The following is a 56,256-nucleotide window of genomic DNA, read 5'->3' on the forward strand; positions in this document are numbered from 1 at the left end:
TGACGCCGATCCCACACACCAAGCCTGACTCCAAACCTGCCGCGAAAGCGCATTCGCGGAAACACTGACCCATGGTGCAAGGCCCCGCCCTGCGCCGCCCGCTCACGTTATGGCGGCGGCTCGATACCGCGTCCCGCTGGGCGTTCCCCGGCTTCATGCTGGTGCTGGGGCTCATCGTCATCGGCATGCCGTTCGGCCTGCCCAATCAGGCGGCGCTGCGCCCGGTCTATGCCATGGCCTGCGTGTATTTCTGGTCGCTTTACCGCCCGGCCTCACTGCCCACCCCGCTCGTGGCCCTGTGCGGCGTACTGCTGGACCTGCTCGGCCTCTCGCCGCTCGGGCTCTGGGCCGTGATCCTGCTGCTGCTGCAACTCGCCACCATCGCGGCGCGGCGGCGCTTGGCCCCGGCACGGTTCATCGTCACCTGGGGGGCCTTTACCGGCTTCGCCATCATCGCCGCCGGGCTGGCCTGGGCCGCGCAATCGCTGCTGGAGCTGCGCCTGCTGCCCGCAACACCCGTGCTGTGGGAGAGTCTGTTCGCCGCCGGGCTGTATCCGCTGCTGGCAAGGCTGCTGATCCGCGCTCACCGCACCGCCGCCGCCGTGGAGCTGGCATGAGGCGCGCCGCCAAGGACCGCTCGGCCTTCAGCCGCCGCGCGCTGCTCATCGGCGCGGGACAGGGCGCGGTGTTCGCGGGCATCGCGGGCAAGCTATACAACCTGCAGGTCACGCAGCACGGCAAATACGCCCTGCTGGCCGAGCAAAACTCCATCTCCGAGCGGCTGGTCGCGCCCGAGCGCGGGCTGATCACGGACCGGTTCGGCACCATCCTGGCCGGGAACCAACAGCACTGGCGCGCACTGTTCATGCAGGCCTTAGCCCCGGAGCCGCAGGCGGTGCTGGAGAATTTCTACAAGCTGGTCCCGCTCTCGGACGATGAGAAGGCCCGCATAACCCAGGATCTCCAGGACCGCCCCGGCTATATCCCGGTGCTGCTGAAGGACTGGCTGGACTGGCCGGACATGGCGGCGATAGAGGTGAACACCCCCAATTTGCCGGGGATCGTGGTCGAGGCCGGAGCCTCGCGCATCTACCCGCTGGGGCCCACGGCGGCGCATGTGGTCGGCTATGTCGGCCGCCCGAACCAGAACGAGGCCAAAACCGACCCGGTACTTTCTTTGCCCGGAATGCGCGTGGGCCGCACCGGGGCCGAGGACGCGCAGGACGGCCCGCTGCGCGGCGCCCCCGGCTTCGTGCAGACGGAAACCAACGTGCATGGCGAGGTGGTGCGCGAGGTGGCGCATGACAACGGCACGCCAGGCCAGACGGTAACGCTCGGCCTGGATGCTGGTTTACAGAACCTCGCCGTGCAGGGCTTGGCCGGCAATGCCGGGGCGGTGGTGATGCTGGACGCCACCAATGGCGAGATCCTGGCCATGGCCAGCACCCCGGCCTTCGACCCCGCGCTGTTCGACAGGGGCGTGCCCTCCGCCACCTGGGCGGGCTGGATGGCCGATGCCAAGCACCCGTTGCAGAACAAGGCGACCTCCGGCCTGTTTGCCCCCGGCTCCACCTTCAAGCCCACCGTGGCGCTGGCGGCGATGAAGGCGGGCCTGTTGAGCGCCGACACCATCCTCACCTGCCCTGGCTCCTTCACTCTCGGCAACCATGTGTTCTGGTGCGACAACCACGTCGCCCACGGCTCCATCAACGTGACCCAGGCGCTCACCGTGAGCTGCGACGTGTTCTTCTATCAGGTCGCGCTGATGGCCGGCATCGACAAAATCGCCGACATGGCGGCAACGCTCGGTCTGGGCACGGATCTCGGGGCCGATCTGCCGCATGTCTCCCCCGGCCTCGTGCCCACGCTGGAATGGGCGCGGTCCAAGAACATCCATTGGGCCCAGGGCAATACCGTGGTGCAAGGCATCGGCCAGGGCTACACCCAGCTCACCCCGCTGGCGCTGGCCACCATGATGGCGCGCATCGCCACCGGCACCGCCGTGGGGCCGCATATCACCCGCCGCGTGGGCGGGGTGCTGCAAACCGGCGCCGCCCCCACCGACTGGCCAGCCCTGAACGTGGACGACCGGGATCTCGCCACCATCCGCCAGGCGATGTTCGACGTGGTGAACACGCCGCGAGGCACGGCCTATGCCTCGCGCCTGCAACTGCCCAACGCGCAGATGGCAGGCAAGACCGGCACCGCCCAGGTGCACAACAACAGCGCCGCCGAGAAGCAGAAGAACTTCAACGACATGACCATGGCCTGGGAGCAGCGCCCGAACGCGCTGTTCATTGGCTTCGCGCCGTATGACAACCCGCGTTACGCCATCGCCGTGGTGGTGGAGCATGGAAATTTCGGCGCGCAGGCCGCCGCGCCCATCGCCCAGGCGATGATGACTTACGCCATCCAGCACGACCCATCCGGGCGCGACACGCCGCTGACCCAGCCGCTGCAATCCACCACCCCCGCACTGCCGGTGAACAACACATGATGCTGGATAACAGCCTCGCCTTGCGCCGCCCCTTCCGCGACCGCTCCTTCGGCGTGGTGCGCAAGCTCGCGCGCGTGAACTGGCTGTTCGTGCTCTGCGTCTGCCTGCTCGCGGGCGTGGGGTACACGGCGCTGTACTCCGCCGCGGGGGGTAGCCCGCAACCTTACGCGCAGAGCCAGATCATCCGCTTCTTCGGCATGCTGGTGATGATGCTCGGCATCGCCATGGTGGATATCCGGTTCATCGCCAAGCTCTCCTGGCCGGCCTATGGCGTTGGCATATTGCTGCTGGTGGTGGTGATGCTGGCGGGGCATACCGGGCTGGGGGCCAAGCGCTGGATCGATCTCGGGCCGATCGAGATCCAGCCGAGCGAACTGATGAAGCTCTTCCTGGCCATGGCGCTGGCCTCCTATTTCCAGCGCGCCACGCCGGAGCAAACCGGCAGCCTGCTCTACGTGGCCCCCATGGCCCTGGCGGTGCTCATCCCCGTCGGGCTGATTCTGAAGGAGCCGAATCTCGGCACGGCGGTGATCACCGGCACCATCGGGGCGATGGTGATGCTGGGGGCCGGAGTGCGCTGGTGGTGGTTCGCCATCATCGTCGCCATCATCGCGGTCTCCGCCCCGGTGCTGTACCACCATCTGCACGACTACCAAAAAGCCCGCATCGACACCTTCCTCAACCCCGGCGCGGACCCGCTGGGGGCGGGGTACAACATCATTCAGAGCAAGATCGCGCTGGGCTCGGGTGGATTCTTCGGCCAGGGCTATCTGCACGGCACGCAGAACCAGCTCAACTTCCTACCCGAGAAGCAGACGGATTTTGTCTTCACCATCATCGCCGAGGAGTTCGGCTATCTCGGAAGCCTTGCGGTGCTGGGGCTGCTGTTTTCCATCGTGGCGCTGGCGCTCTACACCGCCGTTACCTGCTCGCACGCCTATGGGCGGCTGGTGGCGCTGGGCATCGGCACCAATTTCTTCCTGTACTGCTTCGTCAACCTCTCCATGGTGATGGGCCTCATCCCCGTGGGCGGCGTTCCCATCCCGCTCATCTCCTATGGTGGCTCGGCGCTTACCGCCGTGATGCTCGGCTTTGGCGTGCTGCAATCCATCCATGTCCACCGCGACGTGACCTTCGCCTCGCCTGACGATCTGTAATGGCGTTCCTGGTTTTCGATTCCGGTATCGGCGGGCTCGGCGTGGCGCGGGAATTGCGGCGCCTGGAACCGGCGCAGGGGCTGATCTACCTCGCCGATAACGGCTTCTTCCCCTATGGCGAAAAACCGGACGAGGTGCTGCTGCCGCATATCGTCGAGGTGATCGGCAAGGCCATTGCCGCCTTCTCGCCCCAAGCCGTGGTGGTGGCCTGCAATACCGCCAGCACCATCGCCCTGCCTGCTTTGCGCGCGGCGTACAGCCTACCCATCATCGGCTGCGTGCCGCCGGTGAAACCCGCCGCCGCCGCCAGTACCAGCAAGACCATCGGCGTGCTCGCCACCGCCGCCACTGTGCGCAGGCCCTATTTAAGCGGGCTGATCGAAGCCTTCGCGCCGGGCTGCAACGTGCTCTCGCTGGGCACTCCGGCTTTGGCCGAGTTGGCGGAGCGCAAATTCCGGGGCGAGGCGGTGGATGTGGAGGCGGCCATCGCGCCGCTGTTCCGGCAGGAGGGTGGCCAGCATATCGACGCCATCGCCCTGGGCTGCACGCATTATACCTTCCTGCAGCCTGAATTCCTGACCCTGCGGCCGGACATCTCCTGGTTCGACCCGGCTTTGCCCGTGGCGCGGCACACGTTGCGCGTCACCGGCGACCTAACCCCCGGCAAAAACCAGAACGCGGGCACGGCTTTTTTTACCGGCGAGGTTTTGTCCCCCGCCCTGCTCGCGCCGTTCGGGTTTACTGGCGCAGGAACATTCCCACCGTAAGCGCCGTGCCGATGCAGGCCACGGCGATGCGCAGCACATTCATCGGCGCGCGGCGCAGGATGGCGACGCCAAGATAACCGCCCGCGATAGCGGTAACACCCTGGTCCAGCACCAGCCCCCAGTCGATATGCCCACGCGCGACGAAAATGACCACGGCGGCGACATTCATCACCCCGGAGAGCACATTCTTGGTGGCCCCAGCATTGCGCACGGCAAGCCCCGCCGCCGTGAGCGCCGCCAGCATGAGGATGCCGATACCGCCGCCAAAATAGCCGCCATACACGGCGATGACGAACTGGATGGCGATGGCAACGGGTGCTGGCAAAGCTGGTGGCGCGCCTTCCTCACGCTTCTTGGCGAAGAAATTGCCCCATACGAACACCACCGTGGCGAACATGATCAGCCATGGCACCAGATGGGTGAAAATGCTGACCGGCGTTTCCAGCAGCAGCACCGCGCCGATGGCCCCGCCAATGACGCTGACGATGAACAACGTGCGCAGCGAGAGCCCGGCGGCTCCGCCAGCCATGCCGCGCCCAGCCCAGCCCATCGTCACCTGCGACGGGAACAGCGCGATGGTGGAGTTGATATTGGCCGCGCGTGGGTCCAACCCCGCGAAGAGCAGGGCCGGAAAGGTAAGGAAGGAGCCACCCCCGGCAATGGCGTTCTGGGCACCCGCCAGAAACCCGGCCACACCGACGAGGATATAGCCCCACATCACACGAGCGCCTTCAGCTCTTCGGCGGGCGGCCGCGCGCCCATGCGCGAGATGGCCAGCGCCGCCGCCTTCGCGCCCAGCGCCCCGGCATCTGCCAAGCTGGCGCCACGCGTATAGGCGGCCAGGAACCCGGCGGCATAGGCATCGCCCGCGCCTGTGGTGTCCACCACCTGCACCGGCACGGCGGGTATAATCGCACGCTCGCCGCCACGAATGATCAGGCTGCCGTTCTCGCTCCGCGTCAGCACGGCGAGCTTCACGTCTTGCGCCGCCTGGTAGGCGGCAACGGCGAAGTCGGAGCTTTGGTACAGGCTGCACACCTCGGCCTCGTTGGCGAAGAGGATGTCCACGCCCTCGGCGATCAGGCGGCGGAAGCCGTCGCGGTGACGGTCCACGCAGAACGCATCGGAGAGGGAGAGCGCGGTCTGCCGCCCCGCCGCGCGGGCCATCTTCGCCGCTTCGGTAAAGGCCGTCTGGGCCGCCGGGGGGTCGAACAGGTAGCCCTCGAGATAGGTGACGGCGGAGGCGGCGATCACCGTCTCGTCGAGGTCGTGCAGCGCGAACTCGCCGCCAGCGCCCAGATAGGTGTTCATCGTGCGCTGGCCATCGGGGGTCACGAGGATGAGGCAGCGCGCGGTGGGGATGGCGGCGGTGAGCGGCGGGGTGGCGTAATGCACGCCATGGGCGCCGATCTCGCGGCGGAACACCTCGCCCATTTCATCCGCTCCGACCTTGCCAAGGAACGCCGCGCGCGCGCCAAGTGCCGCCGCCACGGCGCAGGAATTGGCCACCGAGCCGCCCGAAGCCGTGACCCCGCCCGCCATCGCGGCGGTGAGCTTCGTCGCGGTATCCGCGTCGATCAGCGACATCGCGCCCTTGGGCATGTCGTGCCGATTTAAAAAATCGTCATTCGTGGGGAGCAGGTAATCGACGATGGCATTGCCAATGCCGGTGATATCGAAGCGCGTGGCGGACATTTTAGCCTGTCTCCCAAGGGTTTGCTGCCTCGCGGCGTTAGCATCCAACATGGCTTTACCGCAAATCCGCGCGGGGAAGTTCAGGTTGTGAGGCGCCGATGGTCCGTGCTACGCGCCTTGGGAATGATACGGAAGAGCCCTGGAGTGTTCGTGTTCAACAAGCGCAAGACCGAAGAGCCCAAACCGGCCGTGACCACTACTCCGGCCATGACCACCACGCAGGCTGAAACCACCACGCCCGCCACCACGGATGAAACCGTGGCCGCCAGCGCCTATGTTCCCCCTTACTTCAAGGAGCCTGCCATGGCCCGCTCACCCTTCGCGCCGCCCCCCATTCCCACCACCCCGGCAGCGCCCGCCGCGCCCCAGCCCGTATCCCGCCCGGCCACGATGAGCGGCCACGCCACGCGCGAGCCCGCCGAGCGCCGCACCCTGGTGGTGGGCCGCGGCATCAGCGTGCAGGGCACCGTGCAGGATGCCGAGCGCTTGGTCGTGGAGGGCACTGTGGAGGCCAACACCATCAACGGGCTGGCCGAACTCTCCATCGCCCAAGGTGGCATTTTCAAAGGTGAGGTCGAGGTGGACGAGGCCGAGGTTGCCGGCACCATCGACGGCACCATCATCGCCCGGCAGACGCTGATCGTGCGTGGCAGCGGCCGCGTGCTGGGCACCGCGCGCTGCCGCCGCCTGCAGGTGGAAGATGGTGGGCAGATCACCGGCCGGATTGAGATGCTGGGCGACAGCCCGATCTCCTCTTCCTCCTCCGAGGCCTGAAAACGAAAAGGGGGCCAAACGGCCCCCTTTTATTTACCCAGCCCTTCCAGGCGCCGGATTACTGCGCAAGGCGCGAGTTGATCGGCATCTGCGCGAGGTCGGCCTCAACCTGGTCGAGCTTGGTCTTGCTCAGACGCCCGCCGGAAAGAGAGGCGATCTGCGAGAGGCTCATATCCGAGAACAGCATATAGCTCGGGCTGGACATCAGCCCCGGCATGTCGCGCGCCAGCACTGCCTTGCCATTCGGGTTGGCGGCGATCTTCTCCACCGGGGTATCCAGCGAGAAATGCTCGACCAACGCCGAAGCGCCGCCCACTTGCTGCGGCGCCAGCGAGGCAGCCTTCTCCTGACTGCAACCGGTAAGAAGCGCAATGCTCGTCAGCATCGCGGTAATTCCTATTTGCCGATGCATTCTGTACATCATGGCGACCTTCCCTCAACGGACAGCCAATCTGGGCTATCCTGACGTAAAGTACAGCCCCAACCGGATAATTGAAACAAGAATCTGCACTGCGGTGCAGCGAGCACGTGCGCCACAAAGGATTTGTGACTGGCGGCGGAAGGGGAGTTGCGCCATGCTGGCCGCAACGGCGAATGAGGAAACGCCGTGCGGACACTGAAACATAAAGGCATAAGCAAATCCGATGACGCCGCCGCTAACCCCTTTCAGGACCACAAAAAAATGAATGGCGCCGAGAGTCTCGTCCACACCCTGCTGCAAGCCGGAATCGATACGGTTTTCGCCAATCCAGGCACCAGCGAGATGCATTTCGTCGCGGCGCTCGACCGGATCCCCGGGATTCGTTGCATTTTATGCCTCGATGAAACTATCGTGACTGGTGCGGCGGACGCCTATTACCGCATGACCGGCAAGCCCGCCGCCACGCTGCTGCACTGCGGCCCGGGTCTCGCGAACGGCGTGGCCAACCTGCACAATGCGCGCCGCGCACGCTCGGGCGTCGTCAACATCGTCGGCGACCAAGCGACATATCACCGCCCGCTGGATGCGCCGCTGACCTCGGATGTCGAGGGCATCGCGACCCCGGTAAGCGCCTTCATCCACCGCGCCACCTCTGCCGCCACGGTGGGAGCGGACACCGCCGCCGCCATCGCCGCCGCGCGCGGCTTTCCCGGGCGAGTCGCCACGCTGATCCTGCCCGCCGACACGGCCTGGGAAGACGGCGGCGTGGTGGTTGCCCCCCTGGCCCATGACGGGCCGGAAGCGGTGGCGGAAGAAAGCATCGAACAAGCGGCGGCGCTGCTGCGCAACGGCAAGCCGACCATGCTGCTGGTCGGCGGGCAGGCGCTCGGCGAGGTGCCGATGCGCATGGCCTGGAGTATCACCCGCCAGACTGGCGCCAAGCTGCTGGCCGAACGCTCCCCCGCAAGGCTGGCGCGCGGGCGCGGGCGGGTGCCGGTGGAGCGCGTACCCTACCCCATCGACCAGGGGCACGCCGCCTTTACCGGGGTGGAGCAGCTCATTCTCGTCAACACCCCGCCGCCGGTGTCCTTCTTCGCCTATCCGGGCAAGCGCGGAGAACTCCAGCCCGAGGGCTGCGAGATCTTCATCCTCAGCACCCCGGAGCAGGATGGCGCGACCGCGCTGGCGGTGCTTGCGCAGCTTCTAGGCGCGCCCGAGGTTCCACCCGCCGATCCCGGCCCGCGCCCGGAATGCCCGCAAGGGAAAGTCACCCCCGAGGGCGTGGCGCAGACCCTCGCCGCCGTGATGCCCGAGCAGTCGATCATCATCGACGAAGCCATCTCCTTCGGGCGCGGCTTCTACCCCGGCACCCGCGCTGCCCCGCCGCATGATTGGCTGATGCTGGTTGGCGGTGCCATTGGCGAAGGCATCCCCCTGGCCGTGGGCGCGGCGGTGGGCGCGCCGGGGCGGCGGGTCATCGCTTTGCAGGCGGATGGCTCGGCCATGTACAGCCTCTCCGGGCTATGGACCCAGGCGCGAGAGAGGCTGGATGTGACCACCATCATCATCTCCAACCGCAAATACGCGATATTGCTCGGCGAGCTGGCGGGCGTGGGTGCCAACCCCGGCCGCACGGCGCTGGACATGATGGACCTGACTAATCCATCGCTGGACTGGGTCCAACTCGCGGGCGGAATGGGCGTGGAAGCGGCGCGGGCCGAGACGCTGGAACAGCTCGGCGAGCTGCTGACGGCGAGCGTCGCCCGCCCCGGCCCGTTCCTGATCGAGCTGCTGGTTTAACCGGCGCGCAGCACCTCGATCCGCTCCCAAATAGCGGCGGCGAGGTTGAGATTGTCGAACCGCGCGATCTGCTGCAGCCCAGTGGGCGAGGTGACGTTGATCTCGGTGAGATAGCCGCCGATCACGTCGATGCCCGTGAACAGCAGCCCCTGGGCCTTCAGCGTCGGACCGATGGCGGCGCAGATTTCGTGCTCGCGCTCGGTCAGCTTCGTCGGCTCCGGCGTGCCGCCCGCATGCATGTTGGAGCGTGAATCGCCCTCGGCGGGGACGCGGTTGATCGCGCCGAGCGGCTCGCCGTCGATGAGAATGATGCGCTTGTCCCCCTGGCGCACGGCGGCCTCGTAGCGCTGCACCATCAGCGGCTCGCGCGAGGCGGCGAAGAACATGTCCAGCAGTGAGCCGAGATTCTCGTCGTCCGGCTTGATGCGGAACACGCCGATGCCGCCATTGCCGAAGAGCGGCTTGACGATGATGTCCTTATGCTCGGCGCGGAAGGCGCGGATGGACTCGCGGTCCCAGGTGACGAGGGTGGGCGGCATCAACTCGGGGAAATGCATCACCAGCAGCTTTTCCGGCGCGTTGCGCACAGCCACCGGGTTGTTCACCACCAGCGTCTTGGGGTGGATATGCTCCAGCATATGGGTGGCGGTGATGTAGGCCATGTCGAAGGGCGGGTCCTGGCGCATCAGCACCACATCCATGTCGGCGAGCTCGATCAGCGTTTCTTCGCCGAAGGTGTAATGCGCGCCATGCACGGCCTGCACCGTCACCGGCTTCACCCGGGCTTTCAGGCGCGCGCCGTCCAGCCACATATGCGGCACCTCGTAATGCCAGAGCTGATGGCCGCGCGACTGGGCCTCCAGCATCAGGGCGAAGGTGGAGTCCCCGGTGATGTCGATGCTGTGCAGAGGGTCCATCTGCACCGCGATTTTCAGAGATTTCATAGCATCCTCAAGCCGTTTGGCATGAGGCTATCAGGACGCGGCCGGACGCTCCAGAGCCGCGGCGGTCAGGCCACGGGCGGCAAGGCTCTGCATGCAGCTCACGGGGTCGCCGTTATCCGGCACAGCGGCGGAAACACGGGGGGTGCCGCTCGCATCGGGGTAGAGAAACACATCCAACCCGCAGACCGGAGAATGGTAGAGCCAGACCTGAGCGGAACCATCCACACGGCGCAGCACAGGCTGGCCGAAATCGGCGTTCAACACCTGCGGCGTGGAGCCGACAAGCCCTTTCACGGAGGAAGGAATCGAGAGGCCGGAATCGGCCAGCTGAGGAGTCGAAGTTGCACAACCAGCCAGTGCGAGGAGCCCGCCAGCCAGGGTCAGAAATCGAAAGTTTGCCCGCTGCGCCATGCAACTCCGGAAGGCCAAGGTCGTGCCTCGCCAATAACAAACAGTAACGGCGTTGTCAGGGGGGCACCGGGGGAATCCGGCAAATTTAATGCTACGGCGCATGATTAATTTGGTTAACTTGTCACAATCATTACCGCACTCCGCCTTATTCGTGCCTTTGTTACAGTGGAATGTGCCGGACATGGACAAACGGTCCAAGATTTAAAAGACTAACGGAGCCTGACGATGCCTGCCAATATGCTGAAGATCGAAGCCGAACTTCGCAACGCCGTGATCGACCGCCTGATCGCCGCGTCTTTGCGCGACGGCAAGCCGGCTCGCGAGGCGACCCTGGAACGCTGGCGCGCCCTGGGCCAGTCCGCCGCCCGTAACGGCGACTCCGCTACCGTCTGACCTCCGCCCCGGGCGGACCGGCCCCGGGAAGATATCTCCGGCAAGAATTGAGTGCGCGCCACTGGCATACATATATTGATGCCCGTGGCGCATTGAAGCGCCAGACATGCCTAGGAGATTTATATGCAGCCGCAAGCCGGTCAGGGATTTCCCTTTACACTTACCGATAGCGAATGGCGCACGCGCTTAACGCCCGAGCAATATGCGGTGCTGCGCGGCCATGCCACGGAACGGCCCGGCAGTTGCGCGCTCAACCACGAGAAGCGCCCAGGCCGATTCTCCTGCGCCGGCTGCGGCCAAGTGCTGTTCGTTTCCAACACTAAATTCGAGAGCGGTACCGGCTGGCCGAGCTTCAACGACCCGGTTGAAGGCGCGCTTGCCACCACTGTGGACCGCAGCCACGGCATGCTCCGCACCGAGGTGCATTGCAGCCGCTGCGGCGGGCATCTTGGCCATGTGTTCGAGGACGGCCCGCCCCCCACCTATCTGCGCTACTGCATCAACGGCGTGGCGATGAATTTTACCCCGGCGGAATAGCCGGCAACAAAAAGCCCGCCCTGCTTACACAGGGCGGGCTTTTTTGAACCGTCGGCCTATTAGCTGTACTTAATATAGGTAAGGACGCCGTTCGCGCCATTCATGGTGTCGCTGGAGATATGCGAGGCGCTGACACCCTTGAGCAGAATGGTCGTGCCGTCATTGAGAACGACATCGGTGCCGCCGCTGGGGCCGATTGCACTGGCGATGGTGTAGATCGACGTATCGCTCGTGTTCCCCAGCGTCGCATCGGTGAGGAAGATCGTGCTGTTGGCACCAAAATTCGTGATGGTCAGCGAGCTGCCGCCGGTGGTCAGGCTGCCAGAGTTGCTGCCGACGACGTCGTACAGGTTGTACGAGCCAGTGGCGGTGGAGCCGGTGATGGTTTCACCATTGGTGTTACCGATGATGAAGGACTGCACACCGGAGCCGCTGGTGGAGACCACACCGGAAGCGGTGACCTGACCGATACCCACGTAGTTGAGGCCGATCTGGAAAATATTGGCGCCGGAAGTGCTGGAGCCGATCAGGGTTTCGAGGCCCGTGCCACCGTACAGATCGTTGGAGGCGCCGTTACCGACGAGGGTATCGCCCGTGCCGCCGCCCTGCAGGGTAACCGCACCGGAGCCGCCGATCAGCGAGTTGTTGCCGGCGCGGCCGCCAACGTAGAAGCCGCCGCCAGCACCCGCGTTCACGGTGACGGAGTTCGGCGCGAAGATCGAACCGCCGCCGGACGTGGTGTACGAACCGGAATACACCGTCTGCGCCTGGGTGGAGCTGTTGATGAAGAGCAGGTTGCCACCAGCGTTCTGCAGGAAGACCACGCTGCCCTGCGCGCTTTCGCTCGCGGTGACGCTGGCAACATCGGAACCGCCGACGAAGATCGTCGTGGTGGCATTACCTGCGGCGTTGACAACCTCGTTACCGCCGATGCCGTTGAAGGTCACGGTATCGTTGCCAGCGCTGTACACCGTGTCGCTGGCGTTCGCGGCGGAGACATAAATGGAGTTGTTGCCGCCTGCGGCAACGATGGAAGCGGAGCCGCCAGTGCTCTGGTTGTAGGTGACGTTGCTGTCGGCACCGAACAGGGCGAACTTGGTGGTGCCGTTGCCGGTGAGGGTCACATTGCCGGGGGCCTGAACCATAACGTCGGTAATGCCGCTGCCAACGGTATAAGCGCCGCTCACGGTGCCGCCGGTCACGCTGCCGGTGGAGTCGGTGTTGGTGAACTCCTCGAAGGAGCCGGCAACCGAGGAGGGAACCGAGGAGAAGTCGGAGCCCCCAGCAATATCATTGTTCTCGAAGCCGTAAGCGCCGCCCTGGATCGAGGTGGTCAGGGAGACCAGGTAGTTCTGTAACAGCTCGTTGAGGGACCCCGATGTCGAGGTGGTGCCCAAAAAGCTCGAGGGCACGGAGACAATCCCTGCCTGGGAATTGAACGCGCCGCCAATCGTAAGTGAAGCTGCCATCTCTTAAGTCGTCCTTACTGCCGCAGGTGATCGCTATTACCGGCTATTTATCTTATGCAGTGCAGCAAACGCAAGAAAAAATCCACTTCCCGGATTATTGAATCTTCATCAGAAAAAAGGGCGAAAAATCAAAACCGTTTAAAAAAGGTATAAAATAATCTATGATCTGCGTTTTTTTATAAAAAAATATATTTATTCATAAATTTTATACAGACCAACCACGCAAAATCATGCCGTTGATATTTAAAAAGGAACAAAATTGTCTGTTATGCTGCCCCACTCTACCGCCCGCCACCCGCCTCAAGCAAAAACGGGCAATTGTTTTACGAGTTTGGTGCCGTATCCGTACAATATCCACGTTATTCAGGCGTCACGCAGAAAATTTGTCACAGAGTTGTTATATGAACGGCATGTTTAAAAAACATTACTCACCAGACATCTCCTTGCGCCGCCTGTCCAACTCTTCACTGTAGCGGCGCAGGGCGTATTGCTCGGTAAGCACCCCGAGTACCCGGCGGGTCTCCGCCCCATCGACCACGGCCAGGGCGTCGGCCTCGGCCGTCTCGAACATGGCCAGAGCCTCCTTCACGTTCATCCCCGGCAGCAAAAAATGCTCGCCATGGTGCAGGATGGCCGCCACGGTCAAACTTTCCCCATTCATCGCGGCGGCTTCCGGCGGGTAGACGATGCCAGCGTAGCGGCCGGTCTCGTCCGTCACCACCACGCGCTGGGTGGCGCCCAGCGGCACATCCTGGCGGAAGGCGGCTAGGCTCATCCGTGCCTGCACGGTAACGGTGGCGGGGCGCATCATCCGCCCGACAGTAAGGGAGTGAATCCAGCCGACATCCACGGCGGAACGGATATTCTCGCCGCGCAGATGAAAACGCCAGGTGGCGAAGGAGTAGCCGAACAGCCGCCGCACGGTGATGGTGGCGGCGATGGAGGCGGCCAGCACCGCCATGGTCACGGCGAAATTCTGCGTGCTCTCCAAGGCCAGGAAGGTCATGGTCATCGGCCCGCCGACAATGGCGCTGGCCAGCCCGCTCATGCCCACCACGGCATAGAAGCCCGCGGGCATGTAAGCCACGAAAGGCATGACACCACAGATGCCCGCGAACACCTTGCCGAACAGCGCGCCCAGGAACAGCGAGGCGAAGAACAGGCCGCCCCGGAACCCTGCGCCGATGGAGAACGCCGAGGCGACCGCCTTGGCCACCAGAATCCCCAGCACAACGAGGAAGGGGAAACTAAAATCTATATAAGTATGCAGGGCCGAATGGCCCGAGGACATCGCCTTGGGCGTGACAATGCCAAACACCCCCACCACCAGCCCGCCCAGCATGGGCCGCCCCCATAGCGGAATGCGCGAGCGGCGGAAGGCGGCCTCCACCAGCGTGACGCCGCGCATGATGACAATGCCGCCAATACCGCAGGCCACACCCTCGACCAGCACGATGCCATATTCATCATGCGGCACATCCAACGGCAGCAGCACATTGAGCGGCGGCGAGGCGAAGCCCAGGATCTGCACGGTAAGCGTGCCCGCAAGCGCCGCCAGCACCACAAAGGGCAGCGTGGCGATGGAATAGATGCCGATGACCAGCTCGATACCGTAAAACGCGCCGCAGAGCGGGGCGTTGAACGCACCGCCGATGGCCGCCGCCGCGCCACAGCCCACCAGCACGCGCAGATCATTGCGCCGCAGCCGGAAATTCCGGCCCACCCAGGAGGCTATGCCCGAGCCGAGCTGGGCATAGCCCGCCTCCATGCCCACCGATGCCCCGACACCATTGGACCAGGCCGTCTGCACCGCGACGATCAGCGAGTCCCGCAGCGACATTCGCCCGCCATAGAGGGCGTTGGCCTCGATCGGGTCGACCAGATGATGGGTCCGCAGCCGCGCCAGCACCGCCATGGACAACCCCAGCACCAACCCACCCAGCACCGGCACGGCCAAGGCCCGCACTGGGTCCAGCGCCTTGGACTCCGAAAGCCCCTGCCCCGGCGGCAGATGAAACAGCACGGTATGCATCATCGTGGTGATGAAATTGATCACCACGACACCAAAGCCGCCGAACACGCCAACCACCGTGGCCAGCAGCGCCAGCCAGACCTCGTCGGCCCGCACCAGCGCACGCAGCAGCTTCGGCGCCTGCAAAAGCGATGAGGTTGCGGAACGGTCGCTCACGCCCTCACTGTTGCCACGCCCCGGCATGGGGTAACAAGCGCCCATGCCGGTTTTTTCTGCGCCTCCGCCGCCACTGCGGGACATCATCAAAGCTTTCGACCTCAGGGCCGACAAATCCCTCGGCCAGCACTTCTTGCTGGAGCCTGATCTGCTGGCGCGCATCGCCGCCGCCGCAGGGGACCTCAGCGGAGTAAATGTGGTGGAGGTCGGACCCGGCCCAGGCGGGCTGACCCGCGCGCTGTTGGGCACCGGGGCGGCGCATGTCACCGCCATCGAGTACGATCCGCGCGCCGTGGCGGCGATCACCGCACTGGCCCAGCTCACCGACCGGCTGACGATCCTGCACACCGACGCGATGCAGGCGGACATCCCGGCGCTGGTGCCCGCGCCGCGCGCCATCGTCGCCAACCTGCCTTATAATATAGGCACGCTGCTGCTGGTGCGCTGGCTGGAGCAGGCGGCGGCATATCAGTCCATGACGCTGATGTTCCAGCTTGAGGTGGCCGAGCGCATCTGCGCCGCGCCGGATACCAGCGCCTATGGGCGGATTTCCGTGCTCAGCCAGTGGCTGTGCGACGTGACGATGCAGATGCACATCCCCGCCGGGGCCTTCGCCCCGCCGCCGAAAGTGGAGTCGGCGCTGGTGCGGCTGGTGCCCAAGCCCGAGCAGCCCTCGCGCCGGGAGCTGAAGGCCATGGAGCGGCTGACAGCGGCGGCCTTCGGCCAGCGGCGCAAGATGCTGCGCGGCGCGCTGAAAAGCCTGGGCGGGGCGGAATTGCTGGAGGCGGCGGGGATCGACCCACAGCGCCGGGCGGAGACGCTGAGCGTGGTGGAGTTTTGCACCCTGCTGCGGACGCTGTTGGAGCGGGAGGGGGCGTAAGAGGAGTTACGCTTTGGGAAGCGCTGACATTTTGTTTAGGAGTTGCCGGTAAAGCGAGCTTATGCCGTGAGCTGAGGTTGTCGCGTGAATCCTAAGTTATGCGACAATCCTGATTTAGGTAAAAAACGACCCATAGCGGACGTTAATAAGAGAGCGATTTAGCGCTGTTTCGTTGTTGGATCTGCACGAAGGCGAGTCAACAAATCGTCACAAGCCAACGCCTCTCTACCAAACATCCGCTTATCGTTCTCGTTGCCGCGCTCACTGTAGAAGACTGACCATATGGCGTGATCCTCTCTGAGAACGTAGGACTCATTTCTTCCACAACCCGAGAGATCGTATGATTCTGGTCTAAAGCCTTCATTGCTTAGTATGGCTGCCAATTCTTTAACCTCCATGATCGCCCTCCTATTTAGATTAGCTCCAGCGTCTAAATGCTGTCCTGAATACGGTGCAACCGAAACATTGCTCGACATTCCCATGCGCAGACATCAGGTGCCAAAATTATGATGGTGACTCAATTCCTGCTACGGTACCGACATGAACAGCCTAACCTTAAAGAAACGAATTTAATATGGCTGAAAGTAAAAAGAAAAAATTAGCCACTAGTTTTCAGCCAAATCCTGCTGCAAGCTCAAGAATTGAGCATAGATAAAATGGAGTGACGCCATCCAATATCCCTCCGTCACCGACATAATCGCCCTGAAGCATCCCTACCAACCAGATAACCGGCGGCACCAATCCTAATAAGCACATTATCGCAAAAATCTTAGCAATGGATCGTGATGTATAAATCATCTCTATAGATCCCATCTGCTAGAGTATGTTAAAATCAAGGTCGAACCCGCTTAAACTTGCGGTTAAGTCCCCAGAGAGCCACAAGAATCTTTGTCCGGCCGAGCTAAAAGCCAAAATGTCATTGCTGAAAGTGGCGGAGAAAGAAAAAACTCCAGTCTATCTACAGATGGCACGAATGAATTAGCCAGGGCGGTCGGGCACATAGTGCTCGCTACCCAGCCAGAAAGAATCCCAGCACTCAAGTACCAATACAATTGCGTGAATTTATACTTTTCAAATATTTTGTGGACCAAGTATCCAACCGAGACACAACCAAAAATAGAGATTGGTAGCCCGACAACAAAAGTTCCGAAGGCAAACATAAAAACCCAAAAATCGACCCCTCTGGTTACAAATACTAAAATGGAGACATTTATAACAACTGCCATAATAACAGGCGCTATAGCTGCTATCAGAATTGACTTAGCAAGCTCAGTCATCGGGTAGTTTGTCCTCCTCCTCCTTCTCTCCAAGGAATGCACTCTGGACAAGTGACACCGATTTGGAATTCGCAAAAGGTAAATTTGCATCACAATATAGGCGCTCGTTTTTTGGTGATCTATGCAGATCTCAAACTTGCAAAAAGAGTTCTGTGCTTTGCTCGAGGGCAATTTACCAGAAGCCACACTAAAGGCATCGGCCACCTAATGCCTGCTTCTCTACGGCTTCGTCTCAGAAGCTACCCGTCTGCCTCCTCCCTACCCGATCACAGATTGTCGTACAAATTGTAAATTACGCGACATCACCGCCACTTAGGCTTAACCGAACGATCTCATGTCGCGCGTCTTTGTCGCTCGACACAATCTCTTGCGACAGAGACACGCGACCGCCAGCATTGCTCCCCCTACTCCCCCACCAGCGCCTTCCCAAACTCCTCCGGGTCGAACTCGCGCAGATCGTCGATCTGCTCGCCCGTGCCCACGGCGTGGATCGGCAGGCCGTATTTCTCGGCCAGGGCCACCACGATGCCGCCGCGCGCCGAGCCGTCCAGCTTGGTCACAATCAGCCCGGTCAGGTCCACCATCTCCTTGAAGATACCCACCTGCGTCACCGCGTTCTGGCCGGTGGTGGCGTCCAGCGTCAGCAGCGTGGCGTGCGGGGCTGTGGGGTCTAGCTTACGGATCACGCGGATGATCTTGCGCAGCTCCTCCATCAGCGCGGTCTTGTTGTGCAGCCGCCCGGCGGTGTCGATCAGCAGCACATCCGCGCCGATCTTCTGCGCGCGGGACAGCGCGTCATGCGCCAGCGAAGCCGGGTCGGTATTGGCGGGGGCCGTCACCACCTCCACGCCCGCACGGGTACCCCAGACTTGGAGCTGCTCCACCGCCGCCGCGCGGAAGGTGTCGCCCGCCGCCAGCACGCAGGTAAGCCCCGCCTGCTTGTAGCGCAGCGCCAGCTTGCCGATGGTCGTGGTCTTGCCCGCCCCGTTCACCCCGGTCATCAGGATGACATAAGGCTTTTTGCTCCGGTCAATCTCCAAAGGCTTGGCCACGGGAGCCAGAACCTTACCGATCTCGCCGCCCAACGTCTCGCGGATTTCCTCGGAGGTAACCTCCTTGCCGAAGCGGGTGGAACGGAAGCTCTTGATCACCCGCGCTGCCACGGCCGTGCCGAGATCGGCGGCGATGAGCTGCTCCTCCAGCTCCTCCAGCGCCTCGTCATCGAGCTTGCGCTTGGTGAACACGGCGGCGATGTTGCCGGTGATCTTGGCCGCAGAGCGGGACAGCCCGGATTTGAGCCGGGAGAAGAAAGACGATACGGCCATGTTTTACACCAGATCCGGCAGTTCGCCCGCGAAGGCGGTTTCAGCGGGGCCGCGCATCAGCACATGCCCGTTCTCGGCCCAGGTGATGAGCAGCTCGCCGCCATCCATCGCCACCGTGGCCTGACGCCCTGTGAGGCCACGCCGGTGCGCATTCACCAGCGCCGCGCAGGCGCCGGAGCCGCAGGCGAGTGTCAGCCCTGCCCCGCGCTCCCACACTTTCAGGCGGATGCGGCTCGGGCTCTCGATCAGGGCGAAGCCTATATTGGCGCGCTCGGGGAACATCCGGTGCGTTTCCAGCTTCGGGCCGATCAGCTCGATCCGCAGATGGGCGAAGCCATCGACAAAGAAGGTGGCGTGCGGGTTGCCCATGGAGCAGGCGGCGGGGTCGGAGACCGGGCCGAGCGCCAGTTGCAGATGCAGCGTATCCGCCGGACCTACGAGCGGGATGTCGCCCCATTCCAGCAGCGGCGTGCCCATATCCACCTCAACCAGACCCGGCCCCAGGATTTCCGCCTTCAGCAGGCCAGAGATGGTGCGGATGGTCACCCCGCGCTCGCCGGTTTCCTCGGCCAGCAGGGCGGCCACGCAGCGCGTGGCATTGCCACAGGCGCCGCTTTCGGAGCCGTCGGCGTTCAGGATGCGCATGAAGGCGTCGGCCCCGGCTTCGTCGGGCTCGATGATGACGAGCTGGTCGCAGCCCACGCCTAGGCGGCGGTCGGCAATGTGGCGGATGGCGGCGGCGGAGAGGTTCAGCTGCGTCGTGCGGGCATCCAGCACCACGAAGTCATTCCCCGCGCCATGCATTTTTAAGAAGTGAAGCGGCATGGCGCTAAATTAGCGCGCCATGCCGGGGGCGGCAAACCGCCGTTAATACATGGAAGATGTGACTTGGCGCAGGTTGCGCTCCTCCAGCGCACGGCCGGTGCCCAGCGCCACGCATTGCAGTGGGTTCTCGGCCACCATCACCGGCAGACCGGTGGCCACGCGCAGCACTTCGTCCAGCCGGTGCAGCAGCGCGCCGCCGCCCGAGAGCATGATGCCCTTGTCCACGATGTCCGCCGCCAGCTCCGGCGGGCAGTTCTCCAGCGCCACCTTGATTGCCTCGACGATCTGCCCGACCGGCTCGGCCAAGCTCTCGGCGATCTGGCGCTGCGTCACGGTCACTTCGCGCGGCACGCCGTTGATCAGGTCGCGGCCCTTCACATGGCGGGTCGGGCCGTCATCGTTTCTGTCCATCCAGGCGGCGCCGATATCCATCTTGATGCGCTCGGCCGAGCTTTCGCCGATCAGCAGGTTGAAGGCGCGGCGGATGTAGGAAATGATCGCCTCGTCCATCTTGTCGCCGCCCACGCGCACGGAGCGGGCATAGACGATGCCGCCCAGCGAGATCACCGCCACCTCGGTGGTGCCACCGCCGATATCGACGATCATGGAGCCGGAGGGCTCGGTCACCGGCAGGTTGGCGCCGATCGCGGCGGCCATCGGCTCTTCGATGAGCAGCACTTGGCGCGCACCGGCGGACTCGGCGGATTCCTGGATGGCGCGGCGCTCCACGGCGGTGGAGCCGGACGGCACGCAGATGATGATCAGCGGCGAGGCATAGCCGCGGCGGTTATGCACCTTGCGGATGAAGTGCTTGATCATCTCCTCCGCCACCTCGAAATCGGCGATCACGCCGTCGCGCAGCGGGCGGATGGCCTGGATGTTGCCCGGCGTGCGGCCCAGCATCAGCTTGGCGTCCTCACCCACGGCGAGAACCTGCTTGCGGCCCTTGATCTCCTGCATGGCCACCACGGAGGGTTCCGCCAGCACGATGCCACGCCCCTTCACGTAGACCAGCGTGTTCGCGGTGCCGAGATCGATCGCCATATCGGCAGACATCAAACCGAGAAGTTTGGAAAACATCGAAAACCCTTCCTGCGGCAGACCCGCCGCCGTGCCGCGAAAATCCCAGAGATATAGCGCCAGACGCGCCATCGGGGCAGGGCTTACAGCCCGCGCCGCCGGGGGGCAAGCCCGAATTGCGCCCTTCAAACGCCACAATTCCCGGTCCATAAGGGGAATCTGAACCACGACGAGGTGAGATGCGATGAACGCCAAACCCTTGGCGGCGATCCTTCTGGCGGCGTGCCTGGGCCTTGCCGGCTGCGGCAACGGCACGGAAACGCGCACGGCGTGGGATTCCGCCGTTTTTGGCACGTTCGCCGGCATCGGCCCGGGCGCGGGGGGCATTTGCAAAGGCACAAACGCCGCGGCCGCGGCACCGCCCGCACCGCATGGCTCGCCCCCGTAAGAGCCGGTTGTCGGCGAATAACAGCTGGATGAAGAAAGCGTCATTCCCCCGTTCAGCCGGGGGATGTGGGTTGAATTCCCGCCTTGGGCAGGAGACACCCCACACGGACAAACTACTGGAGTATCGACTATGTCCCGTAAATTCCTGGCCAGCCTGGCGCTGGCATCCTCCCTCCTCGGCCTTGCCGGCTGCGGCGATTCCACTGGCCAGCGCGCGCTTTCGGGTGGCGCTATCGGCGCGGGAGCGGGTGCCATCATCGGCTCCGTCACGGGCATGGGCGCTGGTACGGGCGCCCTCGTCGGCGGTGCCGCCGGTGCCGTGACCGGCGCCGCCACCAACAAGCGCCAGATCAATCTCGGGAACTAATCCCCGGGAACCGACTGCGACGGAAGGGGGGCCAAAAGCCCCCCTTTTTGTTTTCAGGCTCCGGCGATGGCGGCGGCCACGCGCCGCACGAAGGCCGCAGGGTCCTCGGGCAGATCGCCCTCCTGCAGCTTGGCGAGGTCCAGCAGCAGCCCGGCCTCGTCCTCCACGCTCTCGCGCGTGGCCAGGGCCTGCACCAGCTTGTGGCTGGGGTTGATCTCCAGCTTCGGCGGCAAGCCGAACACCGGGCGCCCGGCCCGGCGCAGCAGGCGCTGCATGGCAAGATCCGGCCCGCCCTCGGCCGCCACCAGCATGGCGGGGCTGTCCTGCAGGCGGGTGGAGGCGGACACGGCAGACACTTTGCCATCCAGCGCCTTGGCCAGCTTCTCGCACAGGGATTTCACCGTCTCATCCGCCTCTGCGGCCTCGAACAGCGCCCCGGCCTGGGAGACGCTAGTGAGCTTCTTCTCCTTGTAGGTGCCCAGGCGCGCGGGCCAGAAGGCGTCGATCGCATCGGACAGCAGCAGCACCTCGAACCCCTTGGCGGCGAAGCCTTCAAGCTGCGGCGAGGTCTTCAGATGTCCGGCCTCACCCGCCAGGTAGTAGATCGCCTCCTGCCCTTCCGGCATGCGGGCGATGTACTCGTCCAGCGTGGTCGAACCCTCCCTGGTGGACTCGAAGCGCAACAGCCCCGCGATATCAGCCGCATGGCCGGTATCCTCGTAAATGCCCTCCTTCAGCACCACGCCGAAATTCTCCAGGAAGGCCTTGAACGCCTCTGGCTCCTTGGCCTTGGCCTTCAGTTCGGAGAGCACGCGGTTGACGAGCGCCTTGCGGATCTTGTCCAGCACCGGTGTGGCCTGGAGCAGCTCGCGGGAGACGTTCAGCGGCAGATCCTCGGTATCCACCACGCCGCTGACGAAGGAGAGCCAGTGCGGCAGCAGCTCGGCCTGGTCAGTGATGAACATCCGCTTCACGTGGAGCCGGACTTTCGACGCCCGCACATCCTCGACCGGCATGAACGGCTTGGAGGACGGGATGAACAGCAGCGCCGAGAATTCCAGCGTGCCTTCCGCACGCCAATGGATCGTCGCCCAGGGCTCGTCGAACTGATGCGCCACATGGCGGTAGAAATCGGCGTATTCCTCGGCCGAAATCTCGCTCTTCGGCCTGCGCCAGAGCGCCTTGCCCTCGGTCACGGGTTTGAACGCGCCGTCCTCCTCCAGCTCGATGGGCAGAGCGATATGGTCGGCCCATTTGCGGATGACGGTCTCCAGGCGCAACGGCTCCAGGAACTCCTCGGCATCGGGCTTGATGTGCAGGAGGATGGTGGTGCCAGGGGCTTCCCGCGTCGCGCTCTTCAGCGTGTACTGGCCCTTGCCGTCCGAGACCCATTCCCAGGCCTCGTCGTGCCCGGCCTTGCGGGAGATGACTTCCACTTTGTCCGCCACCATGAAGGCGGAGTAGAATCCCACGCCGAATTGGCCGATCAGGCTGGGCCGGTCCTCGGGCTTCTTCTCGGCGAGCTGCGAGGTGAAGGCGGCGGTGCCGGAGCGGGCGATGGTGCCCAGATGGTCCGCCAGCTCCTCCTTGGTCATGCCGATGCCGCAATCCTCGATGCGGATGGTCTGAGCCAGCTTGTCCACCGAGATGCGGATGGCCGGATTCTCGGGCAGGGCCAAAGCCTCGTCCGACAAGGCCAGGAAGCGGCGCTTATCCGTGGCGTCGGCGGCGTTGGCCACCAGCTCGCGCAGGAAGATCTCGCGGTCCGAGTAGAGCGAATGCACCACAAGGTCGAGCAGGCGGCCGACCTCGGTGCCGAAATTACGTGTTTCTTCAGTCATGCGGTCCTCGTTCTGGTGGCGCGTAATTTATGAAAACCAGTCCAACTCTCCAAGAGGGTAGCGGCATACTTGCGGCGCTGTTATGGGGCGGGCCGCAACCAGTTTTCGGAGCTTCCCATGGCCGCAAACGCGACCTTCACCCGCCTCAACCGCGCCAATCTTGGCGATCTCGTCGCCGCCGCACAGGACGACGACCCACGGGCCCTCGCCAATTTCCTGGCCGAGGCCGGGACCTCGGTGGCGGAGTATGACGGCGATGGCGAGATCTTCTCCGTGCTGCTGCCCATCCTGGCGGACGATTACGACATCGACCTGGAGACCAGCGAGAACGCGACCCTGGCGGACATCGCCGAGGCGACCGACACGCTGGTCTTCATCCTCACCCAGGACGACCAGGACCGTTACCTCGAACAGCTAGCCCCGGATAATTTCGACGCCAAGGAGCTGGCCGAGCTGTACGAGGACTTCACCGAGGACGAGGCCGACGGCGCCGGCGAGGCGATGCTGACGGCTATCGGCGCGCTGCACCAGGCGCTCGGCGAGACTGACGCCGAACACGTGATCGTGGTGACGGCCGGGTAACTACGCGCTCGGCACGGAGCCGGGCACGGGCGACATAACGGGCAGCGCGGGAGACTGCGCCGCCGGCGGCACGTTGAGCGCAATGGACGCGCCCAGGGCGTTGGCCATGCCGGTGGGCACCAGGATGGTCACGCCGCGATCCTTGTTCATGTCGTAGATCAGGCCCATCTGGCGGATCTGCAGCGCCACCGGGTTGTTTGCGTAAATATGCGAGGCGGCGGCGATCTGCTCGGCGATGGCGACCTCGGCGCTGGCCAAGGTCACGCGCGCCTCTTTCTCTTTCTCGGCCTGGGCGTTGCGGCTCATCGCGTCGTTCAGTTCGGGCGGGATCTTCACGTCGCGGATCTCCACCGCGATATCGCCAATGCCCCAGCCATCGGTCTTGCGGGCGATCAGCGCCTGCAACTTCTCGTCCACCAACTCGCGGCTGGCCAGCAAATCCGAGAGCCGAGTGGCGGAGATCACCTCGCGCAGCGAGGTCTGCGCCACCTGGGCAACCATATTGCGGTAGTCGGTAAGCTCGGTGGCGGCGCGCTTCACGTCCGTCACGCGCCAGAACAGAATGGAGTCCATGGTCACGCTCACGGCATCGGCGGTCAGCGTGTCCTCGGCCGAGATGCGCGTGGATTGGCGGCGGGTATCCACCACCGTGTAAACATTCTCGAAAGCCGGAATGAGGAAATACAGCCCCGGCCCTCGCACCCCGGCAAAGCGCCCAAGGAACAGAACCACCGCGCGCTCCCACTCGGCGCAAGTGCGCAGGGTGATGCCGAGAATGATGCCGACGGCGATCAGCGCGATGCCGATGCCCGTCAGGCCGAGGAAGTAGATAGTCGCGGCGCCGATGGCGGCGAAAAAGACGGCGATCAGCGTGACGGCATTGTTGTTCATGCGGCCCTCCTGGGGTTTGCGGCTCAGGCTAGCATGCAACTGTTTTGCCTGCGACTCGCTGTCCCTGCTACCCATGGGGGCATGAGCAGTGAATTCTTGATGGCGTTTGTGGCGGCAATCCTGGCCCTGGTGGCGGCTGGCTTGGCGGGTTTGGCTTGGCAGGCGGCGCGCGGCGCGCCGCAGCGCCTGGGGCTGACGCTAGACAAGCTGTTGGCCAATGAGCGCGCCGAGGCGGAGACGACCCGCGCCTTTCTGGCCGCGGCGGAGGGGCGGCTGACCGCTGCGATCCAGGCCGGGACGACCGAGGCGCTCTCGCGCGCGTTCAGCCAGATCAGCGCCGCGACCCAGAACGTGGCCAGCACCGTGGACGGGCTGCGCCGCCAAGCCGCAGAAGACGCGCAGAAGACACTGGCGCTTCTGGAATCACGCCTGACCACCATCCAAAGCTCAGTGAACGAAAAGCTGCACGATGCGGTGGAACAGCAGATGACCGTCAGCTTCGCACGGGTGCTGGAACAATTCGCCCAGGTGCAGCAGGCGATGGGCGAGGTGCAATCCGCCGCCGCACAGATCGGCGACCTCAAGCGCCTGTTCTCCAACGTGAAGACCCGTGGCGGCTGGGGCGAGGCGCAGCTCGGCGCCATGCTGGAGCAGATCCTGCCCCCCGGCGCGTTCGAGCGTAATTTCGCGGTGAAGGACGGGGCGCGCGAGCGTGTGGACTTCGCCCTGCGGATGCCGGCGCGCGAGAAGCTCTGGCTGCCCGTGGACGCCAAATTCCCCACCGAGGATTACGAGCGCCTGCTCGCCGCCGCCGACGCCGCCGATAACGAGGCCGAGCGCAGCGCACGCGACGGGCTGGCCGTGCGCGCGCGGCTGGAGGCGAAGAAGATCCGGGAAAAATACATCTCCCCGCCGGAGACTGTGGATTTCGGCGTGATGTATTTGCCCAGCGACGGGCTGTTCGCCGAAGTGGCGCGTATCCCCGGGCTCATCGACGATGTGCGGAGCCGGGAGAAGGTCATCATCCTCGGCCCGACCCTGCTACCCGCCATGCTGCAAACCATCCATCTCGGCCATGTCACGCTGGATTTGGAGAAGCGCGCCGGCGAGATAGGCAAGCTGCTGGGCGCCACGCGCGGCGAGATGGTGAAGATGGACGATGTGCTGGCCAAGCTTGCCGCCAATGCCAGCGCCATGAGCAATAATATCGAGAAGGCCCGCGTGCGCACTCGCGCGGTAAGCCGGGTGCTGCGCAATGTGGAGATGGTGGATGGCGCCCCCGCCCAGGTGCTGCTGGGGCTGGAGAACGAGGAAGAGTGAGCCCGCGCCGCCGCTCCCTGCTCGCTTTACCCGTGCTGGCCCTTGCCGGGTGCCATCATGATCTTTCGCCACAGGATGTGAGCGTGCGCGGTCTGGTCCCGGACCTTGCCTTCACCATGATCGACGCCGCCACCGGCCAGAGCATGACCGGGGCGGATATGCGAGGGTCGGTCACGCTGCTCTATTTCGGCTACACGCATTGCCCGGATGTCTGCCCGGCGACGCTGTATAATCTCCAGCGCATCCAGGCCCGCATGGGCGCGGCGGCTTCCAAGGTGCGGGTGCTGTTCGTCACCGTGGACCCGGACCGCGACACCCCCGCCCTGCTGGCGCAATACGCGGCGCTGTTCGGGCCCAACGTCACCGGGCTGCGCGGCACGCCGGATGCGCTCTACGCCCTGGCGCGGCGCTACCGCGTGGTGTTCTCGGTGAGCAAGGCGCCCACATACACCGTTACCCATTCAGCGGCGGTGTATGTGTTCAATGCCCAGGGACAGGCTGAATTCATCATCGCCGGGCTGGATACGCCGCAACCCGACCTCGACGGCATCGCCCGCGATCTACGCGGCGTGGCCGCCGAGTAACTACTGCGAGGACAGCCCCAGCAGCGCTTGACGGTTATAGGGGATCTCGATCCCCTCCTCGGCGAAGCATTTGACCACCCGGGCGTAGAATTCACGCCGCACGGCCCAGTGCTGGCCGGGGCCGGTGCGGATCTGCCCGGTGACGATCAACCCCAGCGCGCCGAACTCGTCCAGCCCAAAGAGTTGCAGATCGTCGCGGATCATGTCGCCCCATTTCTTATCCTCGCGCATGGCCTTGGCGATCTCGCGCAGCACAGCGAAGACATGGTCGATATTCTCGCGGTAGCCCACCGTTATGGAAATCTGCGCATAGCTGAAATCGCGCGTCATGTTGGTGACGGTGCCGACCGATGAGAACGGGATGATGTTCACCGAGCCATCGGAGCCGCGCAGGCGGATGGTGCGGATGGACAAGCGTTCCACCGTGCCGCTCAGCCCACCGAGCGAGACGGAATCCCCCACCTGCATTGCGTCCTCAAGCAGCAGAAAAAGCCCGGTGATCACATCCTGCACCAGCTTTTGGCTGCCGAAGCCGACCGCGATGCCCGCAACGCCAGAGACCGCGAGCAGCCCGGTGGCGTTCACGCCGATCTCGGCCAGGGAGGCGAAGAAAGCGACCAGCAGGATGACCGTGCCGATGGTGGCGCGCAGCAGCGGCGCCAGCGTACGCAGGCGCGAGGCTTGGCGGGTGCGGCCGTCATCGGTCAGGCGCTCGACCCGCCGGTGCAGCAGGATATTCGCGCCCTCCCACAAAACCAGCGCCACGGCGATGGTGATGACGATGGAGACCAGCGCGCCGAGCAGGCCGCGGCTCAATGGGTCGGTGAGCAGGGAGCTGAAGACATCCACTCCCCAGCCCTGCAGAATAAGCAGCAGCACCAGCACGCCGATAACGATGCGGATGAACACGCGGATGAGCGGGTTATAGGCCCGCGCGCGCGCCGCCAGCATCGGGTGGCGCACCTTGGCGGCCATGGGGTCGGGGAAGGCGCGTTCGAGCAGCACGGTGCTGCCCGTCCAGGCCAGGCGGCCAAGGAGCAACGCCACCGCCAGCACCAGCACCACGCGCAGCAGCACGATAAAGGCGTTCGGCACCCCGCCCGCCAGCGCCACCCACAGCGCCAGCACGTAGAACAGCGCGAAATAATGCCACAGCCCGCCTAGCCGCTGGCGCAGCGCGGCGCGCGCGCCCTCGGCCCCGGCCGGACCGGAAATCCAGCGCCCCACCAGCGCCCGGCTCTGCCAGATGCTGACCGCGAGTTCGAGGTGCAACACCAGGGCGACAAGCCGCCCCAGGACATTGCCGCCATCTTGCGGCAACCCGAGGATCTCCGCCGTGGCAATGAGGCTGTAGCCGACGAAACCGGTGGCCAGCAGCACGAAGACGCGCTGCATGATGGCCTGGGCGCGCGGGCTGGGCATGGCGATGAGGCGCAGCTGAGCGGCGGCGGGGGCGATGAGCAGGCGCACCGCCTCCTGCGCCAGACGGCAGGCAAGATAGGCGTTACCGATGCCGGTGATGGCCAGATGCGCCGGACGGCCCTTCAGCACGCCATAGGAGATGAGCAGTTGCAGCCCCACGGCAAAGCCGATGAGCGGCAGCAACCCAAGGACAAACCGCAGCAGCGCGAACACCAGCCGCCGCGACCAGGCCAGCACCGAGACGCTACGGTCGGTGCGTTTCTCCAACTCCCCCGCCTCGGCATCGGCCAGGCCCTGCTCGTCCTGATCGGGCAGGAATTCGGCCCGCCGGGGCTCGGCGTAGCGCAGGCAAAGTGCCGCCGGGCGGCGCAGGAACAAGCGAAGTGCCGCCTCCAGCAGCAAGGCGGGCAGCAGCGCGCAAACCAGCCCAAGGCCGATGGCCCTGGCATCGGCCAGGCGCTGCGGCGAGGCGGCGAGGCTCTCCAGCCAGAGCAGCACGGGGGTAAGGCGGGTGGAACGATGCACTGCCCCGGCGACATCCTCGAAAGTCTGCCGGGCCTCGCCGCCAACCGCGCTGGCGATGGAGAAACCCAGCGCATCGGTGCCGAAGGGCGTGGCGCCGGTATTGTCTGGCTGCGGGGCGGGCACGGCATTGGCCAGCGCCGCCAGCGGCGAACCGGGAATAATGGTGGTGGAGGCCTTGGCCGGAGCCGCGCTGCCGGTGGCCGGGCTGGCCTGCGCCAGGGCGGGCGCGCTGTGGCAGAGGGCAAGCAGAAGAACGAAGATGGAGGCAAAGCGCATGGCCGGAACTGAGGTGGGATTGGCGGGGAAGTCAACCGCCATGCTGGGCAAAGCGGCCCGCACGCTTATATTGGAGGCATGAAGATATTTCTCCTGGCCCTGCTGGCGCTGGACATGCTGGCCGTTGTCGCCGTAATGCTGGCCGGAGCGCTGGGCATGGCCAACCCGGAGCGCGACCCGCGCCGCTCCAACCGGCTGATGCGCTGGCGCGTGATTCTGCAAGGCGTGGCGGTGGCTCTGGTGCTGGCGCTGATGCTTGCCGGATAATCCCATGACGCCCGATTTGTTCGGCGAGACGGCGCCGCCAGGGCTTGCCTATCTGCCCGGCTTCGCCTTGGCCGAGGAAGCGGCGCTGATCGGGGCCGCGCTGGGGGTGGCCGCGGCAGCACCGCTGCGGGTGATGTCCACACCCGGAGGGAAGAAAATGTCCGTCGCCGCGACGAATTGCGGCGCGGCGGGCTGGGTGAGCGATGCGCGGGGATACCGCTACGAGCGGCGCGACCCGCTGACCAGCCTGCCTTGGCCCGCCATGCCCGGGCTGTTCCTGACCCTGGCGCAAGCGGCGGCGGCCCAGGCGGGGTTTGCGGGTTTCAACCCGGATGCCTGCCTGATCAACTGCTACGAGCCCGGCGCGAAAATGGCGCTGCACCAGGACAAGGACGAGGCGGACCTCACCGCGCCCATCGTCTCCATCTCGCTCGGCCTGCCGGCAGTGTTCCTGTGGGGCGGGGCGAACCGCTCGGACAAGCCCGCGCGCCTGCCCCTGCATAGTGGCGACGTGGTGGTCTGGGGCGGAGCCACGCGGCTGAATTTCCACGGCATCGCGCCACTGCCCTCGGGCCACCATCCGCCGCTCGGCGCCGCGCGGCTGAACCTGACCTTCCGCCGCGCGCTGCGCGCATAAAAAATCCGGGGCCGCGAGGCCCCGGATCGGAATTGAAGGCTAGTGCTGCAGCTTATTCTTCAGCCAGAATATCCGACACACGCTTGCCGTAGCCGGACGGGCGGTAGAACAGGATGCCGATAACCAGACCGCCAATGCCCACGATCTTCACCGTGAGGTTAAAGGTGGTCAACGCATAAAGCCCAAGGCCGAACAGCGCGAAGGCGCTGGCTGCGGGGAACAGCACGTAATGCACGAAATCCCACAGCGAGGTCTTGATACTGTCCTTATACACCCAGGCGCAGACCAGTCCGGCGAGGCCGTAATAATAGCAGACCTGCACGGCGATGGCGCTGACCGAGTCCGCCAGGATGGTGGAAACGGAAGGCTGGAAGCTGGAGATGAGGATCACCACCAAGCCAACCGCCAGCAGCAGGTACATGGTGCGAACCGGGGTGATGGTTTTCTCATGCACCTGGCCGAAATAGGGCGGCAGGGCATGGTCGCGGCCCATGGCGAACAGGGTGCGCGAGAACTGCAGCATGGTGGTTTCCAGCGTCGCCACCGAGGAGAGGATCAGCACCAGCGAGGCGGCGTAACCGCCGGTCTTGCCGAGGCCCGATTCCACCGCGACATGATAGATCAGGTTGTCGGAGAAGCCGGTGGAATCCTTGAGCGAGAAGATCAGCAGCGCCGCAACAGTGAAGGCGATGAACGAGGCGATGGTGGCGAAAATCGACAGGAACCCGCCCTGGCCCGCCGCGTTGTAGTGCTGACCCTTGGTTTCCTCGGCGAGGTTGGCCGTCACGTCCCAGCCCCAGTACAGGAACACCGTGGCCAGCGCCGCCGGAGCAAAGCTGCCAGCAGGGTAGTTGAAGCCGAACCAGGACCAGGAGAACGGGTTCACCACATGCCCGGACGCATGTACGAAGGCCGCGATGGAAATGATGAACAGGATGCCAAGCTCGATGGTGCTCATCACCACCTGGATCTTGCTGGTCAGCTCGATGCCGGTGATCAGCACAACGCCGATGGCAATGAACCACACCGCGCCGATGCCGGTGGTGAGCCACACATTGCTGGCGAGATTGGGGTCGAAGAGGTCGATGGTGGCGGTGCCCAGCGGCACCGAGCCGGTGACCATGAACACCATGGCGGCAACCAGAAGCGCCCAGCCCGAAAAATAGCCCAAAAATCCGCCAAACACGGATTTGGTCCATTCATAAGCGGCGCCCGCATTGGCCATCTTGGCCGAAAGCCCCTTATACGCCACGGCCACGCCAAGCATCGGCACGGCAAATATCAGCAGCGCGTTCGGGGCGACCATGCCCGCCGTGCTCAGCAGCCCGGCGATCGCCACCGCGATCGAGAACCCAGGCGCGGAACCGGCCACGCCCATGATGATCGACTCAAAAAATGATAGAGAATTAGCTTTTAGTTGGTTACTCACCCCGTCCCCCTACTTGCTTAGGTATTGCTCTTTGGTTGCTGCTGCGTGATGCAATGAATATTGCCACCACCCAGTAGAATCTCACGCGCCGGAACCAGGACGATCTCCTTGTCAGGGAAGACCCTAGCCAGCACATCGCGCGCCGGCGCGTCTGTTTCTACACTGAAACATGGCGCAATGATCGCGCCATTGGCGATGTAGAAATTCACATAGGACGCCGCCATGCGCTCGCCCTCGCGGCGGTTCATCCCGCTGGCCGTGGCATCCACGCCCTCGGCTTCCTCTTTCGTGAAGAACATCGGCGTGGGCATCGGAATCCGCTCCACTACCAGTTGGCGGCCCTGCGCATCACGCGCCGCGAGCAGCCGGGCCTCGGCATCGCGCGAGACGGCGTAATGCGGATCGGCCGGATCATCGCACCAAGTGAGCAGCACCACGCCGGGGCGGACGAAGCAGGCGAGGTTATCGACATGCCCGTCCGTCTCGTCATGCGGCACGCCCTCGCGCAGCCAGATGACATGCTTGGCGCCGAGATACTCTTTCAGCATCCGCTCCATGTCCTCGCGCGTGATGGCCTCGTTGCGGTTCTCGTTCAGCACGCATTGCTCGACGACGAGCACCGTGCCTTCGCCATCCACATGGATCGCCCCGCCCTCGATGACGAACGGCGCGCGGAAGCGCGTGGCACGCTCCAGCCCCAGGATCTTGCCCGCCACCTGATCGTCGAGATCCCACGGGAAATACAGCCCACCCTTGAGCCCGCCCCAGGCATTGAAGGGCCAGTCCACCCCGGCAAGCTGGCCGCCAGGCCCGAGCAGGAAGCTGGGGCCGACATCGCGGCACCAGGAATCGTTGGTGCTGACCTCCACTACCCTCACGCTCTCGGGCAGCATGGCCCGGGCATTCTCATATTGCCGGGCGCTGACCAGCATCGTCACCGGCTCGAACCGAGCGATGGCGCTCGCCACCTCGATAAAGGCGCGCTGGGCGGGCTTGGCCCCCAGCCGCCAGTTATCCGGCCGCTCGGGCCAGATCATCCAACACCCTTCATGCGGCGCCCATTCCGCCGGCATGGCGAAACCCGCCGCAAGCGGTGTCGTCACGATTTCACCGCCTGGTGGCGGGTGGTGCCGTCCAGCGTGAGCAAGGGCGTATACAGCTCGGGCCGGCGGTCACGGAACACGCCCCAGGAGCGGCGCTGCTGCGCGATGGCGGCGAGGTCGAACGTGGCGGTGAGGATGGTCTCAGCCGTGCGGTTGGCCTCGGCGATCTTCTCGCCAGTCGGCCCGGCGATGAAGGAGGAGCCGTAGAAGGTGATCTCCGTCCCCTTGCGCCCCTGCTCGGTGCCAATGCGGTTGGAGGCGATGACCGGCGTGAGATTCGCCCCGGCATGGCCCTGCATCACGCGCTGCCAGTGGCCGGAGGAATCCAGCGTCTTGTCCTGCGGCTCGGAGCCGATGGCGGTGGGGTAGAACAGCAGCTCCGCGCCCATCAGCGCCATGGCGCGGGCGCATTCGGGAAACCACTGGTCCCAGCAGATGCCAACGCCGATCTTCGCGTATTTGGTCTGCCAGACCTTGAAGCCGGTATCGCCGGGCGAGAAGTAGAATTTCTCGGAATAGCCGGGGCCGTCCGGGATATGGGATTTGCGGTAATGCCCCAGCACCTCGCCCCCGGCATCCACGATCACCACGGTGTTGAACAGGCTCTGCCCGGCGCGCTCATAGACCGAGACAGGCAGCACCACGTCCAACTCCCGCGCCAGTTCGCTGAAACGCTTCACCGCAGGGTTCTCCGCCAGCGGCACCGCGAGGTCGAGGAACTCGTAGAGCTGGTCCTGGCAGAAATAGGGGGTTTCGAACAGCTCCTGAATTAGGATGATCTGCGCGCCCTTGCCGGCGGCTTCGCGGATCAGCTTTTCCGCCCGCGCAATGTTCTCATGCGCGGACGGGGTGCAGGCCATCTGCGTGGCCGCGACGGTAACTTTGCTCATGCGTTCTTCAGGTAGGCGTCGTATTCGACGTCCGAAATACGCTTGCGCATCTCGCTGATCTCCTGGCGTTTGCAGGCCGTGAACAGGCGCTGGAAGTCCGCCCCGAAGATATCGGCGATCGCGGGAGAGGTTGAGAACCGCTCCACGGCGCCGGACCAGGCGATGGGCAGCGGCGGCGCGTGCGGGCTGCGCGTGGTGCCGATGCTCTCCGGACCGGGATCCGCCTTGGTTTCCAACCCGAGCAGGGCGGAACCCAGCAGCGAGGCGAAGGCGAGATACGGGTTGCAATCCGCCCCCGCCACACGATGCTCGACGCGAGAGGCCGATGGGTCGGAGGTGATGACGCGCACGGAGGCCATGCGGTTGTCATGCCCCCAGTCGCCATAGGTCGGCGCATGCACGCCCGGAGCGAAGCGCCGGTAGGAGTTGGCGTGCGGGGCCAGGGTCAGCATCGTGTCCGGCATGGTGTTAATGATGCCGCCGACAGCGTGATACAGGCGGTCGGTGCCGCGCTCCGGCGTGGCCTCGAAGATGTTCTTCCCCTCGGCATCCAGCACCGACATGTGCACATGCATGCCAGAGCCCGCGCAATGGCCATAGGGCTTGGCCATGAAGGTGGCGGTAAGACCGTGCTTGCGCGCGATCTCCTTGATGCTGCGCTTGAACATGGTGGCGTTGTCGGCCACGCGCAGAGCGTCGGTATTGTATTTCAGCGTCACCTCGAACTGGCCGGGGCCGTTCTCGGAGATCAGCGTCTCGATCTCGATGCCCTGGATCCGCGCCGTCGCCATCATCTCGCGCAGGATCGGCTCGTATTCGCGGATCTCGTTCAGGCCCACGGCATCCACCTGCCAGCCGCGCCAGCCGGATTCATCCGCACCGCGCGGGGCGATCTTCAGCCCGCCATGATGGCCGGAATTATCGACGAGGTAGAACTCCAGCTCCACGCCCAATGCCGGAGTGAGGCCCGCCGCCTTGTAACGCTCCAGCACGCGCGCGAGCACGCCGCGCGGGTCGAGGTAGAAATAGCTGCCATCGGTCTCGCGCATCGTCAGCAGGGCCTGGGCGGTGTTGCCCTCCGCCCAGGGCATGCGCGTGATGGTGTGCGGCACGGCGACACAAAGCCCGTCCGGGTCGCCTGTATCCTGGGCGATACCGCCCTCCATCACGTCATTGCCCCAGATGTCCAGCAGGAACACCGAGCGGGGGATGGCAAGCCCCTGCCCGAACAGCGACTTCGACTTGCCCGGCTGCAGCCACTTGCCGCGCAGCACGCCGTTCAAGTCCACAATGAACGCCTCGACGAAATCGCTCTGGGCCATCAACGCGGCTTTCGCCGCGTTGTCGGTATCTGTAACCGCGTTCAAGATGCAACCTCCGACTTCACGTTCTCATAGGTCTGGTCGATGGACTTCTTCGCCAGGGCGACCATGGTGTCGATCTCGCTTTCGGTGATGGTGAGCGGCGGCGCGAACACCATGGTGTCGCCCACGGCGCGCATGATCAGCCCGTTCTCGATGAACAGATCACGGCAGATGGTGCCGGTGCGGCCCTTCTTGGCAAAGCCCTTGCGGGTGCGCTTATCGGCGGTCAGCTCGATCGCGCCGATCAGCCCCACGCCGCGGATCTCGCCCACCAGCGGGGAATCGCCCACCGCCTCGGCCAGCTTGGCGCGCAGGATATGCCCCTTGGCCTCAGCCGCCGCGACCAGCCCCTCATTCTCGATGAGTTCGAGATTCTTCAGCGCCACGGCGCAGGAAACCGGATGACCGGAATAGGTGAAGCCGTGATAATACTCACCGGCGTCGTTGATCATCACCTCGGCCACGCGGTCGTGCAGCATCACGGCGGAGAGCGGCACATAGCCGGAGGTGATGCCCTTGGCCATCGTCATCATGTCCGGCTTGATGCCGAAATAGTCGGAGCCGAACATCTTGCCGGTGCGGCCGAAACCGCAGATCACCTCATCAGCGATCAGCAGGATGTCGTTTTCCTTGCAGATGCGGTTGATCTCGGGCCAGTAGGTCTCGGGCGGAATGAGCACGCCGCCCGCGCCCTGGATCGGCTCGCCAATGAAGGCGGCGACATTCTCGGCGCCCAGCTCGTGAATTTTCTTCTCCACCTCGCGCGCGGCGTAGATGCCGAATTCCTCCGGGCTCATTTGCCCGCCCTTGCCGTACCAGTAGGGCGGCAGCACATGCGCGAAGTTCGGCATATCGCCGGCCTGACGGTGCATGTCCGCCATGCCACCCGCCGAAGCGCCGAGCGTGGTGGAACCGTGATAGCCGTATTCACGGCCAATGATGATCTTCTTGTTCGGCTTGCCCTTGGTCTGCCAGTACACGCGGGCGGTGCGCAGCGCGCTGTCCACGGCCTCGGAGCCGGAACAGGCGAAGAAGGCGTGGTTCAGCCCCTCCGGCGTGATCTGCGCGAGGCGCTGGGCCAGGCGCACGGCCGGCTCGTTCGTGGTTTTGAAGAAGGTGTTGTAATACGGCAGCTTCGCCATCTGGGTGGCGGCGGCCTCGACCAGTTCCTGGCGGCCATAACCGGCGGCCACGCACCACAGCCCGGCCATGCCGTCGAGGATCTTGTTGCCCTTGTCGTCGTGCAGGAACACGCCCTCGGCCGAGGTGATGACCTTCACGCCACGGGCGTGCAGGTCCTTATGGTCGGTGAACGGGTGGAAATGATACGCTGCGTCGAGGGCCTGCAGAGTCGCGGCCGCGTTGATGTCGTCCAACATTTTATATGTATCCCCAAAAATTTAATCTGAATCTCGCGCGTCAGGGCGCCGCAATGCTGCGGTGCACAAAACACAAGCAGAAATCCTCAGATACGGGGAGGGCTGAATCCTATGCGTGCGCAGAGAAGCAGCATCTCTGCCTTACGCTTGGGCTCGGGAACTGTGTCTGCCAAAACCATACGCAAAGCTTGGCATGGCGGCAAAAGTGTTTCAAGAATTTTTTATTAAGGGCAATTTTTTTGGCTGCCGGGGATTACATCCCCCGGCAGCACGTCCTGCAAACCGCCTCAGAACACGAACCAGATACCCGTGAACAGCACATCGTTGCCCCCGGCATTGCGGCCATTGCCATCGTAATTGCGGGCAAGGCCGTTGAACTGGGTGTAGACCGTATATTCCGCAAAGAGCTTCGCATTGGCCCAGGGGAAGACACTCGGCCCGCCGCGGTTGAACGGATAGTAATCCAGCTCAGTGGTGAAACTGTCGGTATTCGGCTTACCATTCGCGTTGCCGGAACCTGTATTGTACAGCCCGGTATCGCCGCTACCGGTAATGCTGTTGAAAGATTCCGTGGCGCCGAACATCTGGCGCCAGAGATAGGAGACTGTAACAGCCTCCACATTCAGCGCGTCATTCAAATTTGCCGTGTTGCCGAGCCGGTAGCTTGCCCCCCAGTGCTGGTTCTCGTGGAACCAGGAGGCCTGGAGCGAGAGCGACTGCTGGGCCTCGATGTGCTGGAACTGCAAGTCGAGCCCGACATCGGTGAGGTTATCCGTGGGGCCATGCTTGAGCCCAGCCGGATACGGATGATCCGACAGGCCGGAGGCGCCAACCTCGATGGAGTTCTCCCCAATGCTGTGCTGATAGGCCACGCGCCAATACGGCGTTACCCCGGCGACGCCGTTGGACGGCCCCACCCCCAGCGCGTAGGCCGTATGATCGGGCAGGGACTGGTAAAGATCCACCTCGCCATAGAGCATATCCGCAGGGGTGATATTGATGGCCGAATAGCCGCCAAAGCCCCATACGCTCTGCCCGAGGTTATTGATCTGCAGACCAGCGGTCGGCCCCGCCCCCAACTCCGACGGGATGAACGGGTAACCCCAGGCCGGCAACGTGTTCCACAGATCCGTCACCGCCGGGTTGTTGTTGAAGGTGAAACCGTAAACCAGCGGCGCGCCGAATAGCTTGGTCGCGTGGGCGTCGCGGATATCGGCATTATCCCAATGAAACTGATGGGCAACGCCATCGAACGTGCCTTGGATGAAGGCGCCGAGGCCAAGCTGCTTATCCAGCACGCCACCATAGAACAAGCTGGTCTGCTGGATCGACCAGGCATTATTGCTGGGATAATCGGGCGAGAGGCCGCCAGGCACCTTGTCGTTCAGGTGGGTATAGCCCCCCTCCACCATGGCGGAGAAGTTCTTCGCGTCGGGGAAGTCCTGCTTGCCCAGCACATAGGCTTGCATCTTGAACATGCGGCCAAACGGGGTAAGCTGCGGGAAGCCGATATGGCAGGCCGCACAGGGCAGGCCAGTCTGCGCCGCGAAGGACGGAATGGCCTCGGCCGGGCGGATAGCCGCAAGCAGCGCGGCAGAGACCGCGACACAGCCAACCACAAGCTGCACAACATGCTTACCCATTCCACCCTCCTGCTATTTTCGTAACAAACAGTAACCAGGAAAGCCACCATCTGTATTGATCTCGCTCAATTTTTACGTGTCTATTGCGTGAAATTTCGGGCTGTCGCAGTTAGTCAGCCATGTCCGATCTAGACGAATTGCTGAACGCCCGTGGGCAGAGCGCCGAATTTGGCGCCTATGTCACCGCCGCCTGTTTCGACCCCGCCAATGGCCAGCCCGCCTTCGCACTGGGCGATGGAACGCTGCGCCTCGGGGCGGAGGGTGTTTTCTCCACCGTCGCCGCGCATCAGGGCGCGGTGCTGAGCCTGTGCGCGCATCCGCTGGGAGGGTTCCTCTCGGGCGGGGATGACGGGCAACTCATCCGCACCCAGGCGGGCGAGACCGTGCAGGTGCAGAAATTCGGCTCCAAATGGCTGGAGCATGTCGCGGGCTTTGCGGGCAAGACACCCTATATCGCCGCCGCCGCGGGCAAGATTGTGCATCTGTTGAACGGCGCGGGCGAGAAGCTGCGCGAACTCCCCCATCCCTCCACCGTCACCGGCGTCGTGTTCGACACCAAGGGCAAGCGTCTTGCCGCCTCGCATTACAATGGCGCGTCGCTGTGGTTCACGGCCTCGGCCTCGGCGCCCAAGGTGCTGGAATGGAAAGGCAGCCACACCGGCGTTGTGCTGCACCCGAATGGCGAGGCGCTTGTGACCACGATGCAGGAGAACGCCCTGCATGGCTGGACCCTGCCCGAGGGCAAGCACATGCGCATGTCCGGCTACCCAGCCAAAACGGAATCCATCAGTTTCACCAAATCCGGCCGCTGGCTGGCCACGGCGGGGGCGGAGAGTGTGGTGCTGTGGCCGTTCTTCGGTGGCGGGCCGATGGGCAAGGCGCCCAAGGAGCTGGGCATGGGCGATGGCATCGTGAAGCGCGTGGCCTGCCACCCGGAACATGAGGTGGTGGCCGCCGGGTTCGATACCGGCATGGTGCTGCTGATCGACATCAACCGCGAGACGGTGCTGCCCGTCTGCGGGCCGGACCGCGGTTCGGTCTCGGCGCTGGCGTGGAACGCCACGGGCTCTCATCTGGCCATCGGCACGGAAACCGGCTTCGCCGCGTTGATCAATTTCGCTTAAAAACTTACAGACGTTTTTGGGTGCCGCCCTTTTTTCAAAAAGGGCGGCGTTCTTCGCAGCTTTTTGAAAAAAGCTGCACCAAAAACTTTTTAGACTTTAGCCTGCGCGGTTGCTTACCAGATCCGTCACCACGCCCGGGTCGGCCAGGGTCGAGGTATCGCCCAGGCTGTCCGTCTCGTTGGCGGCGATCTTACGCAGAATGCGGCGCATGATCTTGCCCGAACGGGTCTTGGGCAGGCCCGGCGCCCACTGGATCACATCCGGCGCAGCGATCGGCCCGATCTCCTTGCGGACCCAGGTGATCAACTCCTTGCGCAGCGCCTCGGTTGGCTCCACGTCCGCCACCAGCGTCACATAAGCATAGATGCCCTGGCCCTTGATGTCGTGCGGGAAGCCTACCACGGCGGCCTCGGCCACGGCCTCATGCGCCACCAGGGCGGACTCAACCTCCGCCGTGCCCATGCGATGGCCGGAGACATTGATCACATCGTCGACACGGCCGGTGATCCAGTAATAGCCATCGGCATCGCGGCGCGCGCCGTCGCCCGTAAAGTACAGCCCCTTGAAGGTGGAGAAATAGGTCTGCACGAAGCGGGCATGGTCGCCATATACGGTCCGCATCTGGCCGGGCCAGCTATCCGCGATGCAGAGATTGCCCTCCGTCTCGCCATGCAGCTCCTTGCCCTCGCCATCCACCAGCACCGGGCGCACACCGGGCAGCGGCAGGGTGGCCGAGCCGGGCTTGAGCGCCGTGGCGCCGGGCAGCGGGGAGATGAGGATGCCGCCGGTTTCCGTCTGCCACCACGTATCGACGATCGGGCAGCGATGCTCGCCCACCACGCGGTCGTACCAGTGCCAAGCCTCGGGGTTGATGGGCTCGCCCACCGAACCCAGGATGCGCAGCGATTTGCGGGAGGTCTTCTTCACCGGCTCCTCGCCATCGCGCATCAAGGAGCGGATGGCCGTGGGGGCGGTGTAGAAGATATTCACCTTGTGCTTGTCCACCACTTCCCAGAAGCGCGAGGTGGTGGGGTAGTTCGGCACACCCTCGAACATCAGCGTCGTGGCGCCGTTGGCCAGCGGGCCGTACACAATATAAGTGTGGCCGGTCACCCAGCCCACATCCGCCGTGCACCAGTAGATTTCGCCGGGATGGTAGTCGAACACATATTGATGCGTGAAGCTCGCCCACACCATGTAGCCGCCGGTAGTATGCAGCACGCCCTTCGGCTTGCCGGTGGAGCCGGAGGTGTAGAGGATGAACAGCGGGTCCTCGGCGTTCATTTCCACCGGCGTGTGCTTGGGCGAGGCTGCCTCCGTCACCTCGTGGTACCACACGTCGCGCCCGTGCTGCATGTCCACCTTGCCGCCGGTGAGCTGGGCCACGATCACGGTCTTCACGCTCGGGCAGGTTTTCAACGCCTCATCGGCATTGGTCTTCAGCGCCACCTTGCGCCCGCCACGGCGGCCCTCATCGGCGGTGATCAGCGCCACCGAGTTGCAGTCCTGGATTCGGTTGGCAAGGCTGTCCGGCGAGAAGCCGCCGAACACCACCGAGTGGACGGCGCCGATACGCGCGCAAGCCAGTAGCGCCACCGCGGCCTCCACCACCATCGGCAGGTACACGGTGACGACATCGCCCTTCTTCACGCCCTGGGCGGTCAGCGCATTGGCCAGGCGGCAGACCTTCTCGTGCAGCTCACGGTAGGTCACCTTGGTGGACATGCCCGGGTCGTCGCCCTCCCAGATGATCGCCACCTGATCCCCACGCTCGGCCAGGTGCCGGTCGAGGCAGTTTGCCGCCGCGTTCAACGTGCCGTCCTCGAACCATTTGATCGAGACGTCACCATGGAAGGACGTGTTCTTGATCTTTGTGGGGGCCTTGATCCAGTCGATGCGCTTGGCCTCCTTGGCCCAGAACGCCTCTGGCTCGGCCACCGCCTGCGCCGCCATCAGGTCGTATTTCTCCCGGCTAATCAGCGCATGGGCAGCGATTTCCGCTTTGATCGGCACGATATCGACGTCGGACATTTTTACCCCCGTTATTGGTTCTTAGCTGTAGTTTATTATGTCAAAACTTCCGCAAAACCAAAAGAGTGATCCAATCTGAAACAAACATGTTCCATTAAAAGCCGCCAAAATTTATTGCGCTTGTGTGAATACCCCCTCCACCCGGCGGCAAAACCCGATGGAAAGACGAACAAATCGTTGACAGTACCTCGTCTTTCTGTGCCAATTTTAACCTGCAATCGACTGCGGCTTGGCTTGAATACGCGCTCCCGGTGACTGGACGCAGGCAAGGCGGGCGCAACCCGGTTGTCCTCCGGGCTGGCGCGTCCGGGGTCAATTCTTAAGAGGAGCGACGAGGACGTAATGGCTACCGGTACCGTCAAGTGGTTCAACACCACCAAAGGCTTTGGGTTTATCGTGCCGCAGGATGGCGGCAAGGATGTGTTCGTGCATATCACGGCCGTGCAGGCGGCGGGCTTGCGCGGGCTGAACGAGGGGCAGAAGATCTCCTACGAAATCGCCATGGAGCGGGGCAAGGCCGCCGCCATCAATCTCAAGGCGGTCTGACGGACCGGCAAAACCGTTGAAAATCGGCAACGGGGCAGGCTTGGCCCCGTTGTTTTCGTTTGCCTTCGTTTCGCTTCCCCGCTAGCCTCGTGGCGCGCCCGATAACTGCATCATAACCACGGGCGTACGGGGGCTTGCTGGTCTTCAAACCGGCTTATCCCGGATAAAAAAGACGAGGAAACGAATGAAGGACTTCAGCGCGCAGTATATGGCGCTCAGCTTCACGCCCACAGCCGCGGGCGACATGCTGGATGCCGCGGTGCAACAATTCAGCCAGAAATACGCGATCGATTTTCTAGGCCGCCGGTATAAATATGCCGAGATCGGGGATCTCGCCAACCGCGCCGCCGCGGGCTTGCAGAAACTCGGCGTGACCAAGGGGGTGAATGTGGGGCTCTGCCTGCCCAACACCCCTTATTCCATCATCATGTATTACGCCGTGCTCAAGGCCGGCGGCACGGTGGTGAATTTCAACCCGCTCTATACCGCACACGAAATGGAAATGATGGTGCGCGATTGCGGCGTGGACCTCATGGTTTCGCTCGATGCCGCACCGATCCAGGAGAAGGTCAGCCAGCTCGTCTCGCGGGGCCTGCTCAAGCGGGTCGTCATCTGCCGGCTGGCGGAGGCCCTGCCCGCGCTCAAGAGCCTGGCGCTGCAGCTGTTCCGCCGCAAGGATCTGGGCAAGGTTCCCCACCATGCGCCTTATGTCGAGTTTTCGCAGCTGCTGAAAGGCCCGGCCTGGCCCAGCCCGGTGGAGATCGACCCCGAGAAGGACATCGCGGTGCTGCAATTCACCGGCGGCACCACCGGCACGCCCAAGGCGGCGATGCTGACCCACGCCAATGTCACGGTCAACGTACAGCAAGTGGCGGCGACGATGCCGAAGCTGGAGCGCGGAGCGGAGCGCGTGCTGGGCATGCTGCCGTTCTTCCATGTATTCGCCATGACGGCGGTGATGAATCTCGGCCTGACCATTGGCGCCGAGCTGCTGCTGCTGCCCAAACCCGACCCGAAGCTGCTGATGCACACCATCTACAAACGCAGGCCGACCATCCTGCCCGGCGTGCCCACGCTCTTCACCGCCATCAGCAACGCCGCCGAAAAGGCCGGGCGCACAGATCTCAGCTTCATCAAATTCTGCGTCTCCGGCGGCGCGCCGCTCTCGGTGGAGGTGATGGAGCGCTTCGAGCATTTCTCCAAAAGCCGCATCCTGGAGGGCTACGGATTGAGCGAGACCTCGCCCGTGCTCACTCTCTCGCGGGAGGCGCTGGTGAAGCATGGCAGCGTCGGCCCCGCTTTGCCCGGCACCATCCTGGAAATCCGTGACCCGGCCCACCCGGAGACGGTGCTGCCGCAGGGCGAGCGCGGTGAGATCTGCGTGCGCGGGCCGCAGGTGATGCGGGGCTACTACAACAAGCCCGAAGAAACCGCCTACGTGTTTACCGACGGCATGTTCCGCACCGGCGATATCGGCTATCTCGACGAGGATGGCTATCTCTTCATCGTGGACCGCATCAAGGACGTGATCCTCTGCGGCGGGTTCAACGTGTATCCGCGCGTCATCGAGGAAGCCGCCTACCAGCACCCGGCGGTGCAGGATGCCATCGCCATCGGCATCCCCGATGCCTATCGCGGCCAGAGCCCCAAGCTCTATGTCGCGCTGCGGCCGGGCATGGAAGCAACGGGGGAGGAAATTCTAGCCTTCCTGCGCGGCAGGTTGAACCCGATCGAGACGCCAAAATCGGTGGAAATCCGCGAGAACCTGCCCAAGACCATGGTCGGCAAGCTCTCCAAGAAGGAGCTGGTGGCGGAGGAGGCCGCGAAGGCGCAAACCGGCGCGGCTTGATCTCGGTCAATTGGCGGCGCGGGCGGCGGGATTATAGCTTGCTGTTATAAAAGGCGCCCGCGCGCCTCGCCGGGAGATAAATCTTGTCTGACACGAGCCACCCCGCCCCCCTGCCGCCGGAGCGCCTGCGCCGCACCGCAGATCTCGCCAGCCTCGCCTTCCAGTCCACCGCCGAGCTGACGCCGTTCGACGGCTTTACCGGGCAGGAGCGCGCGCTGGGCGCCGTGCGGCTGGGCAGCGCAATTGAGAAGCCAGGCTACAATTTGTTCGCCATCGGCCAGCCGGGCTTGGCCATGCAGCAGGCGGTGGAGACCATGCTGCGCGAAGCCTCCGCCGCGCGCGAGGCACCGCCCGACTGGGTGTACGTGAACAACTTCACCGAGCCGCACAAGCCGGTGGCGATCCGCCTGCCCGCTGGGCGCGCGGCGAAACTCGGCGACGCTCTGCGGGAGCTGATCGAGGATTTAAAGGCAACGCTGCCCGCGGCCTTCGAGAGCGAGGACTACCAGAAGCGCCGCGGCGCGATGGACGAGGCATTCCAGAAAAAGCAAGCTGCTTCCTTCAAGGAATTGAATGATAAAGCAGCGTTGCGCGGACTTGTGCTGCTGCGCACGCCGCTCGGCTTCGCCTTTGCCCCGGCGAAGAACGGACAGGTGGTCTCGCCCGATGAATTCCACAAATGGGACGAAGCGGCGCGGCTGAAGGTCGAGGAAGCCATGCACGAGATGGAGAAGGAGCTTGAGCATATCGTGCAGCAGATGCCCGCCTGGGAGAAGGCTCGGCGCGAGGAAGTCCGCAAACTCAACCGCGATACCGCAAACTTCGCCGTCGGCAGGCTGATCGACGAAACCAAGGCCAAATTCTCCGACCTGCCGCAGGTCCAAGCGCATTTCGAAGCCGTGCGCCGCGACCTTGTCGATAATGTCGGCATGTTCGTCGGCAAAAACGAAGGCGATGAGGGGCCGGTGCCCACCACCTTGCCCGGCGGACCGTTCGACCGTTACGACATCAACGTCTTCGTCGCCAACGACCCGGCCAATCGCGGCGTGCCGGTTGTACATGAACTGCACCCGACGCTTGGAAACCTCACCGGGCGCATCGAGTACCTTTCGATGCAGGGCGCGCTGGTCACGAATTTCAGGCTGATCAAGCCGGGCGCGCTGCACCGCGCCAATGGCGGCTATCTGCTGCTGGATGTGCGCGCCTTGCTCGCCGAACCGTTCAGCTGGACGGCGCTCAAACGCGTGCTCAAGCGCGGCGAGATCGTTATCGAGGATGCCAGCCACTTCCTTGGCCTTGCCAGCACGGTCACACTGGAGCCGGACCCGATCCCGCTCGACCTCAAGATCGTGCTGTTCGGCGAGCGCATCCTTTACTATCTGCTCGCGCAATACGACCCAGAGATGACCGAGCATTTCAAAATCCTCGTCGATTTCGAGGATGATTTCGAACGCTCGCCGAAGAACGAGTCCGCCTATGCCAAGCTCATCGCCGCCATGGCGATGCACGACAAGCTCCGCCCCTTGCAACGCGAGGCGGTGGGGCTGGTAATCGAACAAGCCGCGCGGCTGGCCGATGATTCCGGGAAGCTGACGCTGGTGACGGACCAGATCCGCAACCTGATCGTGGAGGCGGACCATTGGGCGGCACAATCCTCGCGCAAGCAGATCGAACAGCAGGACGTGCAATACGCGCTGGACCAGCAGATCTGGCGCGCCTCGCGCATCCGCGACCGCGATCAGGAGATGATCCTCGACAATATCGCGCTCATCGAGACCACCGGCCAGCATGTCGGGCAGATCAACGGCCTGAGCGTGATGGAGCTGGGCGGGTTCCGCTTCGGCCGGCCCACGCGCATCACCTGCCGCGTGCGCCCTGGCAGCGGCAATGTCATCGACATCGAGCGCGAGGTGAAGCTCGGCGGGCCGATCCATTCCAAGGGCGTGCTCATCCTCTCCGGCTTCCTCGCCGGGCGCTACGCGCTGGATGCGCCAATGTCCCTCTTCGCCAGCCTGGTGTTCGAGCAATCCTATGGCGGGGTGGAGGGCGACAGCGCCTCCTCGGCCGAGCTTTACACGCTGCTCTCCGCCCTGGCCGAGGCGCCGCTGCGCCAAGACATCGCGGTGACGGGCTCGATCAACCAGCACGGCGAGATCCAGGCGATTGGCGGGGTGAACGAGAAGATCGAAGGCTTCTTCGATATCTGCCGCAAGCGCGGGCTCACCGGCACGCAAGGCGTTGCCATCCCGGCGTCCAATGTGCGGCATCTGATGCTGCGTCAGGACGTGGTGGAGGCCTGCAAGGCCGGGCAATTCGCCATCTATCCCATCGCCACGGCGGATGAGGGCATCACTTTGCTCACCGGCCTCTCCGCCGAGGCTCTGAACAGCAAGGTGGAGCAGCGGCTGAAGGCGTTCGCCAAGATCCGCCAGCGCTTTGGCGAGGCTGAGACCAAGGCCAAGCCGGACGACACGCCATGACCACAAGGGGGAGCTTCAAGCGTGTGATCATCGACCTGCACCGCAGCGCCACCGACCAATCGGCCATCGCGCTGGCCAGCGAGTTGGCGGCGGCCATGGGGCTGGAGCTGTTCGGCCGCTTCATCCCCCCGCCCGGCCTCGCCAACCTCGCGCAACTGCCCTTCGCCCGCGAATTCCGCCCGATGGAGCGCGAATGGCGCCCGCTGGACCCAGAGCGCACGGCGCAGGAGCTGGAGCTGGCCGCCGCCGCCGCGCGCCGCCTGTTCCAGCGCGCCGCCGGGGCGGTGGCGCAGCGATTCGAGATCGTCGAGGACCAGACAGACGGGCTCCACCCGGAGGAGGACATCGCGGTGCTGCGCTATGCCGAATGCCTGGAGGAGTCCTGCGCTCTGGTGCTGGACGAAGCCCTGCGCAGCGCCGCGGCGGTGCTGATCGTGCCGGGCAATGTCAGGCCCCGGCGCGGCCCGGTCATCGCCCTAGCGGACTCGCCCGAAGACCCGGCGCTGGACGTGGCCGCCACCCTGGCCGAGGCCGCAGGCGAAACCGCGATGGGCTTAGACGTGCATGGCCGCGACCACGCCCCCGCGCCGCCCGGGGCGCGGCTCATCGTCATCAGCCGCCACGCCCTGCCGGATGACGCCCTGCCGGCCCTGGCCACGCATAAGCGCGTGCCGGTGCTTGTGCTGCGGCGCCCGGTCTGATCACAATTCTGGCATCGTGGCCCGGAAATTGGTATTAGGGGCACCATGTCTCGTTATGCACGCTTCTTTTGCCTCGCGGCACTCGCCCTGCCCGTAGCGGCTCCAGCCCTTGCGCAATCATCGTACAGCCCAAGCTCGGGCGAGGTCTCTCACCAGTTCAGCTCCGGCGCCAACCGCGTCGGCCAGGGGGCGACCCAGATTGGCGAGGGCATCAAGAACGGCGCGATCATGACCTGGGATGCCATGAAGAACAGCGCGCACGCCTTCGCCAACAGCTTCAGCGGTGACCAGTCCGACACGTCGCATTATAATTCATCGGCGCAATAAGTTTCCTCGAACAGCCCGGCCAAAACCTGTCAATCTCGTAATCATTCAGGCCATCGCCACCCGGCACGCGGGACCCGCCGCCTGGTCCGCGGCTTGCAACGCCGGGATGATCTGCTAGAATTTTTATGAGACTGGAAGGGTTACTTGTGGAAATTGCTTTCGAAAACCGGCTTGCTACCTACGTGTTTCCGGTCACCGGAGCGCTGGTCAAATGAGCATCACCGGCACCACACAGACAACCGATGAAGCCGAACTCGCCTGCCTGATCGTCGAGACCCTGAACCTGGACGTGGCGGCGGATAGCATCGACCCCGAAACCCCTATCTATGGCGAGGGGCTGGGACTGGACTCTATCGACATGCTGGAGATCGCCCTCGTTGTGTCGCAGCGCTACGGCGTCAAACTGCGCGCGGACGATGAAAACAATGTCCAGATCTTCAAATCCCTGCGCAGCCTCAACCGCTTCATCCAGGACCACCGGGGCGCGTAAATGCCGCCCCAGCCCGCCGCCCGCCCGCCTGCCCTGCCGTTACTGGCGATCATCGCCGTTCCCGTTCTGTTTCATCTCACCATCGTCTGGACCTCATCCACCCCGCTCACGCTGCGGCTTAACCCGGGGGCGCTGGCCAAGCTCGGCTTTGTCTCGGCGGCGGCGGTGATGCATTGGGGGCTGTATGCCAGCCTGCTCGCCACATTCGGGCTAACGCTGCGCCGCGGCCATGAGCCGCTCATCACCGGCATGGCGCGCCGCCTGCATGGCGATATCGCGGCCGAGCTGGTCACCTACACCCGCAACGTCACCATCGCCTGGACGATGTTCTTCGCGATGCAGCTCGCGCTCTCGATTGGCCTGTTCTGCTTTGCCCCGCTGGTGGTGTGGTCGTTCTTCGTCAATGTCCTCGACATCCCGCTGGTGGTGACAATGTTCGCGGCAGAATACGCCATCAGGCTGCGCTGCTTGCGCAACCCGCCCCGGCATTCCCTGTCCATGATCTTCAACATGGTCGCCGATTCCGTGCGCGAGGCGCGGGAGCGCCCGGCCGGGCCTAGAAGCTGATGAATACACCAACGGCGCATGTTTATTCCGTAACCTGCCACGCGGCGGGGGATGTCATCGCCCGGCGCGGCGGGCAGACGCTCGATGCCGCGCAATTCCATCGCGATGCGGCTTCCCTGGCGGCGCTGCTGCCGGAGCGGCGGTACATCATCAATCTGTGCACTGACCGTTACCACTTCATGGTCGGGTTCGCCGCCGCGCTGATGCGGGGGCAGACCAGCCTGATGCCCACCGCCAACGTGCCCGAGGCGTTGCGCGCCCTGGCCGAGGACTACCCGGACCTCTACGCCCTGACCGATGTGGGCGACGCGGCGGTGCCCAGCTTCGCCTACCCGGCTGATCTCTCTGGGGCGGCATCCGCCCTGCCCGCCATCCCCGGGGCGCAGCCAGCCTCCATCCAGTTCACCTCGGGCTCCACCGGCAAGCCTAAGCCCGTGCCCAAATCCTGGTCCGTGCTGGTGCATAGCGCCCGTACCGCCGGGGCGCGGCTGGATGCCCCCGCCCTGCGCGGCGCCACCATCATCGGCACCGTGCCGCACCAACACAGCTACGGGCTGGAATCCATCGTCCTGCTCGCCCTCCAGCACGGCTTCGCGGTGGAAGCCTCCAGCCCGCTCTACCCGGCGGATGTCCGCGACGCATTGGAGCGCACCCCGCGCCCACGCATTCTGGTGACAACGCCTGTGCATCTGCGCGCTTTGGTGGCGGAGCCCGAGGGCATGCCGCCGGTGGACCTCATCCTCTCGGCCACCGCGCCGCTACCCGAGCCCCTCGCCCATGCCGCCGAAGCCTGTTTCGGCGCGCCACTTGTTGAGATCTATGGCTGCACCGAGGCCGGACAAGCAGCCTCCCGCCGCACCACGCAAGAGACCGACTGGCATCTCTTCGACGGCATCGAGCTGCGCCAGGACGGAACCGGCAACTGGGCCAGCGGCGCGCCCGTGGAAGGCATCGCGCCATTGCAGGACGTGATCGAGCTGACCGGGCCGCGCCATTTCCGGCTGGGGGCGCGGGCGGCGGAGCTGGTGAACATCGTGGGCAAGCGCAGCTCGCTGCCCTATCTCAACAGCCAGCTCCTCTCCATTCCGGGCGTGCAGGACGGCACCTTTTTGCTCGACGATACCACCCCCCTCCCGGTGCAGCGGCTGATGGCCGTGGCGGTGGCCCCCACGCTCACGCAGGAGGCCATTCTGCACGCCTTGCGCGAGCGCATCGACCCCACCTTCCTCCCCCGCCCTCTGGCGGTGGTGAAATCCCTGCCCCGCAACGCCATGGGCAAGCTGCCGCGCGCCGATCTGCTGCGCCTGCTCGGCCGCGCGCCATGACCAACTGGCAGACACAGGCCCTGACCATCCCCGCCAACCACCCCAGCGCCGCCGGGCATTTTCCGGGCAACCCGATCATCGCCGGCGCGCTACTGCTCGATGCCGCGCTGGACGCAATGGGGGTAACGGGCGGCGCGGTGATCCGGGGCGCGAAATTCCTCCGCCCCGTCCGCCCCGGCACGGCGCTGGAGTTGCGCTGGCAACCAGCGGGGGAGAAGCTGCTGCGCTTCGAGTATCTGGCCGCTGGAGAGCTGGCCGCCAGCGGTACGGTGGCGCTGGCATGAAAAGCGAGGCGCAAACCCAGGACTGGGTGACCCGGCGCGAGCGCGGTTCACTGCCGGTCATCAAGGCCTGCGTCTGGGTCGCGCTGCGCCTCGGCCGCCGCGCGGCGCGGCTGTTCCTCTATCCGGTCTGCCTGTATTTCCTGCTCTCCTCCCCGGCGGCAAGCGCCGCCTCGCGCGGTTATCTCGCCCGCGTGCTGGGCCGCCCCGCGCGCTGGACGGACGTATTCCGCCACTTCCTCACCTTTGCCTCCTGCGTGCTGGACCGCGTCTTCCTCCTCAACGAGCAGCGGGGCTGGTTCGACATCACCGTGCATAACGAGGCGCTGGTGCAGGAAATCGAGGCGCAGGGCACGGGCTGCATGTTGTTCGGCGCGCATTTCGGCAGCTTCGAGGTCGCCCGCGCCGTGGGCCGCCAGCGCGAACATCTGCCGATCAGTCTGCTGATGTACGAGGAAAACGCGCAGAAAATCCGCGCCGCGCTGGCCGCCATCAACCCCAATCTGGCAACTGAAGTGATCGGCCTTGGGCGGCTGGATTCGCTGATCGCGGTGGCAGAGCGGTTGCAGCGCGGGCATTTCATCGGCGTGCTGGCGGACCGCAATTTCGATGGCCGCGACCTCGTCCGCTACCCCTTCCTGGGCGGCGAGGCCAGCTTCCCCAAAGGGCCGTTCCGCGTAGCCATGCTGCTACAGCGCCCGGTGGTGATGATGGCCGGGATCTACCGTGGCGGGCGGCGCTACGATGTGCGCTTCGAGCTATTGGCCGAAGCCCCCGCCACACGCCCGGCGGACCCGGAGGCCTGGATCGACGAGGTGATGCGCCGCTATGTTTCCCGGCTGGAGGACTATTGCCGCGAGGCCCCGTTCAACTGGTTCAACTTCTATGATTTCTGGGCCTAGCATGCGCTGCCCCCTGCTCGCCGCCCTGCTGCTCATCGCCCCGTCGGCCCGGGCGCAAAGCGCCTGGAGCCTGGATGCGCTGATGATCCAGATGGCCCAGGTGCGCACGGCCAGCGCCAGCTTCACCGAGCAAAAGACCTCGCCGCTGCTCACCGCGCCGCTGACCACCCAGGGCACGCTGCGCTACACCGCGCCCGCCTATATGCGCAAAACCACGCAAGGCCCGGCGCCGCAGGATTTCATCCTCGACCACGACCGCATCACCATGAGCGGCGGGCCGGACGGCAAGACGCATGTGTTCCACGCCTCGGACGCGCCGCAGATCGGCGGGCTGGTGGAGGGCATCCGCGCCGTGCTGGCGGGGGATGAGTCCATGCTCACCCGGCTCTACAATGCGCAGCTCGGTGGCGATGCCGCGAACTGGCAGCTGCAGCTCACCCCGCTTGACCCCAAGGTCGCGAAGCTGGTGCACTCCATCACCATCGCGGGCAGCGGCGAGCGGATCACCGGCATCGACACCGCCAGCCCCGATGGCAGCGACTCCCATATGAGCATCACCGAGACCGTGAGCGATGCGCCCTGAACGTCTGGCGTTGGGGCTCTGGCTGGCGCTGCTGGTGCTATGCGGGGTTATCGACGCGCGTAGCGATTACCGCACCCAGATGGGCGATTTCCTGCCCCATTCGGCCTCGCTGGCGCAGCAGGTGCTGGCGGGGCAGGTGAATGGCGGGGCGGCATCGCATATCCTGCTGGTCTCACTGAAGGGCGCGCCGACCGCAACGCTCGCGGCCCTCAGCGAGGATCTGGCCGGAAGGCTGCGCCAGAAGGGGGCGTTCATCGACGTGATGAACGGCGACGACCAGTCCCTGGCCCCGGTGCAGGATTTCGTCTGGCGCAACCGCTACCTGCTGAGTGACGGCGTCACCCCCGCCCGCTTCACCGTGGAAGGGCTGCATACCGCGCTCACCAGCGATATCGGGCTACTCGGCACCGATCTCGCCCCCGTGCTGGGGCAGAGCCTGCCCGCCGACCCCACCGGCGAGGCGTTGAACCTGATGTCCGCCCTGGCCCCCGCCAATACGGGCCCGGCGATAAATGACGGCGTCTGGACCTCTCCCAGCGGCGACGCGGCGCTGCTGTTCCTGCACAGCGCCGCCGCGGGCTTCGACCTTGACGCCCAGCAGCGCGACCTAGGGCTGATCGACACCGCCTTCGCCGCCGCACGGGCCGAGACGCCGGGCTCGCAGGCGGCCAGCCTGGAAGTCAGCGGGCCGGGCGTGTTCGGGGTTCGCACGCGGGACGTGACCAAGCACGACGTCACCCGACTCTCGATCCTCGCCACCATTGGCGCGGTGTCGCTGCTGGCCTTCGCCTATCGCTCACCGCGCGTACTGCTGCTGGGTCTCCTGCCCATCGCCAGCGGGGCGTTGGCGGCCATCGCCGCCGTTTCGCTCAGTTTCGGCTTCGTGCATGGCATCACGCTGGGCTTTGGTGTCACGCTCATCGGCGAGGCGATGGATTACGCCATCTATCTCTTCACCCAAACCGCCCAAGGCGACACGGCGCGCGACACGCTGACGCGCATCTGGCCCACGCTGCGGCTTGGCGCGCTCACCTCCGTGGCAGGATTCGCGGCCATGCTGGGCTCCAGCTTCACTGGCTTCGCGCAGCTCGGGCTGTTCTCCATCGTGGGGCTGATCGCCGCCGCCGCCGTCACGCGCTTCGTGCTGCCACCGCTGGTGCCCAAGCAGTTCTTCGCCGTGGGGGCCGGGAGCATCGCCAAACCGCTGGGCTGGCTTATCCGCCACCGCCGCCCGGCGCGGGGCGTGGCCGTGACGGCGCTGGTGGCTGCACTGGCGGCACTACTCAGCCATCGGGGCGGCATGTGGGACGAGAATTTGCTCGACCTGAGCCCCATCCCCGCCGCCGCGCAGGCGCTGGATACCAAGCTGCGCCACGAACTCGGCGTGCCGGACCAGCGCTATTTCGCGGTGTTCCAGGCCCCCAGCGCGCAGCAGGCGCTGGCGAAGAGCGAGGCGCTTGCCCCCGTGCTGGCGGGGCTGAAATCGGCCGGGCTGCTGGGCGGGTATGACCTGCCCAGCACCATCTTGCCCAGCGATACCACGCAGCGCGCCCGCCAAGCCGCCCTGCCCAATGAAGCCACGCTCACCGCCCGGCTGGCTCAGGCCCAAGCCGGCCTGCCCTTCCGCGCCGATGCGTTTGCTCCCTTCCTGAAGGACGTTACGGCGGCACGAACCGCCCCGCTGCTCAACGCGGCCAACCTACCCCCGGCGCTGGCGCTACGCTTTGGCTCCATGCTGGTGCAAAATGGCGCCGACTGGGTGGTGACAGCGCCCCTTTCCGGCGTGACCGACCCGGCGAAGGTGGCTCAGCACCTCTCCGGCAGCAGGGCGGATTTCGTCGACCTCGATCATGAGTCGGCCACGCTGATGAGCACCTTCCAGCACGAGGCGGTGACACTGGCCATCGTCGGCAGCCTCGCCATTCTGGCGCTGCTGGTGGTTGGCCTGCGCTCCTTCCGTCGCGCCGCGCGCGTGGCGCTGCCACTCATCGCCGCCGTCACCATCACCGCGGCACTGCTCACGCTGGGGGGGGGCAAGCTCTCCATCTTCATGGTCACGGGATTTCTGCTCATCGTCGCCATCGGCTCCAATTACTGCCTGTTCTTTGAGCGCGCCGAACCAGGCCCCCCGGCCTGGGAGCGCGCCATCGCCTCGATCGTGCTGGCGAATTTATGCACCGTGGCGGCTTATGGGCTGATGGCGCTCTCGCGGATTCCGGTGCTGCACGATATCGGCGTCACCGTCGCCACCGGCACCTTCCTCAGCCTCGTCTGCGGCGCGGTGCTGAGCCTTCCGGGCAAGGGCCGGGCGCCGTGAGCATCGTCACGCGGCTGGACTATGCCTCCCCCCTGCCGGGTGACGACCGCGTGCTACTGGTGATGCTGCCAGGGGCGGGCATCCGCGCCGCGGAATTCGCCGCCCAGGGCATGGTGGAAGCCGCGCACGCCCAGAATGTGCCGGTGGATGTCGCCGTGGTGGAGCCGGATCTCGCTCTGTACCTGGAGGACGGGGTAACGGCGGCACTGCATGAGCATGTCGTCGAACCGGCACGGGAGCGGAGCTACCGGCGCATCTGGCTGCTTGGCATCTCGCTCGGCGGCATGGGGGCGCTGCTCTATGCCAGCGCGCATCCAACCCAAGTGGAGGGGCTGGTGCTACTTGCCCCGTTCCTCGGCACGCGCGGCACCATGGCCGCACTGGCCAAGGCGGGAGGGCTGGGGCCGGAAATCCGCTCCCTCGCCACCACCGCACCGGAACAGCGCCTGCTTGGCTGGCTCTCGGGGCATCTGGCGCAGGAGGCATCCGCCCCGGCGCTGTATCTGGGCTATGCGCGGCAGGACCGCTTCGCCCCGGGCCACAGGCTGCTGGCTCAACGCCTGCCGCCGGCGCGCACCGCCGTCCGCGATGGCGGGCATGACTGGCCCGCCTGGACAGCGCTCTGGCGGGAACTGCTCACCCGCGCCCCCTTCCGCCCCAGGCCAAGCGGTGATAGTGATTGTTACAAAAGCTGATGGGTCTGAGCACGGGGTACATGGGCAAAGCTGACATCGCGCTTGCCGCTCCCGGCACCGCCTACCAAGATCTCTTCCCCTATCACGCCGAATTCTGCGCGCTCTCGGAATTCCGCAAGAAACCCGGCTTCGGCGCGGAACTCAGCAGCGGCATGGGCGGGCATGCGGTGCTGTACCTCAACGGCGTGCGGCTGGACCATGCGGCGCGGTATCCCGTGCTGCGCCTCTGCGCGCCGGACGAAGCGCCGGAACAGCACGGCGCGGGCATCAGCGTGAACGAGCATTACCGCAACGCCAACTGGATCGCCGTGGAGGGCCGGGACTTTCTGATGCGCGGCGCGCTGGCGGAGGGTGAGCCCCTGACGCGCGAAAGCTACGCCCGCACCCAGGCCCGCGCCCAGGCGATGGGCATCTTCGAGGGCGTGGAGTTCCACCCGCATCTGTTCCGCGACAAGCCGCACGGCATGTCCGACTGTGAATATATGTATGAAATCTCAGTCGCCTCGGATTACGGCGTGCGCTTCGGGCGCGATGCGTTCTGCGCCCGCGTGCCGCTGGACCATGCCCGCATGGGCGCGATCGTCGATTACCTGAACGCGCTCAACCAGCCCTACCGGGAGGGCAGGCGGATTTATAACTGGAAGATCTTCAACAATAACTGCGTGCATGTGGGGCATAACGCGCTGGCGGCGGCGGGAGTCTGGGCGCCGTGGCCCACCGGCCAATCCCCGATGCTCGCGGCCTTCAAATTCCCCGTGCCCAAGAATACATTCGTGGACCTGATGCTGCGCGCCAACGACCTGCCGCTCGAAGACCCGCAAGCCCTGTACCAGGACCGGGATGCCCGCGCCGCGCTGCTGCGCTGGGGCGCGCTGCCGGTGGGGCCGGGGGCGCTGGCCGTGGCCGAACCGGCGGTGGCGCGCAACGAGATTTACGATGTTGCCCGGCGGCTGCGGCTGATCTTCTACGACAATCCGTTCTGGGGCCCGTACCGCTTCCGCTTCCGGCGCATCTTCGCCGATCCGCGCTATACCGATCTGCGCGCCAATCTGCGCCATTTCGCCGCCCGTTACGCGGCGGCGCGGCGGGCCAAGGGGCCGCACAACCCGTTCAATGCCCGGTACGAGGCGCATATTGCCCTTGCCGCGGCGCAGACCGAGGCCATGCTGACCAAGCTGGGAGAAACGCCATGACACCGCTGGCCTTCAGCGCGTTCTCCGTGGTCACCGCCCTTGGCGCCGGACAGGCGGCGACGCTGGCCGCCCTGCGCGAGGGGCGCAGCGGCCTCGCCCCCTGCCGGTTCGATACGCTGCCCATCGCCGCCTATACCGGCGAGGCCGAGGGGCTGGAGAACCACCCGCTCACCGGCGCCTGGGCCGGGTTCGACTGCCGCAATAACCGGCTGGCGGCACTGGCCCTGCACCAGGATGGCTTTCTCGACGCCGTGGCGGCGGCGAAAGCGCGCCATGCGCCCGCGCGCATCGGGCTGTTTCTGGGCACCAGCACCTCCGGCATCTTGGAGACGGAAATCGCCTACCGCCACCGCGACCCGCAAACCGGCGCGCTGCCCGAGGGCTTCGACTATGCCCGCACCCACAACACCTACGCGCTGGGGCGCTTTGTGCGCGAGTATCTGGGCCTTGCCGGACCGGCCTTTGTGGTCTCTACCGCCTGCGCCGCCACCTCCAAGGTATTCGCCAGCGCGGCGCGGATGATCGGGGCCGGGATCTGCGATGCCGCCATTGTCGGCGGGGCGGATACGCTTTGCGGCACTACTTTGTTCGGCTTCCATGCGCTGGGGGTGATGGCCGAAGGCCCGTGCCGCCCGTTCGACGCCGCGCGCAGCGGTATCTCCATTGGCGAGGGTGCCGGGTTCGTGCTGCTGGAGCGGCAGCGCCCGGAGCACGGGGCGGAGACCGTGCTGCTGCTGGGCACGGGCGAAAGCTCGGATGCGTATCACATGTCCTCGCCACACCCGGAGGGCGAAGGGGCGCGCGCCGCGATGCTCCAGGCCCTGGCGGCGGCGGGGCTGCAACCGGGGGATATCGACTACATCAACCTGCACGGCACCGCGACGCTAGTGGGCGACGCGGCGGAGGATAAGGCCATCGCCAACCTGTTCGGCAATGCCGTGCCCTGCAATTCCAGCAAGGGCTTTACCGGCCATACGCTCGGGGCCTCGGGCGTGGTGGGGGCGGCGTTCGGGGCGCTGGCCATCCGGCACGGCTTCATCCCCGGCAGCCCGCATACGCGCGAGGTCGATCCCGGCTTTGCCAGCGATTATCTGCTGGAGGGGCGGGAAGCACGGGTGGATCGTGTACTGTGCAACGCCTTCGGCTTTGGCGGGGTAAATTGCAGCCTCGTGCTGGGGCGGGCGGCCTGATGCGCGTGTATCTGGAAGGCATTGGCCTGTTCGGCCCGGGGCTGGAAGGCTGGGAGGCCAGTCGCGGCATTCTGGCCGGGGATGCGCCCTACACACCAACCCAGGCGCCCCTGCCGGCGGCAACGCTGCTGCCCGCCAACGAGCGCCGCCGCGCGCCGAAGATCGTGCGGATCGCGCTCGCCACCGGGGCCGAGGCCCTGACCGCCGCCGGGCGCGACCCGGCGCTGGTGCCTGCGGTTTTCACCTCCTCGGGCGGCGATGGCGATACGATCCACGAGATCATGTCCACACTGGCCTCGCCGGTCCGC

General features: G+C 64.9%; 55 protein-coding genes (2 of these 55 cut by a window edge). 34 read left to right on the forward strand and 21 right to left on the reverse strand.

All coding sequences use genetic code 11. The annotated features are described in order from the left end of the window. The 5 genes in view from mreC to murI are tightly spaced (at most 3 nt apart) and all read left to right on the forward strand, a layout consistent with a single transcriptional unit that may run on beyond the window. A protein-coding gene (mreC, locus tag HNP71_RS10630; RefSeq protein WP_183266895.1) for a rod shape-determining protein MreC crosses the window boundary here: on the forward strand, window positions 1-68 show its final stretch. It extends 829 nt beyond the left edge of the window; the window shows 68 of its 897 coding nt (coding positions 830-897); its start codon lies beyond the left edge, outside the window; the stop codon is at window positions 66-68. Between the two features lie 3 nt (window positions 69-71). Then, complete coding sequence (gene mreD, locus HNP71_RS10635) at window positions 72-617, forward strand: rod shape-determining protein MreD (RefSeq protein ID WP_183266896.1); 546 nt, start codon at window positions 72-74, stop codon at window positions 615-617. Further along, window positions 614-2,497 (forward strand): penicillin-binding protein 2, encoded by a 1,884-nt coding sequence (gene mrdA / locus HNP71_RS10640; RefSeq protein ID WP_183266897.1) that lies wholly within the window; start codon window positions 614-616, stop codon window positions 2,495-2,497. The genes mreD and mrdA overlap by 4 nt, the downstream gene beginning before the upstream one ends. Then, window positions 2,494-3,654: a rod shape-determining protein RodA gene (gene rodA, locus HNP71_RS10645; RefSeq protein WP_183266898.1), complete on the forward strand. Its 1,161-nt coding sequence runs from the start codon at window positions 2,494-2,496 to the stop codon at window positions 3,652-3,654. Before mrdA ends, rodA begins: the two co-directional genes overlap by 4 nt. Beyond that, entirely contained in the window at window positions 3,654-4,421 is a 768-nt protein-coding gene (gene murI / locus HNP71_RS10650; RefSeq protein ID WP_183266899.1) for a glutamate racemase, read from the forward strand. Before rodA ends, murI begins: the two co-directional genes overlap by 1 nt. On the opposite strand, the gene HNP71_RS10655 is transcribed toward murI, so the two are convergent. Next, complete coding sequence (locus HNP71_RS10655) at window positions 4,393-5,139, reverse strand: sulfite exporter TauE/SafE family protein (RefSeq protein ID WP_183266900.1); 747 nt, start codon at window positions 5,137-5,139, stop codon at window positions 4,393-4,395. The two genes, murI and HNP71_RS10655, sit on opposite strands and share 29 nt — an antisense overlap. Next, complete coding sequence (locus HNP71_RS10660) at window positions 5,139-6,116, reverse strand: adenosine kinase (RefSeq protein WP_183266901.1); 978 nt, start codon at window positions 6,114-6,116, stop codon at window positions 5,139-5,141. Before HNP71_RS10660 ends, HNP71_RS10655 begins: the two co-directional genes overlap by 1 nt. A 144-nt stretch (window positions 6,117-6,260) precedes the next feature. On the opposite strand from HNP71_RS10660, the gene HNP71_RS10665 reads away from it, so the two are divergent. Continuing rightward, on the forward strand, window positions 6,261-6,890 hold the full coding sequence (locus tag HNP71_RS10665) for a bactofilin family protein (protein WP_343062388.1): 630 nt from the start codon (window positions 6,261-6,263) through the stop codon (window positions 6,888-6,890). 58 nt (window positions 6,891-6,948) lie between these two features. On the opposite strand, the gene HNP71_RS10670 is transcribed toward HNP71_RS10665, so the two are convergent. Next, window positions 6,949-7,275, reverse strand: coding sequence for a hypothetical protein (locus HNP71_RS10670; RefSeq protein ID WP_183266902.1), 327 nt, complete (start codon window positions 7,273-7,275; stop codon window positions 6,949-6,951). A 297-nt stretch (window positions 7,276-7,572) separates the two neighbouring features. On the opposite strand from HNP71_RS10670, the gene HNP71_RS10675 reads away from it, so the two are divergent. Beyond that, entirely contained in the window at window positions 7,573-9,111 is a 1,539-nt protein-coding gene (locus tag HNP71_RS10675) for an acetolactate synthase large subunit (protein ID WP_183266903.1), read from the forward strand. Here the strand turns inward: HNP71_RS10675 and gshB are convergent. Both gshB and HNP71_RS10685 read right to left on the reverse strand, forming a co-directional pair. Next, complete coding sequence (gene gshB / locus HNP71_RS10680; protein ID WP_183266904.1) at window positions 9,108-10,055, reverse strand: glutathione synthase; 948 nt, start codon at window positions 10,053-10,055, stop codon at window positions 9,108-9,110. The two genes, HNP71_RS10675 and gshB, sit on opposite strands and share 4 nt — an antisense overlap. Window positions 10,056-10,085: 30 nt before the next feature. Further along, entirely contained in the window at window positions 10,086-10,466 is a 381-nt protein-coding gene (locus HNP71_RS10685; protein WP_183266905.1) for a hypothetical protein, read from the reverse strand. Window positions 10,467-10,691: 225 nt separating this feature from the next. On the opposite strand from HNP71_RS10685, the gene HNP71_RS10690 reads away from it, so the two are divergent. Continuing rightward, entirely contained in the window at window positions 10,692-10,859 is a 168-nt protein-coding gene (locus tag HNP71_RS10690; protein WP_183266906.1) for a hypothetical protein, read from the forward strand. Window positions 10,860-10,982: 123 nt separating this feature from the next. Next, the gene (gene msrB / locus HNP71_RS10695) at window positions 10,983-11,396 is read left to right on the forward strand and encodes a peptide-methionine (R)-S-oxide reductase MsrB (RefSeq protein WP_183266907.1); all 414 of its coding nucleotides are present in this window, start codon (window positions 10,983-10,985) and stop codon (window positions 11,394-11,396) included. Window positions 11,397-11,455: 59 nt separating this feature from the next. Here the strand turns inward: msrB and HNP71_RS10700 are convergent, their stop codons facing one another. Both HNP71_RS10700 and HNP71_RS10705 read right to left on the reverse strand, forming a co-directional pair. Further along, window positions 11,456-12,865 carry a beta strand repeat-containing protein gene (locus tag HNP71_RS10700; protein WP_183266908.1) on the reverse strand — a complete coding sequence of 470 codons (1,410 nt, stop codon included), beginning with the start codon at window positions 12,863-12,865 and terminating at the stop codon, window positions 11,456-11,458. Between the two features lie 424 nt (window positions 12,866-13,289). Further along, on the reverse strand, window positions 13,290-15,053 hold the full coding sequence (locus HNP71_RS10705; RefSeq protein ID WP_343062389.1) for a chloride channel protein: 1,764 nt from the start codon (window positions 15,051-15,053) through the stop codon (window positions 13,290-13,292). A 43-nt stretch (window positions 15,054-15,096) separates the two neighbouring features. On the opposite strand from HNP71_RS10705, the gene rsmA reads away from it, so the two are divergent. After that, the gene (gene rsmA, locus HNP71_RS10710) at window positions 15,097-15,933 is read left to right on the forward strand and encodes a 16S rRNA (adenine(1518)-N(6)/adenine(1519)-N(6))-dimethyltransferase RsmA (protein WP_183266910.1); all 837 of its coding nucleotides are present in this window, start codon (window positions 15,097-15,099) and stop codon (window positions 15,931-15,933) included. Window positions 15,934-16,793: 860 nt separating this feature from the next. Here rsmA and HNP71_RS10715 read toward each other — a convergent pair. The 4 genes from HNP71_RS10715 to HNP71_RS10730 form a co-directional block, all read right to left on the reverse strand. Continuing rightward, a complete protein-coding gene (locus HNP71_RS10715) occupies window positions 16,794-17,210 on the reverse strand; it encodes a hypothetical protein (RefSeq protein WP_183266911.1) in 417 nt (138 codons plus the stop codon). Between the two features lie 404 nt (window positions 17,211-17,614). Further along, window positions 17,615-18,535: a signal recognition particle-docking protein FtsY gene (ftsY, locus tag HNP71_RS10720; protein ID WP_183266912.1), complete on the reverse strand. Its 921-nt coding sequence runs from the start codon at window positions 18,533-18,535 to the stop codon at window positions 17,615-17,617. A gap of 3 nt (window positions 18,536-18,538) precedes the next feature. Further along, window positions 18,539-19,360, reverse strand: coding sequence for a diaminopimelate epimerase (gene dapF / locus HNP71_RS10725; RefSeq protein ID WP_183266913.1), 822 nt, complete (start codon window positions 19,358-19,360; stop codon window positions 18,539-18,541). Window positions 19,361-19,402: 42 nt separating this feature from the next. Continuing rightward, window positions 19,403-20,440, reverse strand: coding sequence for a rod shape-determining protein (locus HNP71_RS10730; protein WP_183266914.1), 1,038 nt, complete (start codon window positions 20,438-20,440; stop codon window positions 19,403-19,405). Window positions 20,441-20,624: 184 nt separating this feature from the next. Here HNP71_RS10730 and HNP71_RS10735 point away from each other — a divergent pair, with 184 nt between their 5' ends. Together HNP71_RS10735 and HNP71_RS10740 are read left to right on the forward strand one after the other, a co-directional pair. After that, window positions 20,625-20,828 (forward strand): hypothetical protein, encoded by a 204-nt coding sequence (locus tag HNP71_RS10735; protein ID WP_183266915.1) that lies wholly within the window; start codon window positions 20,625-20,627, stop codon window positions 20,826-20,828. A gap of 129 nt (window positions 20,829-20,957) precedes the next feature. Then, complete coding sequence (locus tag HNP71_RS10740) at window positions 20,958-21,194, forward strand: YMGG-like glycine zipper-containing protein (RefSeq protein ID WP_183266916.1); 237 nt, start codon at window positions 20,958-20,960, stop codon at window positions 21,192-21,194. A 53-nt stretch (window positions 21,195-21,247) separates the two neighbouring features. Here HNP71_RS10740 and htpG read toward each other — a convergent pair whose 3' ends face one another. Beyond that, window positions 21,248-23,035 (reverse strand): molecular chaperone HtpG, encoded by a 1,788-nt coding sequence (gene htpG / locus HNP71_RS10745; RefSeq protein ID WP_183266917.1) that lies wholly within the window; start codon window positions 23,033-23,035, stop codon window positions 21,248-21,250. A gap of 117 nt (window positions 23,036-23,152) precedes the next feature. On the opposite strand from htpG, the gene HNP71_RS10750 reads away from it, so the two are divergent. Continuing rightward, complete coding sequence (locus HNP71_RS10750; protein ID WP_183266918.1) at window positions 23,153-23,617, forward strand: hypothetical protein; 465 nt, start codon at window positions 23,153-23,155, stop codon at window positions 23,615-23,617. Here HNP71_RS10750 and HNP71_RS10755 read toward each other — a convergent pair whose 3' ends face one another. After that, window positions 23,618-24,508, reverse strand: a complete 891-nt coding sequence (locus HNP71_RS10755) for a slipin family protein (RefSeq protein WP_183266919.1) — start codon at window positions 24,506-24,508, stop codon at window positions 23,618-23,620. It abuts the gene before it with no gap. A gap of 81 nt (window positions 24,509-24,589) precedes the next feature. On the opposite strand from HNP71_RS10755, the gene HNP71_RS10760 reads away from it, so the two are divergent. Further along, complete coding sequence (locus HNP71_RS10760) at window positions 24,590-25,828, forward strand: DNA recombination protein RmuC (RefSeq protein WP_183266920.1); 1,239 nt, start codon at window positions 24,590-24,592, stop codon at window positions 25,826-25,828. After that, window positions 25,825-26,412 (forward strand): SCO family protein, encoded by a 588-nt coding sequence (locus tag HNP71_RS10765; RefSeq protein ID WP_183266921.1) that lies wholly within the window; start codon window positions 25,825-25,827, stop codon window positions 26,410-26,412. The genes HNP71_RS10760 and HNP71_RS10765 overlap by 4 nt, the downstream gene beginning before the upstream one ends. Here HNP71_RS10765 and HNP71_RS10770 read toward each other — a convergent pair whose 3' ends face one another. Further along, the gene (locus HNP71_RS10770) at window positions 26,413-28,677 is read right to left on the reverse strand and encodes a mechanosensitive ion channel family protein (RefSeq protein WP_183266922.1); all 2,265 of its coding nucleotides are present in this window, start codon (window positions 28,675-28,677) and stop codon (window positions 26,413-26,415) included. A gap of 36 nt (window positions 28,678-28,713) precedes the next feature. Here HNP71_RS10770 and HNP71_RS10775 point away from each other — a divergent pair, with 36 nt between their 5' ends. Together HNP71_RS10775 and alkB are read left to right on the forward strand one after the other, a co-directional pair. Further along, window positions 28,714-28,902: a twin transmembrane helix small protein gene (locus HNP71_RS10775; RefSeq protein ID WP_183266923.1), complete on the forward strand. Its 189-nt coding sequence runs from the start codon at window positions 28,714-28,716 to the stop codon at window positions 28,900-28,902. Between the two features lie 4 nt (window positions 28,903-28,906). After that, window positions 28,907-29,539 carry a DNA oxidative demethylase AlkB gene (alkB, locus tag HNP71_RS10780; RefSeq protein ID WP_183266924.1) on the forward strand — a complete coding sequence of 211 codons (633 nt, stop codon included), beginning with the start codon at window positions 28,907-28,909 and terminating at the stop codon, window positions 29,537-29,539. Between the two features lie 52 nt (window positions 29,540-29,591). Here alkB and HNP71_RS10785 read toward each other — a convergent pair whose 3' ends face one another. The 6 genes from HNP71_RS10785 to HNP71_RS10810 all read right to left on the reverse strand — a co-directional run bounded on the left by HNP71_RS10785 (window position 29,592) and on the right by HNP71_RS10810 (window position 37,347). Then, on the reverse strand, window positions 29,592-30,968 hold the full coding sequence (locus HNP71_RS10785) for an APC family permease (protein ID WP_343062391.1): 1,377 nt from the start codon (window positions 30,966-30,968) through the stop codon (window positions 29,592-29,594). Window positions 30,969-30,985: 17 nt separating this feature from the next. Beyond that, window positions 30,986-32,071 (reverse strand): agmatine deiminase, encoded by a 1,086-nt coding sequence (aguA, locus tag HNP71_RS10790; RefSeq protein ID WP_343062392.1) that lies wholly within the window; start codon window positions 32,069-32,071, stop codon window positions 30,986-30,988. After that, window positions 32,068-32,961, reverse strand: a complete 894-nt coding sequence (gene aguB, locus HNP71_RS10795; protein WP_183266926.1) for an N-carbamoylputrescine amidase — start codon at window positions 32,959-32,961, stop codon at window positions 32,068-32,070. Before aguB ends, aguA begins: the two co-directional genes overlap by 4 nt. Then, window positions 32,958-34,328, reverse strand: a complete 1,371-nt coding sequence (locus tag HNP71_RS10800; RefSeq protein WP_183266927.1) for a glutamine synthetase family protein — start codon at window positions 34,326-34,328, stop codon at window positions 32,958-32,960. Before HNP71_RS10800 ends, aguB begins: the two co-directional genes overlap by 4 nt. Continuing rightward, on the reverse strand, window positions 34,325-35,704 hold the full coding sequence (locus HNP71_RS10805; RefSeq protein WP_183266928.1) for an aspartate aminotransferase family protein: 1,380 nt from the start codon (window positions 35,702-35,704) through the stop codon (window positions 34,325-34,327). Before HNP71_RS10805 ends, HNP71_RS10800 begins: the two co-directional genes overlap by 4 nt. A gap of 287 nt (window positions 35,705-35,991) precedes the next feature. After that, on the reverse strand, window positions 35,992-37,347 hold the full coding sequence (locus HNP71_RS10810) for a hypothetical protein (protein WP_183266929.1): 1,356 nt from the start codon (window positions 37,345-37,347) through the stop codon (window positions 35,992-35,994). A 119-nt stretch (window positions 37,348-37,466) separates the two neighbouring features. On the opposite strand from HNP71_RS10810, the gene HNP71_RS10815 reads away from it, so the two are divergent. Then, entirely contained in the window at window positions 37,467-38,471 is a 1,005-nt protein-coding gene (locus HNP71_RS10815) for a WD40 repeat domain-containing protein (protein WP_183266930.1), read from the forward strand. A 96-nt stretch (window positions 38,472-38,567) separates the two neighbouring features. On the opposite strand, the gene acs is transcribed toward HNP71_RS10815, so the two are convergent. Then, a complete protein-coding gene (gene acs, locus HNP71_RS10820; protein WP_183266931.1) occupies window positions 38,568-40,502 on the reverse strand; it encodes an acetate--CoA ligase in 1,935 nt (644 codons plus the stop codon). A gap of 342 nt (window positions 40,503-40,844) precedes the next feature. Between acs and HNP71_RS10825 the strand changes: the two genes are divergently transcribed. From HNP71_RS10825 to HNP71_RS10900, 16 genes are all read left to right on the forward strand, one after another. After that, complete coding sequence (locus HNP71_RS10825; protein WP_183266932.1) at window positions 40,845-41,048, forward strand: cold-shock protein; 204 nt, start codon at window positions 40,845-40,847, stop codon at window positions 41,046-41,048. 184 nt (window positions 41,049-41,232) lie between these two features. After that, window positions 41,233-42,897 (forward strand): long-chain-fatty-acid--CoA ligase, encoded by a 1,665-nt coding sequence (locus HNP71_RS10830; protein ID WP_183266933.1) that lies wholly within the window; start codon window positions 41,233-41,235, stop codon window positions 42,895-42,897. Window positions 42,898-42,980: 83 nt separating this feature from the next. Continuing rightward, the gene (locus HNP71_RS10835) at window positions 42,981-45,377 is read left to right on the forward strand and encodes a Lon protease family protein (protein ID WP_183266934.1); all 2,397 of its coding nucleotides are present in this window, start codon (window positions 42,981-42,983) and stop codon (window positions 45,375-45,377) included. Beyond that, window positions 45,374-46,078 carry a hypothetical protein gene (locus HNP71_RS10840; protein WP_183266935.1) on the forward strand — a complete coding sequence of 235 codons (705 nt, stop codon included), beginning with the start codon at window positions 45,374-45,376 and terminating at the stop codon, window positions 46,076-46,078. The genes HNP71_RS10835 and HNP71_RS10840 overlap by 4 nt, the downstream gene beginning before the upstream one ends. Before the next feature lie 45 nt (window positions 46,079-46,123). After that, window positions 46,124-46,405 carry a hypothetical protein gene (locus HNP71_RS10845; RefSeq protein WP_183266936.1) on the forward strand — a complete coding sequence of 94 codons (282 nt, stop codon included), beginning with the start codon at window positions 46,124-46,126 and terminating at the stop codon, window positions 46,403-46,405. 211 nt (window positions 46,406-46,616) lie between these two features. Beyond that, window positions 46,617-46,895 carry a phosphopantetheine-binding protein gene (locus HNP71_RS10850; RefSeq protein ID WP_183266937.1) on the forward strand — a complete coding sequence of 93 codons (279 nt, stop codon included), beginning with the start codon at window positions 46,617-46,619 and terminating at the stop codon, window positions 46,893-46,895. Continuing rightward, window positions 46,896-47,462 carry a COG4648 family protein gene (locus tag HNP71_RS10855; protein ID WP_183266938.1) on the forward strand — a complete coding sequence of 189 codons (567 nt, stop codon included), beginning with the start codon at window positions 46,896-46,898 and terminating at the stop codon, window positions 47,460-47,462. It begins immediately after the preceding gene. Then, a complete protein-coding gene (locus HNP71_RS10860) occupies window positions 47,462-48,787 on the forward strand; it encodes an AMP-binding protein (protein WP_183266939.1) in 1,326 nt (441 codons plus the stop codon). Before HNP71_RS10855 ends, HNP71_RS10860 begins: the two co-directional genes overlap by 1 nt. After that, entirely contained in the window at window positions 48,784-49,071 is a 288-nt protein-coding gene (locus tag HNP71_RS10865; protein WP_183266940.1) for a 3-hydroxylacyl-ACP dehydratase, read from the forward strand. Before HNP71_RS10860 ends, HNP71_RS10865 begins: the two co-directional genes overlap by 4 nt. Further along, complete coding sequence (locus tag HNP71_RS10870; protein ID WP_183266941.1) at window positions 49,068-49,970, forward strand: LpxL/LpxP family acyltransferase; 903 nt, start codon at window positions 49,068-49,070, stop codon at window positions 49,968-49,970. The genes HNP71_RS10865 and HNP71_RS10870 overlap by 4 nt, the downstream gene beginning before the upstream one ends. 1 nt (window position 49,971) lies before the next feature. Further along, complete coding sequence (locus tag HNP71_RS10875; protein ID WP_183266942.1) at window positions 49,972-50,553, forward strand: LolA-related protein; 582 nt, start codon at window positions 49,972-49,974, stop codon at window positions 50,551-50,553. Next, a complete protein-coding gene (locus HNP71_RS10880) occupies window positions 50,543-52,870 on the forward strand; it encodes an MMPL family transporter (RefSeq protein ID WP_183266943.1) in 2,328 nt (775 codons plus the stop codon). The genes HNP71_RS10875 and HNP71_RS10880 overlap by 11 nt, the downstream gene beginning before the upstream one ends. Further along, window positions 52,867-53,565, forward strand: coding sequence for an alpha/beta fold hydrolase (locus tag HNP71_RS10885; protein ID WP_183266944.1), 699 nt, complete (start codon window positions 52,867-52,869; stop codon window positions 53,563-53,565). Before HNP71_RS10880 ends, HNP71_RS10885 begins: the two co-directional genes overlap by 4 nt. 20 nt (window positions 53,566-53,585) lie before the next feature. Further along, complete coding sequence (locus HNP71_RS10890) at window positions 53,586-54,758, forward strand: hypothetical protein (protein ID WP_183266945.1); 1,173 nt, start codon at window positions 53,586-53,588, stop codon at window positions 54,756-54,758. Further along, complete coding sequence (locus HNP71_RS10895; protein WP_183266946.1) at window positions 54,755-55,948, forward strand: beta-ketoacyl-ACP synthase; 1,194 nt, start codon at window positions 54,755-54,757, stop codon at window positions 55,946-55,948. The genes HNP71_RS10890 and HNP71_RS10895 overlap by 4 nt, the downstream gene beginning before the upstream one ends. Further along, window positions 55,918-56,256, forward strand: partial view of a beta-ketoacyl synthase chain length factor gene (locus tag HNP71_RS10900; RefSeq protein ID WP_221246801.1) — the 5' end (the start) only. It continues 492 nt past the right edge of the window; the window shows 339 of its 831 coding nt (coding positions 1-339); its start codon is at window positions 55,918-55,920; its stop codon lies off the right edge, out of view. The genes HNP71_RS10895 and HNP71_RS10900 overlap by 31 nt, the downstream gene beginning before the upstream one ends.

Origin of the sequence: Acidocella aromatica, assembly GCF_014201825.1 — a bacterium.
Taxonomy (GTDB): Bacteria; Pseudomonadota; Alphaproteobacteria; order Acetobacterales; family Acetobacteraceae; genus Acidocella; species Acidocella aromatica.

Bases quoted from the DNA above. Each gene is read 5' to 3' on its own strand.
- mreD (WP_183266896.1), top strand. From the start codon at position 72: ATGGTGCAAGGCCCCGCCCTGCGCCGCCCGCTCACGTTATGGCGGCGG.
- mrdA (WP_183266897.1), top strand. From the start codon at position 614: ATGAGGCGCGCCGCCAAGGACCGCTCGGCCTTCAGCCGCCGCGCGCTG.
- rodA (WP_183266898.1), top strand. From the start codon at position 2,494: ATGATGCTGGATAACAGCCTCGCCTTGCGCCGCCCCTTCCGCGACCGC.
- murI (WP_183266899.1), top strand. From the start codon at position 3,654: ATGGCGTTCCTGGTTTTCGATTCCGGTATCGGCGGGCTCGGCGTGGCG.
- HNP71_RS10655 (WP_183266900.1), bottom strand. From the start codon at position 5,139: ATGTGGGGCTATATCCTCGTCGGTGTGGCCGGGTTTCTGGCGGGTGCC.
- HNP71_RS10660 (WP_183266901.1), bottom strand. From the start codon at position 6,116: ATGTCCGCCACGCGCTTCGATATCACCGGCATTGGCAATGCCATCGTC.
- HNP71_RS10670 (WP_183266902.1), bottom strand. From the start codon at position 7,275: ATGCTGACGAGCATTGCGCTTCTTACCGGTTGCAGTCAGGAGAAGGCT.
- HNP71_RS10675 (WP_183266903.1), top strand. From the start codon at position 7,573: ATGAATGGCGCCGAGAGTCTCGTCCACACCCTGCTGCAAGCCGGAATC.
- gshB (WP_183266904.1), bottom strand. From the start codon at position 10,055: ATGAAATCTCTGAAAATCGCGGTGCAGATGGACCCTCTGCACAGCATC.
- HNP71_RS10685 (WP_183266905.1), bottom strand. From the start codon at position 10,466: ATGGCGCAGCGGGCAAACTTTCGATTTCTGACCCTGGCTGGCGGGCTC.
- HNP71_RS10690 (WP_183266906.1), top strand. From the start codon at position 10,692: ATGCCTGCCAATATGCTGAAGATCGAAGCCGAACTTCGCAACGCCGTG.
- msrB (WP_183266907.1), top strand. From the start codon at position 10,983: ATGCAGCCGCAAGCCGGTCAGGGATTTCCCTTTACACTTACCGATAGC.
- HNP71_RS10700 (WP_183266908.1), bottom strand. From the start codon at position 12,865: ATGGCAGCTTCACTTACGATTGGCGGCGCGTTCAATTCCCAGGCAGGG.
- rsmA (WP_183266910.1), top strand. From the start codon at position 15,097: ATGCCGGTTTTTTCTGCGCCTCCGCCGCCACTGCGGGACATCATCAAA.
- HNP71_RS10715 (WP_183266911.1), bottom strand. From the start codon at position 17,210: ATGACTGAGCTTGCTAAGTCAATTCTGATAGCAGCTATAGCGCCTGTT.
- ftsY (WP_183266912.1), bottom strand. From the start codon at position 18,535: ATGGCCGTATCGTCTTTCTTCTCCCGGCTCAAATCCGGGCTGTCCCGC.
- dapF (WP_183266913.1), bottom strand. From the start codon at position 19,360: ATGCCGCTTCACTTCTTAAAAATGCATGGCGCGGGGAATGACTTCGTG.
- HNP71_RS10730 (WP_183266914.1), bottom strand. From the start codon at position 20,440: ATGTTTTCCAAACTTCTCGGTTTGATGTCTGCCGATATGGCGATCGAT.
- HNP71_RS10735 (WP_183266915.1), top strand. From the start codon at position 20,625: ATGAACGCCAAACCCTTGGCGGCGATCCTTCTGGCGGCGTGCCTGGGC.
- HNP71_RS10740 (WP_183266916.1), top strand. From the start codon at position 20,958: ATGTCCCGTAAATTCCTGGCCAGCCTGGCGCTGGCATCCTCCCTCCTC.
- htpG (WP_183266917.1), bottom strand. From the start codon at position 23,035: ATGACTGAAGAAACACGTAATTTCGGCACCGAGGTCGGCCGCCTGCTC.
- HNP71_RS10750 (WP_183266918.1), top strand. From the start codon at position 23,153: ATGGCCGCAAACGCGACCTTCACCCGCCTCAACCGCGCCAATCTTGGC.
- HNP71_RS10755 (WP_183266919.1), bottom strand. From the start codon at position 24,508: ATGAACAACAATGCCGTCACGCTGATCGCCGTCTTTTTCGCCGCCATC.
- HNP71_RS10760 (WP_183266920.1), top strand. From the start codon at position 24,590: ATGAGCAGTGAATTCTTGATGGCGTTTGTGGCGGCAATCCTGGCCCTG.
- HNP71_RS10770 (WP_183266922.1), bottom strand. From the start codon at position 28,677: ATGGCGGTTGACTTCCCCGCCAATCCCACCTCAGTTCCGGCCATGCGC.
- HNP71_RS10775 (WP_183266923.1), top strand. From the start codon at position 28,714: ATGAAGATATTTCTCCTGGCCCTGCTGGCGCTGGACATGCTGGCCGTT.
- alkB (WP_183266924.1), top strand. From the start codon at position 28,907: ATGACGCCCGATTTGTTCGGCGAGACGGCGCCGCCAGGGCTTGCCTAT.
- aguB (WP_183266926.1), bottom strand. From the start codon at position 32,961: ATGAGCAAAGTTACCGTCGCGGCCACGCAGATGGCCTGCACCCCGTCC.
- HNP71_RS10805 (WP_183266928.1), bottom strand. From the start codon at position 35,704: ATGTTGGACGACATCAACGCGGCCGCGACTCTGCAGGCCCTCGACGCA.
- HNP71_RS10810 (WP_183266929.1), bottom strand. From the start codon at position 37,347: ATGGGTAAGCATGTTGTGCAGCTTGTGGTTGGCTGTGTCGCGGTCTCT.
- HNP71_RS10815 (WP_183266930.1), top strand. From the start codon at position 37,467: ATGTCCGATCTAGACGAATTGCTGAACGCCCGTGGGCAGAGCGCCGAA.
- acs (WP_183266931.1), bottom strand. From the start codon at position 40,502: ATGTCCGACGTCGATATCGTGCCGATCAAAGCGGAAATCGCTGCCCAT.
- HNP71_RS10825 (WP_183266932.1), top strand. From the start codon at position 40,845: ATGGCTACCGGTACCGTCAAGTGGTTCAACACCACCAAAGGCTTTGGG.
- HNP71_RS10830 (WP_183266933.1), top strand. From the start codon at position 41,233: ATGAAGGACTTCAGCGCGCAGTATATGGCGCTCAGCTTCACGCCCACA.
- HNP71_RS10840 (WP_183266935.1), top strand. From the start codon at position 45,374: ATGACCACAAGGGGGAGCTTCAAGCGTGTGATCATCGACCTGCACCGC.
- HNP71_RS10845 (WP_183266936.1), top strand. From the start codon at position 46,124: ATGTCTCGTTATGCACGCTTCTTTTGCCTCGCGGCACTCGCCCTGCCC.
- HNP71_RS10850 (WP_183266937.1), top strand. From the start codon at position 46,617: ATGAGCATCACCGGCACCACACAGACAACCGATGAAGCCGAACTCGCC.
- HNP71_RS10855 (WP_183266938.1), top strand. From the start codon at position 46,896: ATGCCGCCCCAGCCCGCCGCCCGCCCGCCTGCCCTGCCGTTACTGGCG.
- HNP71_RS10860 (WP_183266939.1), top strand. From the start codon at position 47,462: ATGAATACACCAACGGCGCATGTTTATTCCGTAACCTGCCACGCGGCG.
- HNP71_RS10865 (WP_183266940.1), top strand. From the start codon at position 48,784: ATGACCAACTGGCAGACACAGGCCCTGACCATCCCCGCCAACCACCCC.
- HNP71_RS10870 (WP_183266941.1), top strand. From the start codon at position 49,068: ATGAAAAGCGAGGCGCAAACCCAGGACTGGGTGACCCGGCGCGAGCGC.
- HNP71_RS10875 (WP_183266942.1), top strand. From the start codon at position 49,972: ATGCGCTGCCCCCTGCTCGCCGCCCTGCTGCTCATCGCCCCGTCGGCC.
- HNP71_RS10880 (WP_183266943.1), top strand. From the start codon at position 50,543: ATGCGCCCTGAACGTCTGGCGTTGGGGCTCTGGCTGGCGCTGCTGGTG.
- HNP71_RS10890 (WP_183266945.1), top strand. From the start codon at position 53,586: ATGGGCAAAGCTGACATCGCGCTTGCCGCTCCCGGCACCGCCTACCAA.
- HNP71_RS10895 (WP_183266946.1), top strand. From the start codon at position 54,755: ATGACACCGCTGGCCTTCAGCGCGTTCTCCGTGGTCACCGCCCTTGGC.